At 45.2% G+C, this 57671-nt stretch carries 41 protein-coding genes, 1 tRNA gene, 1 pseudogene and 3 CRISPR repeat arrays; of the genes and pseudogenes, 8 read left to right on the forward strand and 35 right to left on the reverse strand.

Annotated elements, in window-relative coordinates; all coding sequences use genetic code 11:
• The first annotated feature begins 201 nt into the window (after positions 1 to 201).
• Positions 202 to 496: a CRISPR direct-repeat array (repeat unit 32 nt; unit sequence ATTTCAATCCACGCTCCCATAAAGGGAGCGAC).
• 96 nt (positions 497 to 592) lie between these two features.
• A CRISPR array of direct repeats spans positions 593 to 886; the repeat unit is 32 nt; unit sequence ATTTCAATCCACGCTCCCATAAAGGGAGCGAC.
• 97 nt (positions 887 to 983) lie between these two features.
• Positions 984 to 1741: direct repeats of the CRISPR family, unit length 32 nt; unit sequence ATTTCAATCCACGCTCCCATAAAGGGAGCGAC.
• A 211-nt stretch (positions 1742 to 1952) separates the two neighbouring features.
• Genes cas2 through cas3 form a run of 7 tightly spaced genes read right to left on the reverse strand, consistent with a single transcriptional unit; the run spans position 1953 to position 9918 of the window.
• On the reverse strand, positions 1953 to 2243 hold the full coding sequence (gene cas2, locus ACFQY8_RS03110; RefSeq protein WP_377938454.1) for a CRISPR-associated endonuclease Cas2: 291 nt from the start codon (positions 2241 to 2243) through the stop codon (positions 1953 to 1955).
• A 19-nt stretch (positions 2244 to 2262) separates the two neighbouring features.
• Positions 2263 to 3294, reverse strand: a complete 1032-nt coding sequence (cas1c, locus tag ACFQY8_RS03115) for a type I-C CRISPR-associated endonuclease Cas1c (RefSeq protein ID WP_377938455.1) — start codon at positions 3292 to 3294, stop codon at positions 2263 to 2265.
• A 1-nt stretch (position 3295) separates the two neighbouring features.
• Positions 3296 to 3973, reverse strand: a complete 678-nt coding sequence (gene cas4, locus ACFQY8_RS03120) for a CRISPR-associated protein Cas4 (protein WP_377938456.1) — start codon at positions 3971 to 3973, stop codon at positions 3296 to 3298.
• Between the two features lie 37 nt (positions 3974 to 4010).
• Complete coding sequence (gene cas7c / locus ACFQY8_RS03125; RefSeq protein WP_377938457.1) at positions 4011 to 4856, reverse strand: type I-C CRISPR-associated protein Cas7/Csd2; 846 nt, start codon at positions 4854 to 4856, stop codon at positions 4011 to 4013.
• Between the two features lie 30 nt (positions 4857 to 4886).
• Positions 4887 to 6788, reverse strand: coding sequence for a type I-C CRISPR-associated protein Cas8c/Csd1 (gene cas8c, locus ACFQY8_RS03130; protein WP_377938458.1), 1902 nt, complete (start codon positions 6786 to 6788; stop codon positions 4887 to 4889).
• Positions 6785 to 7531 (reverse strand): type I-C CRISPR-associated protein Cas5c, encoded by a 747-nt coding sequence (cas5c, locus tag ACFQY8_RS03135; RefSeq protein ID WP_377938494.1) that lies wholly within the window; start codon positions 7529 to 7531, stop codon positions 6785 to 6787. The genes cas8c and cas5c overlap by 4 nt, the downstream gene beginning before the upstream one ends.
• A gap of 11 nt (positions 7532 to 7542) precedes the next feature.
• Positions 7543 to 9918: a CRISPR-associated helicase Cas3' gene (cas3, locus tag ACFQY8_RS03140; RefSeq protein ID WP_377938459.1), complete on the reverse strand. Its 2376-nt coding sequence runs from the start codon at positions 9916 to 9918 to the stop codon at positions 7543 to 7545.
• Positions 9919 to 11289: 1371 nt separating this feature from the next.
• On the opposite strand from cas3, the gene ACFQY8_RS03145 reads away from it, so the two are divergent.
• Both ACFQY8_RS03145 and ACFQY8_RS03150 read left to right on the forward strand, forming a co-directional pair.
• Entirely contained in the window at positions 11290 to 11547 is a 258-nt protein-coding gene (locus tag ACFQY8_RS03145; protein WP_377938495.1) for a DDE-type integrase/transposase/recombinase, read from the forward strand.
• A gap of 106 nt (positions 11548 to 11653) precedes the next feature.
• A complete protein-coding gene (locus ACFQY8_RS03150) occupies positions 11654 to 11812 on the forward strand; it encodes an IS3 family transposase (protein ID WP_377938496.1) in 159 nt (52 codons plus the stop codon).
• A 75-nt stretch (positions 11813 to 11887) separates the two neighbouring features.
• Here ACFQY8_RS03150 and ileS read toward each other — a convergent pair whose 3' ends face one another.
• Positions 11888 to 15211, reverse strand: a complete 3324-nt coding sequence (gene ileS, locus ACFQY8_RS03155) for an isoleucine--tRNA ligase (RefSeq protein ID WP_377938460.1) — start codon at positions 15209 to 15211, stop codon at positions 11888 to 11890.
• A 252-nt stretch (positions 15212 to 15463) separates the two neighbouring features.
• Positions 15464 to 16063, reverse strand: coding sequence for a GNAT family N-acetyltransferase (locus ACFQY8_RS03160; RefSeq protein WP_377938461.1), 600 nt, complete (start codon positions 16061 to 16063; stop codon positions 15464 to 15466).
• A gap of 105 nt (positions 16064 to 16168) precedes the next feature.
• On the opposite strand from ACFQY8_RS03160, the gene xseA reads away from it, so the two are divergent.
• From xseA to ACFQY8_RS03175, 3 genes are all read left to right on the forward strand, one after another.
• Complete coding sequence (gene xseA, locus ACFQY8_RS03165) at positions 16169 to 17443, forward strand: exodeoxyribonuclease VII large subunit (protein WP_377938462.1); 1275 nt, start codon at positions 16169 to 16171, stop codon at positions 17441 to 17443.
• A gap of 30 nt (positions 17444 to 17473) precedes the next feature.
• Positions 17474 to 17761, forward strand: a complete 288-nt coding sequence (locus ACFQY8_RS03170; RefSeq protein WP_377938463.1) for an exodeoxyribonuclease VII small subunit — start codon at positions 17474 to 17476, stop codon at positions 17759 to 17761.
• A 107-nt stretch (positions 17762 to 17868) separates the two neighbouring features.
• A tRNA-Arg gene (locus tag ACFQY8_RS03175) sits at positions 17869 to 17941 on the forward strand.
• A 77-nt stretch (positions 17942 to 18018) separates the two neighbouring features.
• On the opposite strand, the gene ACFQY8_RS03180 is transcribed toward ACFQY8_RS03175, so the two are convergent.
• Complete coding sequence (locus tag ACFQY8_RS03180) at positions 18019 to 18993, reverse strand: AEC family transporter (protein WP_377938464.1); 975 nt, start codon at positions 18991 to 18993, stop codon at positions 18019 to 18021.
• Between the two features lie 87 nt (positions 18994 to 19080).
• On the opposite strand from ACFQY8_RS03180, the gene ACFQY8_RS03185 reads away from it, so the two are divergent.
• The 3 genes from ACFQY8_RS03185 to ACFQY8_RS03195 all read left to right on the forward strand — a co-directional run bounded on the left by ACFQY8_RS03185 (position 19081) and on the right by ACFQY8_RS03195 (position 22238).
• Positions 19081 to 19353 (forward strand): hypothetical protein, encoded by a 273-nt coding sequence (locus tag ACFQY8_RS03185; RefSeq protein ID WP_377938465.1) that lies wholly within the window; start codon positions 19081 to 19083, stop codon positions 19351 to 19353.
• A 56-nt stretch (positions 19354 to 19409) separates the two neighbouring features.
• Positions 19410 to 19958, forward strand: a complete 549-nt coding sequence (locus ACFQY8_RS03190; protein ID WP_377938466.1) for a hypothetical protein — start codon at positions 19410 to 19412, stop codon at positions 19956 to 19958.
• 387 nt (positions 19959 to 20345) lie between these two features.
• Positions 20346 to 22238: an aryl-sulfate sulfotransferase gene (locus ACFQY8_RS03195; protein ID WP_377938467.1), complete on the forward strand. Its 1893-nt coding sequence runs from the start codon at positions 20346 to 20348 to the stop codon at positions 22236 to 22238.
• Here ACFQY8_RS03195 and ACFQY8_RS03200 read toward each other — a convergent pair.
• From ACFQY8_RS03200 to ACFQY8_RS03320, 25 genes and pseudogenes are all read right to left on the reverse strand, one after another.
• Complete coding sequence (locus ACFQY8_RS03200; protein ID WP_377938468.1) at positions 22235 to 22888, reverse strand: peptide deformylase; 654 nt, start codon at positions 22886 to 22888, stop codon at positions 22235 to 22237. The genes ACFQY8_RS03195 and ACFQY8_RS03200 overlap by 4 nt on opposite strands.
• A 19-nt stretch (positions 22889 to 22907) precedes the next feature.
• The gene (gene glmM / locus ACFQY8_RS03205) at positions 22908 to 24278 is read right to left on the reverse strand and encodes a phosphoglucosamine mutase (RefSeq protein ID WP_377938469.1); all 1371 of its coding nucleotides are present in this window, start codon (positions 24276 to 24278) and stop codon (positions 22908 to 22910) included.
• A 92-nt stretch (positions 24279 to 24370) separates the two neighbouring features.
• Complete coding sequence (locus ACFQY8_RS03210; protein ID WP_377938470.1) at positions 24371 to 25660, reverse strand: hypothetical protein; 1290 nt, start codon at positions 25658 to 25660, stop codon at positions 24371 to 24373.
• Positions 25661 to 25672: 12 nt separating this feature from the next.
• Complete coding sequence (locus ACFQY8_RS03215) at positions 25673 to 26269, reverse strand: YiiX/YebB-like N1pC/P60 family cysteine hydrolase (RefSeq protein WP_377938471.1); 597 nt, start codon at positions 26267 to 26269, stop codon at positions 25673 to 25675.
• Positions 26270 to 26545: 276 nt separating this feature from the next.
• Positions 26546 to 26665: pseudogene (locus ACFQY8_RS03220) on the reverse strand (IS3 family transposase); the annotation flags it as partial.
• A gap of 20 nt (positions 26666 to 26685) precedes the next feature.
• Positions 26686 to 27537 carry a hypothetical protein gene (locus ACFQY8_RS03225; RefSeq protein ID WP_377938472.1) on the reverse strand — a complete coding sequence of 284 codons (852 nt, stop codon included), beginning with the start codon at positions 27535 to 27537 and terminating at the stop codon, positions 26686 to 26688.
• A gap of 30 nt (positions 27538 to 27567) precedes the next feature.
• Positions 27568 to 28383, reverse strand: coding sequence for a hypothetical protein (locus tag ACFQY8_RS03230; protein ID WP_377938473.1), 816 nt, complete (start codon positions 28381 to 28383; stop codon positions 27568 to 27570).
• A gap of 27 nt (positions 28384 to 28410) precedes the next feature.
• Positions 28411 to 29223: a Bax inhibitor-1/YccA family membrane protein gene (locus ACFQY8_RS03235; RefSeq protein WP_377938474.1), complete on the reverse strand. Its 813-nt coding sequence runs from the start codon at positions 29221 to 29223 to the stop codon at positions 28411 to 28413.
• 37 nt (positions 29224 to 29260) lie between these two features.
• Positions 29261 to 30808, reverse strand: coding sequence for a putative T7SS-secreted protein (locus ACFQY8_RS03240; protein ID WP_377938475.1), 1548 nt, complete (start codon positions 30806 to 30808; stop codon positions 29261 to 29263).
• A gap of 2 nt (positions 30809 to 30810) precedes the next feature.
• Complete coding sequence (locus ACFQY8_RS03245; protein WP_377938476.1) at positions 30811 to 31416, reverse strand: hypothetical protein; 606 nt, start codon at positions 31414 to 31416, stop codon at positions 30811 to 30813.
• Positions 31417 to 31498: 82 nt separating this feature from the next.
• Complete coding sequence (locus tag ACFQY8_RS03250; protein WP_377938477.1) at positions 31499 to 31792, reverse strand: hypothetical protein; 294 nt, start codon at positions 31790 to 31792, stop codon at positions 31499 to 31501.
• An 83-nt stretch (positions 31793 to 31875) separates the two neighbouring features.
• The gene (locus tag ACFQY8_RS03255; protein WP_377937421.1) at positions 31876 to 32172 is read right to left on the reverse strand and encodes a WXG100 family type VII secretion target; all 297 of its coding nucleotides are present in this window, start codon (positions 32170 to 32172) and stop codon (positions 31876 to 31878) included.
• Between the two features lie 439 nt (positions 32173 to 32611).
• A complete protein-coding gene (pepN, locus tag ACFQY8_RS03260) occupies positions 32612 to 35188 on the reverse strand; it encodes an aminopeptidase N (protein WP_377938478.1) in 2577 nt (858 codons plus the stop codon).
• 100 nt (positions 35189 to 35288) lie between these two features.
• On the reverse strand, positions 35289 to 37196 hold the full coding sequence (locus ACFQY8_RS03265; RefSeq protein ID WP_377938479.1) for a ribonuclease J: 1908 nt from the start codon (positions 37194 to 37196) through the stop codon (positions 35289 to 35291).
• 69 nt (positions 37197 to 37265) lie between these two features.
• Positions 37266 to 38177: a 4-hydroxy-tetrahydrodipicolinate synthase gene (gene dapA, locus ACFQY8_RS03270; RefSeq protein WP_377938480.1), complete on the reverse strand. Its 912-nt coding sequence runs from the start codon at positions 38175 to 38177 to the stop codon at positions 37266 to 37268.
• Positions 38178 to 38204: 27 nt separating this feature from the next.
• Positions 38205 to 38945, reverse strand: a complete 741-nt coding sequence (dapB, locus tag ACFQY8_RS03275; protein WP_377938481.1) for a 4-hydroxy-tetrahydrodipicolinate reductase — start codon at positions 38943 to 38945, stop codon at positions 38205 to 38207.
• A gap of 61 nt (positions 38946 to 39006) precedes the next feature.
• Complete coding sequence (locus ACFQY8_RS03280) at positions 39007 to 40263, reverse strand: MFS transporter (RefSeq protein ID WP_377938482.1); 1257 nt, start codon at positions 40261 to 40263, stop codon at positions 39007 to 39009.
• A 199-nt stretch (positions 40264 to 40462) separates the two neighbouring features.
• Positions 40463 to 41122: a GNAT family N-acetyltransferase gene (locus ACFQY8_RS03285; protein WP_377938483.1), complete on the reverse strand. Its 660-nt coding sequence runs from the start codon at positions 41120 to 41122 to the stop codon at positions 40463 to 40465.
• On the reverse strand, positions 41112 to 45293 hold the full coding sequence (locus tag ACFQY8_RS03290; RefSeq protein ID WP_377938484.1) for a UvrD-helicase domain-containing protein: 4182 nt from the start codon (positions 45291 to 45293) through the stop codon (positions 41112 to 41114). The genes ACFQY8_RS03285 and ACFQY8_RS03290 overlap by 11 nt, the downstream gene beginning before the upstream one ends.
• Position 45294: 1 nt before the next feature.
• A complete protein-coding gene (locus ACFQY8_RS03295; RefSeq protein ID WP_377938485.1) occupies positions 45295 to 49626 on the reverse strand; it encodes a PD-(D/E)XK nuclease family protein in 4332 nt (1443 codons plus the stop codon).
• Positions 49627 to 49628: 2 nt separating this feature from the next.
• A complete protein-coding gene (locus ACFQY8_RS03300; RefSeq protein WP_377938486.1) occupies positions 49629 to 50147 on the reverse strand; it encodes a holo-ACP synthase in 519 nt (172 codons plus the stop codon).
• An 84-nt stretch (positions 50148 to 50231) separates the two neighbouring features.
• The gene (locus tag ACFQY8_RS03305; protein WP_377938487.1) at positions 50232 to 52226 is read right to left on the reverse strand and encodes a serine/threonine protein kinase; all 1995 of its coding nucleotides are present in this window, start codon (positions 52224 to 52226) and stop codon (positions 50232 to 50234) included.
• On the reverse strand, positions 52227 to 56471 hold the full coding sequence (locus ACFQY8_RS03310) for an FtsK/SpoIIIE domain-containing protein (protein ID WP_377938488.1): 4245 nt from the start codon (positions 56469 to 56471) through the stop codon (positions 52227 to 52229).
• Positions 56472 to 56509: 38 nt separating this feature from the next.
• Positions 56510 to 57289, reverse strand: coding sequence for a hypothetical protein (locus tag ACFQY8_RS03315; protein ID WP_377938489.1), 780 nt, complete (start codon positions 57287 to 57289; stop codon positions 56510 to 56512).
• A 7-nt stretch (positions 57290 to 57296) separates the two neighbouring features.
• A complete protein-coding gene (locus ACFQY8_RS03320; RefSeq protein ID WP_377938490.1) occupies positions 57297 to 57656 on the reverse strand; it encodes a hypothetical protein in 360 nt (119 codons plus the stop codon).
• Between the last annotated feature and the right edge of the window lie 15 nt (positions 57657 to 57671).

The raw sequence follows: 57671 nt of genomic DNA on the forward strand, positions 1-57671 counted from the left end.
GCTGTTAAACGTAATAGTATTCCACGTAAGAGTCTAGACTATAAAACACCACAAGATATGTATGACTCATATAGCCCGACCGTAACGATAAAAAAAGACAAATCAGGACAACTAATTGTTTTTACTTTGACCGAAACTACGAACGTGTTCCTATAGGAGAGAAAGACCAACAGGAGAGCACGATGGTAAGTAAGTACAAGCGCCTCAATCCACGCTCCCATAAAGGGAGCGACGACCGCGCCAAAGAGAGCCGAGTTTTTGATACTATTTCAATCCACGCTCCCATAAAGGGAGCGACCCACAGTGGTTGTGTTGGTGTAGCAGAGTCGATATTTCAATCCACGCTCCCATAAAGGGAGCGACAAAGCCCATATTGACGTCTGTCGCGGAGAACTCATTTCAATCCACGCTCCCATAAAGGGAGCGACATTGGACAGAAGCTGATGAAGAAAACGCTCTCAAAATTTCAATCCACGCTCCCATAAAGGGAGCGACCCGTGTTAAAGGTAAGTCGTCTCCGACTCTCGATATTTCAATCCACGCTCCCAAGGGAGCGACCCCGTATCATCGATACGAGTAGTTGCCGCGTGACATTTCAATCCACGCTCCCATAAAGGGAGCGACACGGTGTCGCATAATCAAACGGGAAATCATGAGATTTCAATCCACGCTCCCATAAAGGGAGCGACATACTATAAGCTTGGTCGTCCGCAGTGGGGTGTATTTCAATCCACGCTCCCATAAAGGGAGCGACTGCGGGACGAGTGGAGACTGTCACATTCAAGAAATTTCAATCCACGCTCCCATAAAGGGAGCGACGTCCAGCATCCGTACGCGCTCTTCAGGAGCGGTTATTTCAATCCACGCTCCCATAAAGGGAGCGACACAAAACACGAAAGCATCGTCGCAAGCTACAAGATTTCAATCCACGCCCCATAAAGGGAGCGACCTTTTTTGCCTGCGGCTTGACGTATGAGATTTTTATTTCAATCCACGCTCCCATAAAGGGAGCGACTTGCGCATCGTGACTCGAATAAGTACAAGGAAATGATTTCAATCCACGCTCCCATAAAGGGAGCGACTGTCTATCACGTCGTTTTGTTCGACCGTGAGCGTATTTCAATCCACGCTCCCATAAAGGGAGCGACAATTACAACCGGAAGCCTCTCCAGCAAAATAAATATTTCAATCCACGCTCCCATAAAGGGAGCGACAGCTATGGCAGCAGCTGAACGCAAACTCAGTCGAATTTCAATCCACGCTCCCATAAAGGGAGCGACTACAGTTCGTGAATCTATTTACGAAAACATGTTTATTTCAATCCACGCTCCCATAAAGGGAGCGACCAGCAGCACATGAGTAGCCTCTTCGGCTAAAAATATTTCAATCCACGCTCCCATAAAGGGAGCGACATCAGCTTCGCACTCACCCTCATGCCAATACTCGATTTCAATCCACGCTCCCATAAAGGGAGCGACACAAGACTGCTGGCATTAGCGCGAATGAGTACATATTTCAATCCACGCTCCCATAAAGGGAGCGACTCCAAAATCAGCGGATTCTTCACACCACTCGGCATTTCAATCCACGCTCCCATAAAGGGAGCGACATCCAAAATCAGCGGATTCTTCACACCACTCGGCATTTCAATCCACGCTCCCATAAAGGGAGCGACAAAAAGAAATCCGGAATCTCTCTTCGGAATCTGAATTTCAATCCACGCTCCCATAAAGGGAGCGACGGCACAAATGAACATTGCAATTCCACATTACGAGAAAAAAATTCAAATATACCTTGTCAAGGTTAGCTTCTCATCGCAAAAAAGCAAAAACCTATGTCAATAATCGTATGTACAGGACTAAAACATACGAAAAAGATAAAATTAGGTGCGAACACTCACCAAAAATAATGCTAGCTTTATGTTCGCACAACTTAGTCAGAACTAACCTATGCTATAACATCATGACACTATCAGTCGGTAGATGATGCTGAATACCTTTATGCTCAATCTTATTTGAATATTTGCTTCCTAAATTATAAAAACGTAAACTGTCGGCTTGATTATCCATTATTTCAAATAAATCATGCTTTAACAGCAAATAATCAGACGGAGATACGTCACATTCGAAAACGCTATTTTGCACACGCTGACCGAACTTCGCGCAGACTTTCGCTACTCGCCTAAGTCGGCGGCGTCCAGCAATATCAGTGGTATCAACATCATAAGTAACGACTACAAGCATTATTCACCACTCCAATTATCTATTTCCATAGAAATGGGGGATACTCTTCAAGATCACCTCTAATAGTTCTTGCAAGCAGCAATGCCTGAACGTATGGAATCATTCCCCATTGCACTTTTTCATTCAAAAACGGATGAGTAAGAGTGTCTTGTTTGCGTTTCTGCCATTCAGTCAGAAGCGCTCTTCTTCCTGCATCATTAAGAAAAACCCCTCCATTCTCTCTATGTTCAAAATGTGAATCGTTCAAAATTCCTGTGTTTACGAGAGTGAGGGAAAATCTATCTCCCAGAGGCGACCTCAACTCTTCAACTAGATCTAAGGCTAGCGATTGCCTTCCAGGTCGTTCCACATGAAAGAAACCAACATACGGATCCAATCCCACTCCTTGTAGCGCCGCAGCACAATCACGAGAAATTAGTACATATACGAACGACAAAATCGCATTCATATTATCCATTGGAGGTCTACGTGTTCTTCCTTCAAAGAAGAAATCATCTTTGTTGCGTAGGATAAGTTCATCAAATGCTGAAAAGTACTGCTTTGCTGATAGACCCTCTATACCTCGAAGCTCGTCAAGACTTTGAACCTTTCGCACGAGGTAAATCTCCTGCGCGAGACTTTCACTTACCTGCGTGATCAAATTTACATTAATCCGCATAGCATGGTCACGTTTGGCCCGCTCTAGAACCCATCGTGCGTTAAAAATCTTTCCTAATATCATATTTTTAGCAATTAAAAGCGAACGCGACTCATCATCTGAAATACGAAATTGCTCCTGGCGAAGTAATACGTTTCTATTACTTTCACCAAAAATTGAACAGTAATATTTTCCGCGAGGAGAAAAGAAAGAAAGGCTGACACCCATCTCTGAGCACTTCCCCATAAGTGCAGGAGATGCTCCACCATACGAAAAGCTCAAGATAGAATCCAGTGATCTTAGCGGGACCTTTCCTAATCTATCCTTTTTGCACTCAACGACGATATTCTCATCCTCGAGTGATAAATAGGCACCCTCAGTTAGTACGAACAAAGTATTCGCAAGCTGTTTCATTTTATACTTCTTTGTCATTCAACGTTGAATTTAGATACTCTTTCACCGATTTTGTCTTAGCGAGCTGTGGAAGACACAATTCTTTCAGAGAGCAAGCCTGACAAGACTTGCTCGGTTTGACTCTGGGAGTGTGACCGGCACTCGCTAAATCATGCATTTGGCAAATGCACGACCTCATTTCGCACCTTAACTTCTCATCGAGAGCTACTATTTCTCTATGCTTAATTTCCTGATAGAACAAAGCACCTTCAGGGATGCTACATGCGAGCATTTCTTCTAGACATGCCGCTTCCGCACACAGTTGGAGACGGTCAGCATTTGTTACTTTTGGTCTACCATGTTTATATTCAACCGGGTACGGCAGCCAAGTTCCTACTCTTCCCGTCAGAGATACACCTTGTTCTGATTTATGAAATTCCACAACATCACAGTCACCAGATATTCCCAGCTTCCTCGAAGCTACACGTAAATCTCGCAAAACAAGTAAATCACCTCTTAGCTCAGACTGGCTATAATCATGTGCTCGGCTGTGCTGTAACTTTCCAGATGTTGTCAAATAGTTTTCTGACCACACCTGCTCAATATGAATCAAAGCCCATTGTCGCCTGCAAAACGCAAAATGTTGAATGCCAGAAAGGGCAAGCCATTCCTCTTCAGGATATTCAGTATGCCCTTTCATCTTTTACCTTCGCAATAGCTGTTGCTAGGCATTATACTTAGCGACCTTCAAGAATCTCATAGTGGAGATTTGGAATTGACGATTCGTCAACAGAAACTTTGCCATCAGAGTCCACAGAAACTGAACGATGAACCTTCGCAGACGAATATTGGCCACTCTTGCTATTGTGCACGAACCACACAACGGCAACAACTTCCATAGATCCAGATGGTCGTGCTGAGCTTTCATCATTCTCAAAGAGAGATACAAGTGCATTCTTAATCTTTTCAGCATCCTCTGCTGTGAAACCTGTCTTTGAAGCAATTTGAGGACTTATGCTTCCATATGTCGTATAGATTGCATTCCCAGACACGCGGTACTTCGTACCCATGGTGTCTGAAGATTTCCCGGCATCTTTTGTCTCGCTATTCACTGACTTTGTAATTTGAACATCATCAATAGCAATTGGTTCTGCTGAGAAGGCACTTTGAATCGTAACTGGACCGCGTATACCAAGCGATGATATATCAGTCCCATCGCCTTTATTTTTGAATGCAAAAAGTTGTCCGAATGACCTGACATCAATCCACTGTTCGCAAACCTTATCGTAAACAACGTCCTTCTGCCTTTGAACATCTTTAGGCAATTCTTTGAGAAAACTGTTAAAACGATCTGATAGAGATTTCTCTCCATCCTCTACACGGTCTTCAGACTGAACAAAAATTCGCTCCCCTGCATCTTGCAAACGATTACGGATCTTTCTTTTCAACGCAACGTCGGAAACTTCTCCGAAACCTTCCGACGTAGTTCGTGGACGACCGTCATTAAGCGGATCGCCGTTTGGATTCGCATTCCTTACCGTAAAAACTAAAGCGAAATCAATTTTACTTTGCAAACTTTCCATGATTTTTCTCCCTTGAATTTATACGTAGTTTTATTCTTGAGCTTCAGCATTCTGTGACGAATCTTTTTTCTTCATGAGCGATCTGCGTTCTGCAGAATATCCCAAAAGGAATGCTGGAGACAGTGGCTTATTATTTTCAAAGTCTCCAGATTGGAATTGCATCACAATCTGGTCTACACGAGTTTGGAACCAACGCGCTCCATTTTCCGACTTAATGTATGGAATGAGTTTCTTCCATAATGTCAGCCATGTTGATGATGGTTTTGCAACAAAATTTGACATCAATCCTACCGCATTTGTCGGTCGTAGCGTCTTCTCAGGTTTCTCACTATTTTGCCGTTTCAAGACGCCATATTCAAAATAATCTGCGAGCGCGAGTAAACGACCAAATAGATAGTCTCGGTCTGCTCTTGTTTCATCCAATTCCATTATTTTCCTCTTTTCTTCATAGGTAAGTTGAGTTTTATCCCGTCTATGGGCTTCATCAATGAATTGTTTTTTCCAAAGACTGCAAGCTACTTCGAAATCATGCCTCCATCGTTTTATTTCTTCTTTGTAAGCTAATGGTCGGATTACCTTGTGAAAGGCTGCATTTAAAAGTGACTGTGGCAGTAATGAATTGCCGAACATAGATTCAATGAGTCTTTGTTGTGAAGCTGCCGCGAATTTTTGATAGCTTGAACTTGAATGGTCAGAAGTTGGATATGCGCAGCTAAGGATATCGTCAAAAGATGGTGCTCCGATGTAGTGCACGGTGTTTCCCCCTGATGTTCTGTATGTCAATGGCCAAGTCATATCAATATGCCATCGAAGCAGGCTCTCTACATAATCGCTTTCCAGGAGTTCACGATAGAAAACAACACTCAATCTACCAACTGTAGCAGTATCTAAAATGAGCAGAACAACTTTTTTGAAATGGTTCTTAATAGAGTCTGCCTTGCCGAAACCATGTATATATTTGCGGAATAATTTTGCATAGTCCTGATCAGTTTTTAACAACGCCTCTTCTTGGGATATAGCCGTACTAGTACTAGTCTCGCTCAAGCCTTCGAATAGAAAACTCTCGCCAACGTCATATGAATTTGAAGTTAGATCTTCAAGTTTATTATTTGGTTCTTGCACCGCCCAAACTACAAATATCTGACTTCCTTCGACTGTCCCATGATAGTCTACCAACCATCTCAGGGCAGAACAAATTTTTTGAACTGAAAAACTATCAATGGATAATGCTTCTTTGGCTTGACCAAATCGCCCATCATAAGTGATTACGCCATTATCGTTTGCTGAAATAAGTTTCGCATTCGCCCTCCCCTTAACAACCTTCTTAGGGAAATTCATAGTAGCTTTTCTTAAGTTTCGTCCAAATAAATCGCGTTGAGCGTCATTATTATCAGCGTTATGTTCTTGGAAAGAAATCCACTTTTCCCGTAACTTTTGCGATTCTTCAACGTGAGGATTCGACTCTCCCGGAATCATCACAGCAAAACGAACACCAAGCTTATCAGGTTTGCTTGTTTCGGTTTTACCATCTTTAGATATCGGTGCACCATACAATTCAGCATCTTCAGTAATGCTATGACTACTTACATAGTTATAAATAGCGTTAAGAAACTTATCGTCATCTTTCCAACTTTCCAGTTGTTTAAGATAAAGGTCAACTTTTTTACTATTACCTATTTTTCTATCTAGATACTGGAGCTGATCACATAAAGGATGAGGCGCAAAACCTCCACTAGCCCTTCCCTGCGATTTATCTGTGCACGGTATAATAATTTCTTTATTTGCTTCTTCAACTTTTATAAAGTTACCCTCTTGATCAATAGTCACGCATAAGTGAGCAGGCATTGTTGTGTGGTAGGGAGGTATAAATTTCTCGCCTTTAATTTTTCGAATAGCATCATAGGTATCAAGCAGATTTGACCATAAACTCATGATTCTTCCTCCGACGCTGGCTGAAGATTCTTGCCAATCTCAAATTTCTTCATTTCTGTCTTTTTATGATTACGGATGATTTCAGCATAGAGTTCAGATGAATCAGGACGCGGAAATTGGATAATTCCATTACTCATTTCATATGTCCAAAATTTTCTAGTGAAGTCATGTTGCTCATCTTCATCTGGGTAAGAAAAGCTATGGAACATGTAGCCGAAGTTCAGACTTCCGTAATCGTCATAGAACCCCTCTCCGGAGCCAAATTCGCATGGTTCCACGTACCCCTGGCATTCTCTCGCTCCTAAGAAAATATCGCGGCGTCCTCCGAGTTGAACAGAACGTAAAGCAATGTTGTGGTGCTTATTTTCGTTACGATCTGCTTTTAAGTCTTCTCGTTGCTCATTCCATTCAAAATGCGCTAATACTTGATAACGAGCATCTTTCAAATACATGTAGTATGAAAGATCATTTACAGGCTTCAACTTTCCCTTCACTATACCCCGTTTAAATCTAATAGATCGTATCCCTTTCCCCTCTGTTTGAATTTTGTTCATCACGCGCACGGCATCTATAACCCACGTAATCGTTGGCTTCCAATAAATGCTCTCGGTAATTCCTTTTAAAGCTTGATACGTTGGGACTTGATAAGAGAATTTCTCTCCTCCAATGCGTGTAACCACTTCAGAAAAAAGTGCATATCGCCCAGAAACTTCGTATTCAATTGAATTTCTATGCTTCTCTATCATTATTCACCTCACATAAAAATTGGAGAAAGCTCAGCATCCATTACCACTCCGTAATGTTCATTGTAGTAGTCCTTTGATAACGCGTATACATCAAGCTCATCATCGACTTTATAAATTGCATTATTTGCTGATAGTTTCTGATATTCTTTGTCGAAAAGAGAAACGGTATAGTCCTGCAATTTCTGTAGTCGCTTATATTGAGATGGAGAATGATCCTCACACAATTCACTAAGAAGCACATCCGATTGTCCATAAGGCACCACAACATTAAGCTGCACACGAGGAATGACATGAAAATTATCACTCACAGTCTTAAACGCTTGAGCACAGACATGCGGGTATTCTCTTTTCATTTTTCTTTCCATTCTATTGAAGTAGCGACATCTATCTCTTTTATTAAAAGACAGCAGATTATACGCATATATGCTATCGGTGCTATCGCAAAGTGGATAATCCATAACGCTACTCGCTTCAGATGGTTGTAACCGTTCCAAGAATCGTTCATAATACTCATGAAGAAGATGCTCTGACAGCAAATCTTCGTGAGGATATTCCCGTATAAGCTGATCAGTTATTTCCTTGCCATAGGCAATGTCTTTTAACCCGTCTATTCCCCTTTCATCTTTCATAGGGAACACATACACACTCTTTGGCTCAGCAGACTCACCATTACGATTGCATCTACCAGCAGCCTGCATAATGCTATCAAGCCCAGCCATAGCTCGAATCACACATGGGAAAGACAGGTCTACCCCAGCTTCGATAAGCTGCGTACTTACACAAATTAATGGTCCATGCTGTCTACTTTCCAGGGTCTCTTGAATTTGTTTGAGGCAATCTTTTCTATGTTTACCACACATAGACGTACTCAAATGAACTAACTCAAAATCATTATTCGTATTACGCCGCTCAAGAATCTGATAAATCTCACACGCTTTTGACCTCAAATTAACGATAACAAGGCATCCGCCATTTTCTTGAGCTTTTTCAAAGGCAAAATCAGCAAACTCTTCACTAGACTTTTCAACAGAAGAAACAAGAGCTTTCGTTCTCTTAAACGGTTTTAAATCGTAAGAAGTAAGCTTAACTAAATCTGGATGTGCAGAAAGAAGCAAATTATTTCTATGCGTTTTTTCTAGTAATGGTTGCGTTGCAGAACACAAAACAATTGTTGAGTGAAGTACATTAGAGAGAAAACTTACCACTTCGTTGAAAAGATTTATTGTGTTTGTTGGCAAAGCTTGTATTTCATCAAAGATAATGACGCTGTCTGCCATATTATGGAACTTACGAAGTTTTGTCCCTCGCGATGACATAGCAGTTTCAAGAAACTGAACCATAGTGGTTACAATGATTGGACTATCCCAACGCTCAGCTGCAAGACGCCTTTTCTGCTCTTCTTTCCCGCTTAAATCATCATCACTCACGCTTGAATAATGTTCAAGCAGAGTATCCTCACCGTCCCTGATATCCAAGACATCTCGAAAAACTTGAGAAGTTTGGCTCGTAATAGACAAATACGGAATGACATAGATAATATGCTTCTTTTTGTGTTTCAATGCGTGACGAAGTGCAAAATTCAAAGAAGCTAATGTCTTTCCACCACCAGTTGGGACTGAAAGTTTATAAATTCCCGTTTCTCTATCACTTGCTTGTGCACATTGCTCAAACACGTTATTTCTAACATTATTAATCGGCAATTCTTGCTGATGAGAGCGGACAAACTTATCCATACTCTTTTCAAAGCGTGTTAGAAATACATTCCAATCCAGCTCTCGAGGCAAATATTCCTTTTTTTCAGCAAAATTGCCGGCGTCAAGCCTATCCGCATCTACTAATCGCGAAAATACATATTTTGCAAAAAGACCGATAAAGAAAAATCTGCTATTCGGATTTTTTATCTCTTTAAGCTGCTGCAGAAAATTATCCACATCTGTATTACCCGCTTGAAAATTATCACTTATCTGTAAATCTAATTCTCCAATTTTCTCTTTAATTTCTTCATAAGAATAATCTACTTTAGCTTTATTTTCTGCAGAAAAATCGTCGAAGAATGTTGATATCCCGTTTATGCTACTACCACTTATGCAATCCGGCAAATCACCGTGATGCTTAGAAATAGTAAGCTCTAGAATTTCCTTCGTAAGCGTATTAGATGTCACTTCAGAAATATCATCAATCAGGAATGCACCCTGCTTCGCGTGAACTACAGAACCACGCTTACCATTATCCGACATCAAGTATTTTTGAAAAGCCTCTGCTGATTTCCCTACATCATGCATAATCCCAGCAATGTAGGCAACCGACGAAAATTCTGATTCGAATGATTTCGCGAGTTCAGCAGTATTATGCAAATGGGTATAAAGCGTCTGGGTATTACCCATACTATCCTTTCGCGCAAATAGCACCACTGTAAATACCCCCATTCCAAAACAGAACTTATACGCTTTCACAGCTACTTTAATAGCAAACATGGTTTACGACAAGTTCTATTAAAAAGTTAGAATCTTTACCTGTTTTGTTGGTTTAGTTGTTACGTTTTGGCGTGAGAAACGGGTTGCTGATTTTCCTGTGGTGGCTACTATGTTATGAGCTGGAGGATAGATTGCAGTGACCTATATTTGGGTTTATCGTATCTGAGGCTGCTCATGTACGGGTATTCATTTTCTGGTATTTCTATTATTGAGGTTAGTTGTTTTACCTCATTGTTCTTGTCTTACTGTTTATCGTGTCCAACACTGGATAGATAAAGGGAAATAGTATTACTGATTGGGTGCAGTATTGTTTTACCGTGAGGAAGTATCGTGGTAGACACTGTATTGCTCTGTCTGGTGAGTGTATTGTGTTTGGTTAAACGGTTACTCGCATACGGGTATAGTCCACGTGTTTAGCTTATACGCAGGATATTGATTGTAGTGCGCGCACTCTTGTACAGGCTCGCAGAGCGAAAAGTCTTGCCTATTACATTGCTTTTCGTGGAAAGGTAAACGGTGAAAAGAACCATACACAGTGAGAAGTGAGGACGAATACGAGGAGCCGTGTCTATACACGAGCGTTCTCATGTCTTTCTCACTATCAGTTTGGGCGTTGGGAAGGGGACACTATTTTGTGGGTAAGGGGAAGACAAAACTGTGTTGTTACTTTTAGTTGAGTGGGTTAGTAAGCATCATCGTGACTCGTCCCACACAATGTCATAAACCACATGATATAGAAGAATCTTTTTACGTATGTGGCTTATACAGTAGCCTGTGAACGCAGTAAAATCTTATAACCTTCGACAGGGGTTTAGAGTTTGCCAAATGGAATCAAGCCATACAAGACACTTCTACGACTACGAGTGTTTTTCGCTGACCCTAGAAGCCTTTAGTCAGCACGGGTTAAACGAAAACAGTAACGGGTTACTACCTCGTAGTGGTCTACCCCTAAGCTTCGACCTTTAACACTGTAACATCTGAATATATACGCTATGGTACTGTCAAAACGGGAATAATATTCCACGCAAGAGCCTCAACTATACAACACCACAAAACACTCACAACTCATATACAGCCCAACCACAACAATAAAAAGACAAAACAAGATGCTGTATCTTTTTATCGAGCAAATAATTCTTCCTAAATAAGAAATTCCTCTGTGCAACTTTGATAGGAGCAGTGTTAAAACTCATGAAGGTCATGCATCTTAAAACTTAAGACACGTGCCCAAGCGTAAGTATTCATCATAATCGAGGAACCTTAAGTAAAATAGCCAGCAACATTCTCGACCGTCAGTTTAAAGTTGATCATCCTAATAAGGTTTGGGTTAGTGATGTAAGCGAGTTTAGAATTGGAGACAAGAAACTATATCTATCTCCAATCATGGATCTGTATAATCACAAGATCACCCCGTACTCCCTCTCGCCCCGTCCAACCACGAATTTTACGAACGAGAGTCTCCAGAAAGCTTTTAATACTGAGCAACCTGAGCCTGGTATCCTCATACATACTAATCAAGGCTTCCAATACCAACACTAGTCCTGGAAGAAAATACTGAGCAAGAATAGTACTATTCAGTCAATGAGTCGTAAAGGAAACTACTAGGACAACAGTGTCACGGAAAACTTCTTCAGACTACTAAAAACTGAAACGTTTTACGGGAAACACGTTTACACGTATTCACAAGATTGCTAGCCAAGTAAAACAATATATCAATTGGTATAACACAAAAAAGATTCAAGAACGACTTGAGGGTATAAGCCCAATAAAATACCAAACCCATACCCTCAAAGCCAACCCATAAAACTAAACCAGTCCAACTTCCACAAACCAGTTCAAAGCAGTGCAGAGGAATTTCTCGCTAGAACAATAAGCACTTTTAAGCCTTTGCTACCTCAATCTGGAGCTCATCTACATCAGCAGACCTTACAGTGTAATTTACCGCCAAGGTCTCCGTAGAAATTAAGTCAGCAAACTGTTCAAGCTTTGCAGCATCCTCAGCAGGTGCAGTCAAGGTCAAGTTAATGCGATCTGCGATGTCAAAGTTTGCTGTCTTGCGCGCATCCTGAACGGCACGTATAGCATCGCGAGCGTATCCTTCAGCAAGTAAATCATCATTAAGCTCAGTATCGAGGAGCACAAAACCACCCGTTGGTAGTGCACACGATACAGAGTTCTCTGCAGATTCATTTTCGCCAGCTGCTTCCACGCGAGAAATTAGCTCATACTCACCCTCAGCGAGCGCAATGCCTCCTTCGACGTTGTCAGCATCGACGATTGGCAGACCATCTTCATCTACATGCCATGCGCCAGACTTAGAAGCACGAATGGCGAATTGGACCTGCTTACCCAAGCGTGGACCAGCTGCACGAGCATTTACGCGAAGCTCGTTTACTACCTTCAAGCCATGCTCGCTCGCATCTTCGAGTGTGGTGTACTGGATGCTCTTCACATTAAGCTCAGACTTCATCAGGTCTTCGTACTTGCGAACAGCCTTCACATTCTCAGCGACAACCGTCAACTGAGCAAGTGGCTGGCGCACGCGAATCTTTTCTGACTTACGCAGGCTGAGAGTGCTAGAGACAATTTCACGAACCTTATCCATAGTATGTACAAGTTCATCATCAGCTTTAAGCACGTCGCCGATGTTTGTCGACTTTCCACTTTCAGCATCTGTCAAGAATGGCCAATCAGCCAAATGCACAGACTCTCCGCCCGTAAGTCCACGCCATACGGTTTCAGCTTCCATTGGAGCGAGCGGCGCCATTACACGAGTGAGCACTTCCAAGGCGGTATACAGAGTATTGAAAGCGTTCTCATCCTCATTCCAGAAACGATCACGCGTATTACGTACATACCAGTTAGTGAGCACATCAAGATAATCTTCTACTGCAGCGCACGCATCAGCAATCGCGTACTCACTCAACGACTTCTCTACCGTCTCTACAAGAGTACGTGTACGAGCGAGCAAGTAGCGATCCATATGCGCAAGGTCATGTACCTCATCAGCATGCAGAGAACGCGCGTCATACCCCGCGCCATTGTTTGCAGCATTTGCATACAAGGTATAGAAGTAATACGTCGACCACAAAGGAAGCATAACCTGTCGAACGGTGTCGCGAATGCCATCCGCAGTCACGATCAGGTTCCCGCCACGCAAAATTGGTGATGACATGAGGAACCAACGCATGGCATCTGAGCCATACTCATTGAAGACGCCATTGACATCTGGATAGTTATGCAAGTGCTTAGACATCTTCTGCCCATCGTCTCCAAGGACGATGCCGTGGCACATGACATTCTTAAATGGTGCCTTATCGAAAAGTGCACCATTCATGACGAGCATGACGTAGAACCATCCACGAGTCTGACCAATGTACTCTACGACGAAGTCAGATGGCATGTGCTGCTCGAAGTAATCCTTGTTTTCGAAAGGATAATGGAACTGCGCAAACGGCATAGAACCAGATTCGAACCAGCAGTCAAGCACATCTGGGATGCGATGCATCATTGACTTACCCGTAGGATCGGCAGGATTTGGACGAGTCAGCTCATCAATCCATGGACGGTGCAGGTTAATATTTCCCTCATCATCCTTTGGGTAGTCGCCAAAGTCGCGCTTGAGCTCCTCCAAGGAACCATACACATCAATATGCGGATACTTAGGATCGTCAGACACCCATACAGGAATCGGGCTTCCCCAGTAGCGATTACGTGAAATGGACCAGTCACGAGCATTTGCCAGCCACTTACCGAACTGACCGTCCTTCACATTATCTGGAATCCAGTTAATTCCTTTGTTGAGCTCAATGAGGCGATCCTTGACCTTCGTGACGCTGACAAACCATGACGATACTGGCTTATAAATCAGTGGATTTCCGCAACGCCAGCAATGAGGATAGCTGTGCACATGAGACTTTTCCTGAACGATGAAAGCGCGACGGTCTTCTGGAACGCGCTCAAGAGGGCCAGTACCCTTACGCAAATCATCTGTAATCGGTTTATTTGATTCAAAGGCTTGCAATCCCTCATATTCTGGGATGATGTTCATGAACTTTGCATGCTCATCCAAATAATCGAGCGTGCGCACCTGATGAGCATTCAAAGTATTGATATCATCTTCGCCGTATACAGCCTGATGCACTAAACCTGTACCTTCGGTAGTGGCGACATAATCTGCAGCGTAAATAGTGAAAGCGTTTCCATCCTCGTTTGGCTTGCCTTCAGGATCAGTCAAGTGACCGTCTTCAAAGAAATCAAAAGCTGGATAGTAACGGCGCCCTACAAGTTCAGCACCCTTAAGCTCCTTGACAATCTTATAACCTTCGCCAAGTTGTTTAGTGAAGTTCTCTACCAAGTCCTTTGCAAAGTACAGTTTCTTTCCAGCAAACTGACCTTCAACTGGCTCTACGAGCACATAGTCGATGTCGCTTCCTACGACGATAGCCATATTGCCTGGAATAGTCCATGGAGTCGTGGTCCAGATGACAGCGTATGCATCTTCATCACGCATCTTCATCGCAACAGATAACGTATTATCCGTGCGATCCTGATAAACGTCTGCATCCATACGAAGTTCGTGCGCAGACAGCGGGGTCTCGTCCTTCCAACAGTAAGGAAGAACGCGATACCCTTGATATGCAAGACCGCGATCGTAAAGCTGCTTAAAAGCCCAGATGACAGACTCCATGTAGGAGGTGTTGTACGTCTTGTATCCTCCATCGAAATCAACCCAGCGAGCTTGACGATGAATGTAATCCTTCCACTCCTGAGTGTATTTCATGACAGAGCGACGGCATGCTTCGTTGAATGCTTTCAAGCCCATCTCATCAATCTGAGATTTATTGGTAATGCCGAGCTCTTTTTCTGCTTCAAGCTCTGCTGGGAGGCCGTGTGTGTCCCAACCGAAGACACGATTAACCTTCTTGCCCTTCATCGTCTGGAAACGAGGAATAACGTCCTTAGCATAACCCGTAAGCAGATGACCATAATGTGGCAGACCGTTTGCAAAAGGAGGACCGTCAAAGAAGACAAACTCATCATTTGCGTTGCCGGAATCACGCTGTGCAATAGAACGCTTAAATGTATCATCCACGTCCCAATACTTGAGTACTGACTCTTCCATCGATGGGAAATTTGGGCTTGGAGTAACTGTCTCGAACTGCTTATCAGTTACTGCCTTTGGATATACGCTATTTTTCATGCGCCATACTCCTCATAGCCTAGTTATGTGCATTTGGCTTGAGGACGACGCTGACTCGCTAGCGCCTTAAGAAAAATCTCAGCGCTTGCGAGCGCGGCACCGCGGTACCACCTCGATTGCGTTGCATTTCGAGACAAACACAACGCCTCTTGTTCAGAATCCGGTCTGCTCCGTCGGTTCTACTAAGTCTCTGCGAGATTTCTCGCAACCAACCGTTCTTCCGAAGACTCCCCGCTGATAACGGATCATGGTCTACTGATTCTCTGTCAGTTTCTGATAGTGTATCCTAGCAATCTCGACAGACTTTATAAGGTCTGTAATGAGACCCTCATAACACTGCCTCGTTGGCTCTATAGGATCGTGGTCGAGAGTGACCGTTCCGCTCAAAGTCATACCTGCGCGCTCAATAGCATGCTGCATGCGAATATTCTTCTTATGTGTATCGATACGCACACACGAGTATCCGAGCCTTTTCATCTCATAAAAAAGCTGCAAGAATAGTTCATCAATGACTCGCCGCCCTCTCAACTCAGCACTCACAGCCACACGATGGATAACCGCATACCGCCCATATTTCTCAAGTGGATACTGCCATTGCCCTTCGATGAGATTGCTATACCCGGCCTCTTCCCCATCAGCAATCATTGCCGTAGCTACGACAGTATCGTCATATGTCAGCACAAAACTTGCATCGGCATCAATATCAGCGATAAATGTATATTCATTAGGATAGCCATCCTGCCATTGCGACGACCCGTCAGCCTTGAGCAAAGCTTTCGCCTCGTTTACAATTGTCATAATTGCAGGAAGATCAGCGCGACGGGCTTTACGAAAAGCAATATTGCGATACATCTCTACCTCTTTTCGTTAATGCACATATCATGCGCCGTACATTCGCATACCAAAAATTTATATCGCGACTTATATTACATCGCATCATTTGCTTATGCTTGGAGTATGTCAGATTTATTCACTCAGCTCGATGCTTCCACTGAGTCAAAGCCACTTCCTGTAAGGGTCAGCGATACGACGCAGGATAATCCGTGGCCAGTCGCCATGCTCTCTGAAAAGTTCGCAAGTGTCGTAAACTCTTGGCCTGCTGCTTGGGTCACCGGTCAGATTCAGCAGATTAATGCACGCCGTCCCGGTCAAGTGTATATGACTATTCGCGATAATAACCCAGCAGTGAATGTGCAGATGGACTGTGTTTTCTTCGGTCCTCCTGCCTACGAAGCAGCAAAATACTCGCAAGGCGATCTCGTCGTACTTCACGGTAAGGCAAACATCTATCAAGCACGCACATCCTTAAGCTTCCGCGCAGACCAGATACACCACGTAGGTACCGGCGGCATTAAAGAGCAAATCGAAATGCTACGCAAGAAGCTTAAGGGTGAGGGACTCTTTGACACAGAGCGCAAAATTGAGCTTCCTCATTTCCCTCATAAGATTGGTTTAGTAGTAGCTCCAGGAGCGCGTGCAGAGGGGGACGTGATAACGAACGCTCGCCTACGCTGGCCGAGTATGGAGTTCGCAGTCAAACACGTTCATGTGCAAGGACCTTCGTGCCCACCAGAAGTTGTGAGAGCCATCGCAGAGCTTGATGCAGATACAACAGTAGATGTCATCATCGTGGCACGTGGTGGAGGCGCTTTCGAAGATTTAATTGGTTTTTCTGATGAAAGTGTAGTTCGCGCCGTTGCCGCTGCTACTACTCCTGTCGTCTCTGCCATTGGTCATGAAGATGACTGGACACTCATCGACCTCGTAGCTGATCTTCGGGCTTCTACACCGACAGATGCTGCAAAACGGGTAGTTCCTGATGTACGCGAGGAGCTTGATTTAGTAGCACAGACACGCGCACGTATGATGGAGTCTTTGACGCGTAAAGTAGAAGTAGAACGTCAAAGGCTAGCAGCATACGCAAATCGCCCAAGTCTCACCCATCCACAAACCATCATTGATAAGCCACTGCAATTTGTCCGCGACGCTCGCATGCGTATGAATACCGCGATGAATTTCACAATTGCTGATGCCTCTAGCTCTATCGAAAAATTGCATGCTACGCTGACTGCACTCAGCCCTCAGTCCACACTCGATCGTGGATATGCAGTAGTGCAGAATGCAAACGGCACTGTAGTCGATACCGCATCGGCTCTCCACCACGCAGATACAGTCACTGTGACACTGAAAACCGGTAAAATTGATGCAGCCGTGACAGCGGTGCACGAATAGATAATAAGGAAAAATTTCAAGGGAGATATCATGACAGGCAAAAGCAACGATAACAATGCAACAGTACTCACTCAAGAACAGCGTAAAGCTATCGAATCAATGACATATGAGCAGGCACGCGATCAGCTTGTCGACGTTGTAGCAAAACTTGAACAAGGCGGGCTTGAGCTTAACGATGCTATGGCGCAATGGGAGCTTGGAGAAGCACTCGCACAGCATGCTCAGTCACTCCTCGACCAGGTAGCAGCAAAACTCAATGAAGTTCAAGAATCTCAAGCACAGTTCCAAGCGAACGCAGGAACGCAAGGTAACGAATAACGCCCCACTCCGCGTTTGTAGATCTATCCGTAAAACGCAGAAAGTGCATAAGGCTAAAAACATGTACACTTTCATGTGTATTCTTGTGCGTGCATGTTCATGCATATGCCTCGGTAGCTCAGGGGATAGAGCACCGCTCTCCTAAAGCGGGTGTCGTGCGTTCGAATCGCATCCGAGGCACTTAGGGACTGTGACATCCTTGTGTTTCGTCCAGTTGCAACTCTTACTTATAAGCTTTCCTAAGTCACAAGTAGCCTCTAAACCCCTAGAAATCCTATACTGTGAAGGAACGTATACACAGCAAAAACTACAGGAATAGAAATTACACACATCAATGTAGATACACCCATCAGTGTCGCCGCAGGATTGGTATCTTCATGAATTTGTACAGTAAAAAGAACTCCTAAACTTGCCACCGGGCACGCAGCCATGAGGAGAAGCGCACCAAAGGAATCTCCGTGTATACCAAAAATCGCAAGCACAAAAATAGCGAGGATAGGGAAAATAAAATTACGCAGTGCAAGAGAGATTATAATCTGCTTATTAAACATGCGGGGTGTCAAAGAAATGTGGGCAAGAGTACTTCCCACGACCATCATTGATAATGACGTGTTCATATCTGCAATGTATCCAAACGTCTTATCAAGAAGACTTGGCAACCTCCACCCTGTGAAAAACAGCACAAGTCCTAAAGCAATCGCGATAATGTTTGGATTAAGAAAAATACGTTTACAAGCTTGCCAGACACGTTTCGCTCTACTCACACTCTCATCACTATCGACACGGAAAAGTGAAACTCCGTGGGACCACGTAAAAATATTAAACACTGCCATAGCTACGACTGCAAAGAAGACTCCTGTCTTCCCAAAAAGAGCCGAAGCAAGAGGAACTCCGAGAAATCCTACATTTGAATATATCGAACTGTATATAGCGATACGCTTAAGATTTGCATCATGTGTGCGCATAAAAATAAGATGCGACAACGCAATTTCAAGGATATACAATACAACAAAAGCCGCGCTCCCCAGCAGTAATAACTGCACACGACTCACTGAAAAAGGTACCTCAAATGCCTCAATGATGAGTGCCGGGCCTATGACATTCAAGAGAATGCGCGTGAGATCATCTACCGTAGTTTTGGAGAGAAAATGGAGTTTCCGAAGTCCAAAACCTACTGCCATGAGAAGGAAAATGAGAACAATCTGACTCGCTACTTGACTTGTGGTGAGCATATACCTTTTACTCTACGCTCCTATGAAGAGAACTAACTTATTAAGATAAAGCATACCCACTCAATAAAGCAGAGGAGATACATATGAATGTCAAAGAGAGTTATCAGCATTATCTCGATTTGCGAGAAGAACATTTTCGTAGTCACGATGCGAAGTTTTTTGATAATCAAGCCGACACGGTATGTTCACCCATTCCGTATACTCGGCGATGTATGGTTTGTCGGCGATAGCTGGGTAAGTGTTCACCTCATCGATACAGGCAATGGTTTACTTCTTACCGATGCTGGCAATGTCGGAGCCACAGCGCAACTTATTCAGTCGATTTGGGAGGCTGGTTTTAATCCTGCTGACGTGAAATAGATCATCATCACGCATGGACACGTTGACCATTTTGGTGCGCACGATGGTTCCACACGATGTTTGGAACAAAACTTTATATGGGTGCGCCTGACGTTATCGCTTTCAAGGAACGTCCTTGGGAGTCTTTCATCTATGATGTCTACGATATGAATGAGACGCTTTTTGAAGTCGCCCACGCTATCGTTGACCATGAAGATATTGTCTTTGGCAATCTCACTCTTCACTTCCGTCTCGTACCGGGTCATTCCTCAGGATCTATCGCGCTTTTCTTTGAACAGGAAGTAGATGGTCAGATTCTTCGCTTTGGCATGTACGGCGGTCTAGGGCTTAACACATTACAGAAACAGCACCTTACCGACATCGACGATCCAAAATTCACTATGCGTGAGACGTACCTTCATTCCATCGACTCTGTCATCAATGAGCATGTCGATGTCACTCTTGGCAATCACACCAAAAATAACAATGTTTTAGAGAAGCATAAACAACAGAGCGCGCACCCTGAGCAGCCAAGTCCTTTCATTGATTCGACTGCGTGGCAGACACTGCTTGCTCAGTATCGTTCAGACATGATTGAACTCATGCATAATCCCGAACAAAACTAATGCCGAACTTACCTATATGCATGTGCTATTAGCTATTAGCAATGATGTACAAGAGTTCAGAAGCACTAGCAGGACGCTTAAAGTAGAATAATTAGTCAGTCTAACTGAACTGCTCCGTAACTGTTAAAACTATTTTCATAGTCTAACAATCACGGGCAGTTCAGTTTATAAAACGCCAGTAGCTCATTTCCATACCTGTTTGCACGACTGATTGACGTTTCAGGGTTCCTTAGTATGTCGAGCATTTTTAGTACTGGATGTCATAACTCGACTCACTGAAAAGAACAGCATCTCAAATTACAATTCAACTACGCTTCTTAGAGCTGCTTCTCAAAGCTGTTCGTATAATTAAACTCGGTAATTTATACGAATAAAGGTGGCAGGCTGATGACTGATGAGGAACGCGTATTTCGCTCTTCTGGCACTCGCACACACGCGTCTGACTTTGACCGCATACCGAGCAGTCGTACCACGAAAAACTTAGTTTCACGACCATCGGTAAAGAATAAGATACATCGATGGGCTATCATGATTGCAGTCACCCTTGTCGTGGTCCTTGTCGCCGCTGGAGGACTCACCTACTATAATGCGCGCCGTAATTCTCCTTCTAACGTTTTGGCGCACAATATCGAGCGCATATATACCATTGGATATCAAAATCGAGTGCATAGTAATCTTGATACAAAAAAGCGTTCGGGCAAATATACTCAGGATCATATGCTCATCGAAGCAAATCCTTATGGCACGAATAGCACGTCACTTTACGTCTACTTCGTAACTGAGCAGCCAGTCAGTGTCGCATATACAGTATCTACCCCCAAAGTGGCTCTCCCCAACTTCACTCGCACTGTCACAACCCCTGCTCAACGCCTTAAAACCCACGAATTTCAAGTCATAGGGCTCATTCCAAATACAGAAAATCAAATTGATTTCACCATTACGGATGCGAATGGCAATACGACTCAGAAACGCTACACCTACACTATGGGCGATTTGCAAGGAAATGAGCCGGTACAAGTCAACGTACACAATCTTGATGCCCTCGACGTCGACGGACTCTTTGCAGTAATGCCCCATGCCTCAGGCTCTGCAAATTTCATTTATCTTTATGACACGCACGGAATTTTGCGCGGAGAAATTCCTACACAAAACAATGGTGGTACACGACTCATACGCCGTGATGATGAGTTGTATTATGCAATTTCATCGACTCAGTTTGTCGCCGTTGACAAGCTTGGCTATGTCGATAAATTCATCACGATGGAAGGCCGATACACTCTCGCAGGCGATTATACCTTTGACGGTGATGGGAATTTACTGGCTATAGCTTCGAACGGCTATACCATCGACGGATCGAAAGAAGTAGGAAATTACATCGTTCGCTTTGACCACATCAGCGGGAAGATGAAGATGGTGGCAAATCTCTCCACGATACTCAATGCTTACCGCACCACAACGGTTAAACGCGGGATAGATAAAAACGGGAAATCAACCACTTCTCAATGGAACTGGTTGGGACTTAATTCTATCGCCATGATAGATAATGACCATCTTCTCCTATCATCGCGCGAAACTTCTTCCCTTTTCACGCTCGACATATCCGACTCACCTTCGATTACGTCCATTATCGGCCCTCACGATTTGTGGGAAGATCCGCAGTACTCCTACCTCGTCTTGAGCAAAGATGGGGATTTTCCTGATATGGCAGGTCAAAGTGATATCTCTATCACAAACAAAACTGATGCAGGCTATACATTGACGTTATTTAACAATAACTTTGCCTATTCTCCTAGCAATCCTGGATTTAATTGGAGTACAGCTATCCCTACAGCCTCACAACGTTTTGATGCTACGAAATCTGAGACTTCTTCCTTTGCAAATACCTACTACGTAGACACTCGCAATAAGACATATAAACTTGTTAGCTCAGTCAAATGTGCATACGCACCGCTCTACGGCAATGCACAATTCATAAAAGATAAACTTATCACGACAGCAACTACCAACGGGAGCTGGTCTATTGCGGATACGAATGGAAGCAATTCCGTAGGCTATCAATCTCACGTTACTTCTAGCGCAGACGGGCGTGTGATAGAAAGTTCCTCTTCGTCTATATCGACATCAATGTCAACGCCATCAACGACGTTGACATCTCAAAAAACGATGTCTGCGAAAAAATCCACACAGAACTCCCCACAGACATCAGAAAAATCGATTCCCCTTATTTATCGCGCTTACTACGATACTTTTGCGGACTTTTGGTTTGCACCGCAATCTTAAAGCTTAAAGCCAAGTTCTTTAGAAGCTTCAGCTGGCACAGCTTCGAACGCCCAGTAATCTTCAAGATTGTCATATGTCGTCAGGCTTCGTGTCTCAGCCTTGTCAATATAGACTTCGCCAGAGAGATGATCTGTCTCATGCTGGAAAATACGTGCAGGCCAATTGTGCATTTCTTCTTCGTGAAGATTACCCACCTCATCTGTCCAGCAAGCCTTGATATGAAGATAACGCTTGCGCACAGCTTGATACCCATCAAAACTCAAGCATCCCTCGTAGAAGCTTGCAGTTTCTTCTCCTATCGGCTCATAGCTCGGATTGATGATAGTGCGGAATGGAAGCTCAGCAATGCCACGCGGATCATCTTCATCATCACGTATATGATCTTCAAGTACAGCAATGGCAAGCCCCAAACCAATTTGAGGACCAGCCAAACCTACACCCGGAGCATCTAGCATAGTTTTATGCATGAGGTCGATGAGTCTGAGCAAAGTCTTTTGAGCAAGCTGACCATTGTACTGCATGGTTTCCTGACGTAATACTGGCTCACCAAGCTGGACGATAGGCAAATCACCGTTCTCATCAGTATCTGTCAGCAACGCTCGGACGTCGCGGTCAAAACTCTTGTCAACGTTCTTTGATGTCCAAGACATGTAATTCTCCTTAAAGTATTTACAGTGCAAGCTCCCGCGCTACAACTTCTGCCAAACGATTACAGACCTCATCTGCCTGCTCTTGTGTAGCAGCTTCTGCCATTACGCGTACAAGAGGCTCCGTACCTGAAGGGCGAAGAAGCACACGACCTGTATCGCCGAGATACTCCTCCTCCTTTGCTACTGCTTCCTGCACTGCTGGGTTTGTGCTCGCCGCATGCTTATCGACATTGGGAACGTTTACAAGAGTTTGAGGCAACTGCGGGAAGCTCAAAGCAAGCTCCTTCAATGACTTACCAGACTGCATGACTTCATTCGCCAAGCACAGGGCAGTAAGCGTGCCGTCACCTGTAGTAGCAAACTCACGGTTGATGACGTGTCCCGACTGCTCGCCACCCAACGTATAGCCGCCTTCAAGCATTTTCTCAAGGACATACCTATCACCGACATTCGTCTGAACTGTCTTAATCCCCATATCCTTGAGCGCAAGGATGAGTCCAAGATTTGACATCACTGTGATAACTAAAGTGTCATCCTTAAGCTTGCCCTGACGCTTATAAGAACGAGCAAGAATACCCATAATTTGATCGCCGTTGACGAGTGTGCCGTCTTCATCTACCGCTAAACAACGGTCAGCATCGCCATCGAAGGCGACGCCCATCATCGCATCAGATGCCTTAACCATAGCTTGAAGCTGCTCAGGATGGGTCGAACCAGCATGATCATTGATGTTATATCCGTCTGGGGAAGCATTGATGACGACTACATCTGCCCCAGCACGGCGAAGAGCTTCAGGAGCCACTGCCGATGTTGCTCCATTTGCACAGTCTGCAACGATACGCAGGCCTTTCAATGGCTGAGATTGTACTTTATCCTCACCGAGAGGAGCAATAGAACTGACCAAGTGGTCGATATACAAATTTGTAGCCGTGACATTGTCGTGCGAAATGCGACCGACTCCTGCACCCGTTGGGCGCTCCCAATCAGAACCGAGTATCTCTTCAATCTCATCTTCCTTCTTATCAGGAAGCTTAAAACCGCCACGGGCAAAGAACTTAATACCGTTATCAGGCATTGGATTGTGGGACGCAGAAATCACGGCGCCCATCTCAACGTTCAAAACCGAAGTAAGATAAGCTAAACCAGGAGTCGGAAGAATGCCTACATCAATAACGTCAAAACCGCCCGCAGCCATGCCAGCACCTAACGCATGCGAAAGAAAATCACCAGAGACACGAGTATCGCGACCAATCAATGCACGCTGACGTCCCTTAGCCGCATCATCGCCAAACACACGCACAGCTGCATCACCCATCTTGAGAGCAAGATCAGCAGTCAATAAACCATTCGCTAAACCACGCACACCATCTGTACCAAAAAGACGAGGCATTCTTTCTCCTTAAATTCATAGAAAACCTGCCGCTGACCATTGTAGTCGAACGGCAGGCAATGCGTGTTGCAGCCGAAGAATTAAACGAGTAATTACCATATGTACCGCGGGTTTACAGCCGGATACCCAAATTTAAATGATGTATCGTAAACCATACGCGCAATTTCTCTTCTTATAGGGATAGTATGTATATGTTTTCCGCTTGACCGATCATAAACATTGATAAACGAAGTTTTCCCCGTACTGTCATTCTCATTTAGAACGATTGCATATACGCATTTCTGTGTAGTTCGCAAAACAAGACGACCATAGAAATTTGTTTCATATTGGGCATTATATTTAACAAGTGGAGTTGAGAATTGACACGTTTCTCCCGTCTGAGTGTTGACAGATATAATTCTTCCTGTTACTGCACTCATCAAGAGAACGCTGTCGCCGAATGAAGCAGACTCGTCGGATGAGAAAGTAGACCACTCCGTCTCTTGGGTCGTCATTAAATATTTATCGCGCAGATTATAATCTTTCAGAGGGATAAAGCTCGATTCTTTCGTTTGAGGATCCCATTCGAAAAGCATGACATTTGAAACTCTGTCTTGCACAGCGGAAGCACTCACAGTTACAAATGCAGCAAGCTTACCGTTCACACAAAACGCGGTTCCAATATTCGTTTCATTGGTAACTTTCGGACTATTCTCAAAGAGTTGCTGAAGCTGCACATCAAAAAGCTGCGTTTGTGGTCTCACTTTGCTGAGCACTCTATATTGCGGATGTTTTCCATCGTATATTAATGACACTACCAGCTGAGGATTTTCAATATCTCTACTTAAATCAATCGTATATGTATTACCGTTACAGGTAGCAAGATTATTCAGTGCATGTGCATCAGCCGTACTATACGACGATTCAGCATAATGACCATCAACACGAGAAACTGCAATTACACCATCTTCTTCTTCTGCATCCGAACCCCTGTTCAGGATAGAAACCATCGTGCTTTTATCGTAATACGTGCTTCCATATTGAAAATCCGTTTTCTTATAAGGAGTAGCTTGTACCGTTGAATTGTCAAAAGAGAGAAAGTAGTTTGCTGTGTCATCAACAAACTGAATTCCAGACTCTGTCCATACTGGCTGGTTATAAAACATCGTCTTTATAGGTAGAGACTGCGTTTTACCTTGAGCATCAATAAATACAACATAACTGCGGTCCCTAGGAACTTTGGCAGCATCATAAACCGGTATTGCTACAACATACTTCCCCACATCAATGCGTGGAGCAGTTTCTTTAGGGAGCCCTGAGCAACCAGAAAGAATCACAATTAATATGAGACATACATAACTAAAAAGGTGCTGAATAACCTTTTGGTTGCGCACACTACGCATTCACCCACCACCTTAAGGATTTAAAGTGGAACAAAGCTTTGCGATAGGTGAAAGAGCAAGATTTGACGGTGCAATAAAAGCAGCGCCCGGAACGATATCTATTCCAGCACCATACATATACGCTGCCCACACCAACTGGCTACAGTTCAGACCGCCCCAATCATTCCTATTCGAAGATATAACATTCGCATTATATCCACGTCCTATGTAGGAATAAGCTCGAGAAACTGCTTTATTGCGATTTGCTTGACTCGTATTCACTCGATAAATGTAAGCCTTGCCACACGCCAAACTATTATTTCTAGCGACTTCGCGAGCAGTTTTGCCTTTCCCAACCGCTTCGATATTTCGTGAATTCGTAGCATAAATTCCAGCATGACCGTGAGGAATTCCATATGAAGTATTCCCAGCAGACACAAAATAGTCTCCTGGGGCTGTCGCATCTCTTAAATTATTATGCCGTGAATCATATATACCAATTCCGCTCATAGAACGAGTCGCGGGCTGACTAAAGAAAGACTGTTCGTACTGTAATCTACGAATAGTCGAAGATACAACCTCTTCTTTGCTCTTCCCCGAATTGGCACTCTCAGAAAAGAATCTGTTCATCAAGCTCGTCAGGAGACACAACATTGTTAAGCATTGAGGAGAGTTGATTGACGTCTTTGTAGTATTTATTATCAGATGTCTGTGCATACGAGCACTTAGGAAATATGCTAAAAGATACACGAACCAGTACCAAAACGCAAAAAGAAGTTAACCTTGCATCTATGAATTCCCTTTTCATCTTTAGCTCTTTTCATAGTCTTCTCTCGCCTTTAAGAGAAAACTTGCGACTATTGTACGCGTCTTAAAGTTTTCTGTCAATCGGACGTTCGGACATTTTTAGACCGCGTACCCTGGCCTCCTTCTATACTCTATAGGACTTAGCCCATCCAAACTCAACTTAATCCTGTCTGTCGATACCACCCACACTAGGTAATCTTCTAACGCATCCGCAGGTTCTTGTCTATTCTCTTTATCCGCTACTTCTCGAGCAAATCAAGTATCTCCATCATTCTTTGAAGATAGTTTGGAATTTCCTGGATGACGTCCGCTCCAAAATCAAGTGTAATAATGCGGTCGAGGCATACAGATATTTCTGTAGAATCCGACACATGTATATATGCACGAATCCCATATTCATTACGATTAACTAAGGTTACCCAGTCAAGTAAAATAGGTCGCTGATTGTGCTGATATACGCGATTGCTGACAGCTATAATCTCTAGCGTATCGTTGATGTCATCATTGAGCTGGACTTTCAACATCACATCAGGGTCCTTGAATGGAATACTTAATGAATCGTCATCGTTGCAAATAAAACTTATACCAACAGAGTCAAGAAGTTTTTGAATATCTACATAAGTGTCGCCACGAGTCTGCGCGTGTGAGGTAGAAATTGCAGACTTTTGAGTAGCCTCTATTTCGGTATCCTTTTGTATCTTTTCATCATCTAATACCCACTTAAAATATGCGGAAAAGCTACCCAACACTCCATAAATACGCTCGGCTACCGTCTTTTCGGAAACCGCATCGATAGGGAAATCAACCTCCGCACAAAAGTGCGAGCTCCCATTCTCGTCATACGCGATTTCTTCGAGGTATGACTTTGGCAGAAGGTAACGGTCATTCCACGAGTTTGACTTTCGCTCAGCTTCTTCATACTCGTGTTGTGAAATCTCTTGAGAGGATTGCCCTAGAATGAGTAGTCTCTCTGAAGATAGTTCAATCGAAACGAAACCTTGTTCATCATAAACTGCGATTACGTCTCCTTTTACCTGAGGGATAATGCCTCGCGCACGAAGCTCATCTGCGACCTTGCGAATTTCAACCATAGTAAACCTCTAGAATAAATGTATGAATGTTTAATCGTTATCGTCTTGTGTGTCTTTCGAGGCGCGTAACGCGCCAGCAATAGCAATAATAACCTCTATCATGAAAATACCAGCAAAAAGCCACTCACCACCAGAATCCACATTCCCCGCATCAGAAAAACGCTGACACAACACAACATCAGCAACCAACGAATACATAACCACAGCAAGAATAAATAAGGAGAGAACAACACCAAAAAATGATATTCCAGTCGTGAAAGCAGACAAAATATACGTCACCCCAAGAGTTACCGCTCCAAAAAAGACAGTTCGTTTCCTATCAGTGAACGCGGATGATATATCACGTTTATAGAACAAGATTAGACAACAAGAAACAACTATCACACCGATAACAGTTGAACCATAAAGCTTCGGATTCTCACCAATTATGCCACCAAAAAGTACGCCCCACGTAATGCTATACGCATATTCGAGAGGAACAATAATTGAATTCTTTACACAATCAGAATAAGCTACATAAAAACTAAAACCACCGAAAGTACCCGCTATAAGAAGAGCGTCCGCAGCAAAGAAAAGCCTATCGACTCTACCGCTCACTATAAAGCCAATAGCAACGAAAATAGCATAAAACACCATCAAAGAAAACAACTTAGCTTTCATCTTTGATGCAGAAAAAGCACGACCACCCTCACGAACAGGCTTAAAATTCTTACCCACAATAAGCATAAGATAAGAAGCCGGACTATCCCCAATAAGAGCTAAACCCGTTTTCTCCTCATCATCTACAGCGTTCCCTAATGCAGCATCCGCAGGCATGCTAGTTGCAGCATTAACACTCTCACTCATCACATTCCCTCCTCAAACATGAAAATACTACTCATCATGTGACACGTCTTTTGAAGCGCGCAATGCACCGGCAATAGCGATGATGACTTCCAACATAAGAATACCGGCAAAAAGCCACTCACTGCCAGAATCTACATTCCCCGCATCAGAAAGACGCTGACACAACACAACATCAGCAATAAACGAATACATAGCCACGATAACAACTATGATTGCCAAAATTATACTTATAAATGACAACCCCACAGAAAAAGCCACTAGAAGATAAGTCGCCGCAAGAGCGATTATTCCAACCGTTATAAGCCTATTTTTATTACTCGTAAATACGAATGTGTTCATTTTTAAGAATAGGATAAGCAAACATGCAACAACGAATACTCCGATAACAGCTGGACCAAATACAGCAGGATCATCAGAGATAGCAGCACCAAGAAGGAGTCCAAATGTAATGCTGTATGCATATTCGAGAGGAACAATAATAGAATTCTTTACACAATCAGAATAAGCCACATAAAAACCAAAACCACCCATAGTAAACGCTGCAAGAAGAGCGTCCGCAGCAAAGAAAAGCCTATTAACTCTACCATTTATTATAAAACCGACGACGATAGAAATAGCGTAAGGCACCATCAAAGAAAACAACTTAACTTTCATCTTTGACGCAGAAAAAGCACGACCACCCTCACGAACAGGCTTAAAATTCTTACCCACAATAAGCATAAGATAAGAAGCCGGACTATCCCCAATAAGAGCTAAACCCGTTTTCTCCTCATCATCTACAGCGTTCCCTAATGCAGCATCCGCAGGCATACCAACCGTAGTATTAGCACTCTCACTCATCACATTCTCCTCTCGATTGTATTTAATCATCTCTCATCTAATAAATATGATGCGGTGCTGGAGTAAAATCATTATTAACATTCTTCGTTGCCTTATCGATGAAGCCATCCAACTGATTATTAGCAGAGTCAGTCATCATATCACTTACCCCGTCGATTCCCTGTGGCAACACCTTTTTCACCATACTCCCAGAAACCGTTTTAAGAGTAGTTCCCGTGTTCTCATAAATATTGTGGTATTGGAAATCACGAACTGAATCCCGAACTTCATTCGGTTTACTAGACATATCTACTACATCTTTCAAATCTGAAGTAGTTTTATATACGGCATTAGCCTTTTCGTAGGTCGAAGATGCGTTATGAATACCACGAATATCATTCTTAATATCAGAAAATTTCTTGCCTGCATCTTCTAGAGCACGTGCCCCTTGTCCCTTTGCCGTTGCCCAAGTTCCCTTAAGAATACTGCCCGTTTCATTTTTCACGGTTCTAAATGTATTGATATCGTTACTTAGATTGGAATATTGTTTTCTTACAGTATCGACAGCCTTACCGCCCTTCTCCATAACTGTATTTTTCATAACACTCGTCACAGATTCTGAGTTCTTCATGCCAAGGGCAGCCTTAAGACGAGTACCCTTCGAGAGTTCGCCCGCCGCTTCTGCTCCTTTGAGAACACTCTTACATGAGCCTACAGCAGCACCCATGCCAAGCAAATCAAGTCCAAAAGATGCAGCCGCCAAGAACACATCACCGGCATCCGCATCACCATTTGCATAGTCCAACATGGTATCTCCAAGGGCTATCGTAGAAGAAAGCAGAAGCCCCCCAGCTACGACGAGATTTGCCCCTGGAATAAAGAGCGAGGCGACAGCCGCAACCGTACCCACGACTTTACCAACCTTGACGATATTCTTCCACGTCTGTGAATACTTTATTTTCTGCCATACTGTTAATTTAATTCCAGCATCTTCCTGAAATTGCTGAATTTTCCCTGCGATTTTTCGAGCTTCTGTATCATACTCGTCTTTCGTATCCGCAATAGTCTTCTTCGCAGTTTTAAGCGCATCTTGTGCAGCGTTCAGTGTGGACTCAGCGTTATTAAACTTTTGCCGTGCGGAGTTGACTTTCTCATCGCTGCCACCGAGGTCAAAAAAGTTCTTAGCTTGTTCAACTCGCAAACTCGACGATGCGCTGCTAACCGCATCTTGTGCACTCTTTACAGATGCTGCAGCTTTCTTTGCATCTTCAAGAGCCTTATCTGCCGTCTTCTGCATAGACTTTACACCGCTTGCCCACGCGCACAGCGACTTTCCTGCAGACTGCGTATTTGTACCGAGCTTGCCCAATTTTGCAGGCAAACCATTAAAGCTTTTCGCTAGCTCTGTAGCTGCTTTACCTTTTAAAGCAGAGTTCTTCGCGCTGTTTTCGATGGATGACATGTACTCACCCATCTCAACCAGTATCTTACTTTTGCTCTGTAAACTTTGACCAAACTGCTCAATATCGTCTGGCTTACCAGGAGTTGGATCCCCAATCTGATCGCCATATGTGATCCAATCGCTATCTGAAGGACGCCCTGCCATACTTACTTCTCCTCGTGATTAATTCTTAACGTCTTTGTAATCAAGTCAAACATCTCTGCCATGACCATTTCCACTTCAAGATTTGGAGTGAAGAACGTGATAAGCAGCACAAGACTTTCCAATGGTACGAATGTACGCACTACGAACTGATTTGTCGATAGACCCTGAAAGTTGCTATACATCAGTTCGCGACCTGACATCTGCACCGCTTTGCCGACACCGTCAATGTTGATAAGGGAAAAATCAGGGTCAGTCGGTCGATCTTCATCAGGCTCTGACATCGTACGCACTATAGCTTCATATACCGATTCTCCATTTTCTGGAATTATATTCGGTATGATTTGAAGCATAAACGAAGCAGACAACAAACCATCATCCGTCGGCAAAAGCAAATTGCCAACTTCGCGAGTCCCTGCACTCAATGCCGCAGAAAGAGCAGCATGTACTCTCTGCGTGAGCGCTTCCCTTTCCTTGAGCATCGAAGGCATCACGGATATAAAATTCTTCGTAATGCTCTCTGCATCTTGTGCAATCGAAGCTTCCGTAAGGGTGAGAATACTCCAATTCTCAGGAAAAGTAAGTGCATATGTAAGATCTTGATGAGACATAAAAACCTTTAATGTATACCGACCGGTTACCAAGCAAAGCTGCTGAAGTTTACACTTTGCTCCAGAACGCGCTTATCTTGCCTTAATTGTTTTCGACAGAAATCCCTTGTGCAATCTGACTATCTGCATCTGCTATGCTGACAGCAATCTGATTTACTTGCTGAGCCATATTCTGAGTTTTCTTAGTGAACTTCTTCTTGTTTGCCTCGTAGCCCGTTAGAAAGTCTCGCACAGCATCAGAAATCTCTTTACTGCCCAGTTCAGCCTGACTGATTTCTAGCCCACTGATGCCGTCTAGCGTATTGCCTAAATTTGTCAGTGCCGAACTCAATGTCGAAAGAGTCGCGTAGTCAACGCGAAGGTCTGGATTGCCCACAGACATCCTCCTCTAGGTAGCTGGTGACAGATTTGAGTAGTATCTGCCACCATAAAACATTGATAAATGTGTGTATCGCGCTTCTACTTTGCGATGGAGCGTGCCAAAGAAGAATCCAACTCAGACAAAGACTGCTCAGCATTCTTCAAAAACGACACCATACCCTCAATACCACTAATCGTCGAAGTAGCACCAGAAGTAAACTGAGCATACGACTGCTCAAAACTACTCGACGCAGCATCAGTAACAAAACCAGAAGACACAAGACCATCCACAACACTCTTCAAACGCTGCAACTCCTGATTCAAATTAGACTGACCAGCAGTAAGCTGAGACGCCACCTGCTGCAAATCAGCATAAGACACAGAAACATTAGCCATAACAAGACTCCTTCACACAAAGAAAAACAATAACCTCAAAGAGCCTTCCACGACTCCTTAAAACCCCAGTATATAAACCAAAAACAACATTCACGACACACACAAAACCACACACCCAAACCCACCAAAACTTTGAAAAAACAAACAAGTTTTACACATGTTTCAGCTACTACGGACCGCATATCTGTTTAATGTCTAATGTCTATAAGCTGCATACGACTTTGTAAGTTCTATAAGATCGCGTAAAGCGCGTAAAGCAAAGGATGGCACCGACCGCAGTCAGTGCCATCCTCATACTCTCATCTCTTCTATTTTCTATTTTCCTGCCATGAGTCACAAGTCTTCATGAACACAGCTCTACAGGTGTACGCGCAACTAGATATCCACACATATCCTATCTGCACATACACATAGGAGATTAAGCAGATAACTTTTGACTCTACAGAGCTTCGTTATACTGCTGCACACGAAATGTACGCTTCGTGCCGTCAAGGTTCTCATTGACCATGCGGCGCAAAGCTGCTGGTGCATCAGAGTGAGATGTCATCCACTTCTCGCCTACTTCAACGAGTTTTGCAGTATCTGCGTAGCTTGGGTAGAGACCAGAACCGCGAGAAGTACCCTGCAAAAGAGCCTCCGCCATGTGGAAAGTCTTATGCTCCCAGACCCAATCAATGACTTCGCCGTACTTGTCAACGTATTCCTCATAGAGAGCTGGATTAGTATTCATAGAGAAACCACCAGCGATGTTTTCAAGCTGAGAATTAGTAAGCTCATCATTGTGAAGCGCTTGATCCCAAGCCCACGCCTTAGCTTCAGGGGTCGGAATGGCAGCCTTAGCCATCACTGCGAACTGACGATTCTCCGTAGTGTCCTTGCGCGCGAGTTCAGCGTCAATATCAGCTGCAGTAAGAATGCCTGCTGCAGCCTGTGCGATGATGATGTTCCACTTGAAATTGTTATCAAGTTCGAGACCTTCAAACTTCAGTGAACCGTCGAAGAGTGCGGCTGCACGTTCCTTGAACTGTGAGTCAGAGCCGTTATCAAGGTATGCATTAACGAGCTGGAACTGCTGGTCGGAGCCTGGTTTTGCAGTCTGAGCAAGCTTGAAGAGACCCTCTGCTACTTCCACCTTCAATGCGTCACGTTGAGCTGCTGGTACATAATGACCAAGAGCCACCACCATCTTTGCAAGTGCATAGCGGAATGTCGTGGACTGGTTCATCGTAGCGAGCGCGTTGAGAGTAGTACGCACGAAATCTACTGCTGGAAGCTGTGCATCGCGAGTCATATCCCACAAGCTCAGCCATACCACGGCACGAGTGAGTTCATTCGTAAACTTGTCAAGGTTATTCTTTGCAAATTCGAGAGATTTATCATCGAAACGAAGCTTAGTATATGTCAAATCGTCTTCATTTACCATGATGAATGCAGGACGCTTCTTACCCTTGACAGCTTCAACAACTGTGCGCTTACCAGTGACGTCGAGGTCAAAGCGCTCAGTCATCTCGACGGTTCCTTCAGAGGTTTCCTCATAGAAAGCCACTGCCAAGCGATGGTCACGGAGTACTGGATACTCATTAGAAGCAGTCTGCACAAGAGCCATCTCTTCGATAGTTCCATCTGCTTCGGTCTTGACCTCAGCCGTAATGGTGTTAATCCCAGCATTCTCAAGCCACTGCTTGGACCAGTTCTTCAAATCACGACCAGAGGTCTTTTCAAGCTCTTCGAGGAGGTCTGCAAGTGTCGCATTGGAGTACTTGTGCTTCTCGAGATAGTTATGAATGCCTGCGAAGAACTCCTTACGCCCCACGTATGCTACGAGCTGCTTTAAGACAGAGCCACCCTTTGCGTATGTAATGCCATCAAAGTTGACTTCAGTATCATGCAAATCATTGATAGGAGCCACAATAGGGTGAGTCGTAGGAAGCTCATCCTGAGCCTGCCCCCAGCTCTTCTCTCCAGAAGCATAAGTAGCCCACGCATCTTTCCACTGCGTAGTTTCAGCAGTTGCGAGAGTAGATGTGAACTCTGCGAAGGACTCGTTGAGCCACAAATCGTTCCACCACTTCATGGTGACCAAATCACCGAACCACATGTGCGCAAGCTCATGAAGCACAGTGACATCACGACGTTCGTTCAACGCATCGGTCACCTTGGACTCAAATACATAAGAGTCACGGATGGTGACGGTACCGATGTTCTCCATCGCACCTGCATTGTATTCAGGAACGAAGAGCTGATCGTACTTTGCATATGGATACTCGACTCCCCACGTTTCGTTATAGAAGTCCATACCGCGCTTGGTAACGTCGAAGAGGTACTCAGCATCTTTAGCCATGCCATCTTTGAGTGCTTGACGGCAGTAGATACCCATAGGGACCACTCGACCGCTTGCCAAGGTATGAGTCGTGTGCCAGCTCGCATAAGGCCCCGCAACGAATGCTGTCAAATAAGAAGACATCTTTGGGGTGGTTGGGAATGTCCAGCGCTTGGAGCCGCCTTCCAAGTCCTCAGTCTTGTCTGATGGCATGATAGAGATAACTTCCCACTCAGCAGGCGCATCGACAGTAAAGTCAAAAGTAGCTTTCAAATCTGGCTGATCAAACACAGCGTAGACACGGCGTGCATCCGGTACTTCAAACTGAGTGTAGAGATATACATTGCCGTCAGTAGGGTCAATGCTGCGATGCATACCCTCACCCGTATGAGAGTACTGCACGAGAGCATCTACAGTGATGATATTGTGCTCCTTGAGTCCGCTGAGCTCAATGCGGTTATCTCTATAAGTAGTCGCTGGGTCAAGTTTTTCACCGTTGAATTCAATAGAATTTACAGTGTTGGCAATTAAATCGATAAAGGTCGACTTCCCTGCTACCGCATCAAACTCGATAGTGGTCACAGAACGGAAATCTGTATCTCCCATAGTGACATCGAGGTGCGCAGCGTACTTAAGGTTAGAAATAATACTTGCGCGCTCTTCAGCTTCTACGCGGGTAAGATTTGCTCCTGGCATTTTTCTCTTTCTTTTGTCATGGAATGCAGGCAAGAGTTGTTCCTTCCTGCCTACATTCCTCTTTAATTTTTAACTTTGAGTTCTCTACTCAATTTGAAAACTACTTGTCTTTGTGAACGTCCTTAGCCACATCAGCGACGACTGGAACAATCATCGGACGGCGGCGGTTAAACTTGCGAGCTATCCATCCACCCAACGTACGACGCATGATTTGCTGCAACTGATAGGTATCATGAGTACCACGCATCATCGCATCCGTAAGTGTCTCTACTATACGAGAACGAACTTCCACAAAGTCTGCCTCATCTTCCGCGACCGCATTAAGATAGATTTTTGGACCAGTGACGACTTCATTTGCCTCAGTATCAACGACAACGAAGGATGATACGAAACCTTCCTCAGACAAGATACGACGCTTCTCGAGCTCTTCCTCGCCAATTTCGCCTACAGACTTGCCGTCGACATATACGTAGCCGCATGGTACGGATCCTACGACTGCTGCATGGCCCTTGTACAAATCCACAACGTCACCATCTTCAGCAAGTACGACATTATTAGGGTCTACGCCGGTCTTTACAGCGATAAGACCATTCGCGACCAAATGACGATGTTCGCCGTGAATTGGCATAGCTGCCTTAGGCTGAACAATGTTGTAGAAGTAGAGCAATTCACCTTCATCACAGTGTCCAGATACATGGATGGCAGCATTATCTTTGTTTACGACGCGGGCGCCCTTGCGGATGAGCTTGTTGATGACCTTGTAGACGCCATGTTCATTGCCTGGGATGAGAGAACTTGCCAAAATGACAGTATCAAACTCCCCTACCGTGATGTCTGGATGATTGTCATCAGCGATACGTCCCAAAGCAGCCATTGGCTCCCCCTGAGAACCTGTGCACATATACACGATCTTGTCGTCTTGGATATCGTGCGCCTGCTTCAAATCAATAACGGTATCTTCCGGCAAATGCAAGTACCCTAAGTCAGCAGCAATACCCATATTGCGCACCATAGAACGCCCTACGAAAACGACCTTGCGCCCATGCTTATGTGCGGCATCGACGACCTGCTGTACGCGATGCACATGAGACGAGAAGGATGCAACGACAATCTTGCGAGTTGCCTCGCCAAATACGCGGTCAAGGGCTGGCCCAATGGTCGTTTCAGGCTTTACAAAGCCAGGAACTTCTGCGTTAGTCGAGTCCGACATAAGTAAATCGACGCCTTGCTCACCAAGGCGTGCAAACTGACGCAAATCAGTGATGCGATGGTCGAGTGGAAGCTGGTCGAGCTTCATATCCCCAGTGTCGATGATATGTCCTGCCGGAGTCTTCACAGACACAGCGAGAGCATCAGGGATAGAGTGAGTCACCGTGATGAACTCGAGGTTAAACGCTCCAAGCTTCATCTTGTCACGGCCTTGAACTGGCTTCAAGACTGGACTGATGCGATGCTCCTTGCACTTAGCTTCTACAAGTGCAAGCGTGAGCTTTGAACCAATGAGCGGAATGTCCTTGCGCAACTTGAGCAAGTACGGTACACCGCCGATATGATCCTCATGGCCATGAGTCAAGACTAAGCCTTCAACTTTGTCAAGACGATCCTTGATGTAGTTGAAATCGGGCAAAATCAAATCAACACCCGGCTGCTCTTCTTCAGGGAAGAGCACACCACAGTCAATGAGGAGAATGTGACCGTTGTACTCTACAACGTTCATATTGCGACCAATTTCGCCAAGCCCGCCGAGAGGAACGATGCGCATCGAACCTTTGCGGTACTTTGGTGGAGCGATGAGTGGCTTACCGTCAGAAGTAGTGTTTGGGTTCGCTTGCGCATTTACCGCGCGAATCGGTCCCTGATTTCGAGTGTTACGACGCGAAACACCACCACGCGTAGACGTACGAGATGTACGTGCCGCCGTACTAGTACTGCGACGTGCACGTGGTGAGCTAGTCTTTGCACTAGCACTTTTTGCGCGCGTTCTGCGCGTTCCATGAGTGGAAGGCATATCCAACCTTTCGTTTGTGAACTTCGGTCCCTTGACCGAAGATTTCAAGCCTTATCCACTACCGAAAAACTACTTAACTTTAAGAACCCCAGCTGCACGCATACCCTCACGTGCCTTGTCAAGCTGCTCTGCGTGTGGGCCGACATTCGGCAAACGCATGGTGGTGTCTTCTATATATCCTTGCACTTTACACGCAGCCTTTGCCATCACTGCTTGAAATCCATCTCCGTTCAAAGCGCCCACGAGCGGAGACAACTGCACGGCGATACGCTGAGCTTCACTAACATTTCCTTCATCAAACGCATCAGTCATGTCACGCAGCGGTCCCGAAGCAACGTGCGCAATGACAGAAATGATGCCTACTGCTCCAATAGAGAGGAATGGCAGATACACGCCATCATCTCCGGAGTACCACGCAAGTCCTGTTTCTAACTTCTTTACCACCGCTGCCGCTAAATCGCCTGTAGCATCTTTGACTGCCTTCACCTGAGACAGCCCTGCAAGACGTACATACGTATCCGTAGAAATGCGTACTCCTGTACGCCCAGGCACGTCATAAATAATCACAGGAACGTCAGAAGAATCATTGACAGCCTTATAGTGCTGGAAAATTCCTTCTTGGGATGGACGGGAATAGTAAGGAGCGACAATGAGTAACGCATCAGCACCAGCTTCCTGAATATGCTCCGCCATGCGTACAGAATGCGCAGTATCATTTGAACCCGCACCGGTTATAACTGGTACATCCACTACTTCCTTCACAGCACGCACAAGGTCAATTTTTTCTTCCAAATGCGTCGTAGGAGACTCACCAGTAGTGCCGTTAAGTAGGATGCCATCTGCACCATCTGCCACGAGGTGCTTCGCCAATACCTGAGCAGCCTCATAGTTTACGGTTCCATCCGCCTTCATCGGAGTGACCATTGCTGGAATTACTCGACCGAAAGGCGCATTTTCAAGCAGATGCATCTCGGTAGTCATAGTGTAAAAATACCTTTCGAGTAGGACTTATAAATCCATATATGTATCAAGGCCAACTGTAAGTCCGGGTGTCTTGCCTGCGTGCCGGATTGCAAGCAGTACGCCCGGCATAAAGGATGTGCGATCAAAAGAATCGGCACGAATGATGAGCTGCTCACCTGCATTTCCCATGAGAATTTCTTCATGAGCATTAAGACCTCGCAGGCGTACCGCATGCACATGGATGCCTTCTACGACTTGTCCACGAGAGCCCGCGTCAGTTTGCGTATTGTCAGGTATAGCCGGCATGCCAGCAGCGCGCCTAGCTGTAGCAAGTTTTTGTGCCGTGTGAATGGCCGTGCCACTTGGAGCATCGACCTTATCAGGGTGATGCATCTCGATAATCTCCGCAGACTCGAAGTACCGAGCTGCTTGGGCTGCAAAATGCTCAGCAAGAACGGTAGAAAGAGCAAAGTTTGGTGCTATGAAGACACTGACATCAGGATGGGACGTCAAAGCCTGCCTGACCGTTTCTAGCTTTTCTTCATTCCAACCAGTAGTGCCTACGACGACATTGACATCATGACGAATGAGTGCCAAAACGTTATCAAGGCTTGCGCTAGGAACGGAAAACTCTACGACAACATCAGTATTCTCGCGCGAAACCTGATTAAGATCATCTCCAGCATCAAGAGTTAATGCAAGTTCCATATCAGATGCAGAGTTAACCGCAGCTACGACATGAGAACCCATACGTCCTTGTGCACCTACTACAGAAACACGAATCATGGCGTTATCTTCATTCCTTCTCGATAATCGATAATTACTGACACTCTATGTGTAAGTTTACCTATTTTATGCCTTGCTGCATTTTCTTGTTCGCAGCGCGAACCTGCATATAGCCCACGAGGAAAATAGGGAATGCTATCGCTGCGCTCAGCCATAAGAAATGAAGTGTAGTCAAAGCTCCAACATGATCCAAGAAAATTCCTGCTACAGCTGAACCCAGTGAGGACCCTATCGTACCTCCCGTAGAAATCCAGCTAAGACCTTCGGTGAGCTTATGCTGCGGCGCAGTTTGACGCATGACAAGGTTTGCTGTCGCATACGTCGGCGACACAAACAATCCTGCAAATACCCCAAAGAAAGCTGCAAGAGGAAGCCACTGAACACTCAACCCTATAGCGACGATACCTGTCGCAAGTGCTACCATGAAGCCCATCATGCGCATCCACGAATTATGAGTATGCTTGCGCGAGCCAAAGATAAGCGCGCCGATGAGAGAGCCTAATGCAATGGTCGCCAGCATAAAGCCCGTAATATGTGCAAGCCCTCTGCCCTTCAAGATAGCGGTCATGATGACATCGAATGCAGAGAAAGTGGAATTAAATGCCAAAATCCCCAACGGCAGCATGAGCATGCCTGGATAGAGCAGAATATTTCGATCTTTAATACGATTTTGTGCACGTTTTGTGGAAGCGGACGTTAGAGAAGTGTCATCAACTGTAATTTCATGCACCGTCACTACTGCAGGTGGCGTAGCAGATTTAAGATTATAGAAAATCATAGCGCCCACAAAGTTAATTCCACCAAAAAGTATGAAAGGGATAATTGTCGTCACAGGCGGATGAGCAGTGGAAATAGTAGCTGCTGCAATCGGTCCTAGGATGAAAATTATTTCATCAATTGCAGATTCAAGAGCATACGCCGTATTGAGATAATCGTCAGGCTTATCGCGCAATGCCCATGCCCAACGAGTACGCACGACCGCTCCTACTGAATACATGCATAAGCCCGTAATGACAGCGAGCGCGAAAAGTACTGGTAGAGGCGCACGCATGTATGCCGCCGCCGCAAAAGTGAGAAGAGCAGCAAACTGAATCGGCGCAGTAATCAAGCCCACCTTCCGTTGGCCGTACTTGTCAAAAAGTCTTGCATAAACGGGCGTGACGAAGGCTGCCGCAAGAACGTACACCGCACTCATCAAGCCTGCAGAAGTCCACTCATTGTAGAGATTGTTCAAGCACAGAATCATGCTGAGCCCGATAGTAGACATGGTGGCGCGTGTCATAGCGCCAGTGATGGAAAATGCTAACGTGCCTGGCACTTGAAATATTTTTCTATACACGCCTACTCTTCACTCCTACTCTGCGGCCTTCGCCAGCTCTATATCCTCATAGAACCTTGGGTTTGTATTTCTTGCATATGCACCTTAACAACCCCATGTGAGTCTACTCAGTGGACCAACAATTTTTCTCCCGATTTCCGTAAGCTTTCCGTAATTTTTCTGTATTTCTGCAGCTTTTCTATAGCTTTCCTACATAAATAAATTTATCTACAAGAGCTCCACTCGGACCGGTGACACGATGCTGCTGTGCTGCACACTCAAGTCTACGATGGTCATAAAAACTGTAGTCACATTCCGTATCCGTATAAAGATAGTACTGATGTGCGCCTGATTGACGCATAGAATCTTCAGCACAACTCAGAAGTTTCTTCCCAACGCCTTTACCACGAGATAGCGGTGACATCATAAACAATCTCAACTCTGCCCCACACATAGTAGCGACTGGAGCCGCAAGCTCACCCGTTCTGCGAGAGTCCGCTACAAAGTGCTCATAGAATTGAGCAAATTTATCGTCTATACGAACGCGTTGGCGCACACTTTCTAACTCCATCTGGACATAGCGAGCCAACGACATACCTTTGCTCCAATCGGAGTCATTTCTCCACAGTGCTGCTCCGAGGACCTGTCCATCAGTATCACTGACAGCAAGTACCGCATGTGTGGACGTCGCTAGATAATGTGCTACATCTAATCGCGCCATAGCCTCCATGCGGTCTAGCTCATCGGCTGAGGTATCAGGCTTTATATCTGTGCTATACCATGTATCAAACATGATGACAGCAAGTGCATCAAAATCGCCACTCTCGTAGGGACGTAAATGTATATGCTTAGTCGTCACGATTTTCAAGCTTTCCTTCGGATTTGCTTACCCCGCGTAAAATATCCTCAATCTGCTCCTGAGTTTTGTATGCAGCCGGGATAAGCCTATCTTCTTCCTTGTTCTCACTGACATAGTAGAGTGCCGCATCTACTTGGTCGACGTCGACTCCCTTTAGTGTAGCGAGAATTTCACGATACATGTCAACTTGGAGTAACTTCTCGCGCTTTTCCGCTTCGTCTTGCGGCTTATGCCCGGTCTTCCAATCAATGACGGTATACAAAATCTCTCTTCCCTCGTCATGAGCATGCCGAGAAATTGGAGAGTCCTTAAGCTGCTGACCCTCGAATACGGCATCAATCACGCCAACTACTGTGCGGTCTGTATCTTCGGGAACGTAAGCAAAAGGAACCTCAGTACCGTCACATTCACTCGGGTCAAACTGAGAAGAAAGTAGTCTCACTTTCCACGCGTGCATGCGTTCTTCATACTCGCCGTGAGTCGTCTCATTCTCGACCTCGGAGCGAATCATTTCCTTTGACTGTCGGAATTCTTGAGAATCAAGGACAGCAGCGTTATCGGGCTTAAAGTACCGCTGTGCAAACGCATGAAAGGCAGTCCCCATATGTGCTACACTCAGCTGCCCACCCGCATCATAATTAACGATATTTGGTACAGGTCGCATAATTGCACGAGCACGCTGAAGCTGTGACGTGTGGTCTGCCCGAGAGGTGTGAGAAGTGCTTGACGCATTAGCAGCTTCTCTTTGGATGGTCGTCACCGATGCATTGCGCTGACGCATAACCTGCTGTGCTGCTTCGATAAGTTTTTGCTCCTCATCGGACACCGTATGCACTGAATTTGTCCCGTCTGCTCTAGGATTTGTCGTAGCGTGAACTGCGGCACTGTCTACGGTCATAGTCACACTACTGCTATCGCTATGCGTGTACCCGAGTGTAGACATCGCTTCATAGACCCGCTGAGCAGCGTGACGAAGCTCACCTAACTTCTCAGACTCGTCAAAGTCATCGGAATTGTTAGGCTCCCAGTTATCCGTGCTCAATACGCGAGCTGAAGCATCCAGCACATCCCCAATTCTCGAGTCGATACGCCGCGGATGCTCATAATGTACAGCATTGTCGACTTGCACAGCATCTCGCGCAGCGTCAAGTGCACCTCCCACCGTTGCTGCAGCATATTCAAATGCATCATGCCCCACAAAAATGCCAATAGGCTTATCGATGAATTCACTGTCTTCGAACTGCTCGTCGATATCTATAACATTGTCATGCCCGTACTCCTCCGCAACTTCGCCACTATGCAGGTATTCCTGCACTTCGGCAAGGAAGATAGAGCATTTATCGAACTGCGGAAGAACAGTTAGACTTTGGTCTTGATCGTGAGCGGATGTATACCCTACTGGCGAGAAATTATCCATCAGCGATGTAGCTTTGACCGCACCAGTCATGAGAACGTCGCGCTTCGCACGAGTGACAGTGACATATGCGAGACGGCGCTCCTCCTCTAGTACTGATTGTCCGCTCTCTTCTCTCAAACTCATCGTCGTCGAGAGCGCGTCACGCTGCGGTAAGTGGAGCTGCCCATGCACTCGTGCCTCAAGAGAGAGTGCATCAGGCAGAAGCTCATCAAATTGATTTTCGTCCGCAAAACGCGGAACTGCGTCCGCATCTGCACGCACTGGAGCTGGCACTGCGGTGGGATCAGTAAGCCACGTTGAAGCGTAAGCCACGTACTGACCACTCGGCATCGGTTCGTCATCGTACACTGCATCAAAGCTCAGATTGCTTCCCTGATTTGACGGAAATGTAGCTTCATTCATCTCTGGGATGATGACGCTATCCCACTCCAGTCCCTTGGAATGATGAATCGTGCAGATTGTGACATCAGCCTGAGCAGAGCCAACAATTGTAGGATCATCCGACGCATTACTATCTGCTGACTGTACCCATGATAGGAACCCAGACAGGGTTGGACGCTGACTTTCGGAAAGCTCCTGTGCGTATGTCTGCGAAAGTTCAACGAGCGAGTCAACGCTGGAAACTGGCAACGCTTCGCCTGTCAGACCTTTCTCTCGTGTAATCGCGTATGCAACAGCTACGTCGATGTCCACACCGAGCGCATCGCCTGCTGCACGAATTACTGTTTCTAGGCCTTGAGAGCTAACGGAATTAACCATAGTGAGAGCTCTCGCAAAATCTTCAATACGCCGCACGCTCAAATCGCTACCGTGGTAATACTGCTTGACTATGCTGTCACGAATTTTTCGAGGAGCGATGAGCACATCAACTAGCGAAGTGACAGGAGGAACTGACCACGATCCTCGATCAGGCTTGCCTACACCGACGCTATCAAGCAATTCTCTCTGTAATTGAACGTTGTACATCGAGACGGCATCAGCAAATTCGCGCAAGTCTGCAGCTGGAATGTCAAAACGCGTACTGGCAAGTACACTCAGCGCTGCAGCTGTCTGTGAATGGTCAGCTACTGCCGCAAGGAGATTGATAATATCGTGAGCATCTGGACGGTCGAGTACAGACTGTACGCCGTCAACCTGTACGCTCAACCCTGCCTCGTTGAACGCTTGCGCAAATTCACCCATGTGTGTTTTAGAGCGCAAGAGAACCGCCACAAACGGACCTGACTTTGCTGCTTCGCCCTGCTTGATGAGTTCGTCGTTGTGCTTTTTACTTTTTTCTACAGCTTTTTTCGCGTAGCGCACTACGCCGTCGATCTCTTGCTTGCGCGATGCATATGCGAGTGCTGCAATTGAACCCTGACTAGCATCATCTCGTGCAGAAAGCTTCGGGACTCGCACTTCATGAAGAGTGATAGTTCCCTTACGGCCGTATGCATCACGATGCCCCTCTCGTAACGGCTGAGTAAGTTTATTTGCCACATCGAGCACAATACGAGGATTGCGCATTGAGACGCTCAACGACAATGGTTTTGACACTCCGACATGATGCAAAAATGACACGAACGCCCCCGGTGCCGCACCACGCCATGCGTAAATTGCTTGATAAGGGTCACCCACGGCAGTCAAAGCCGACGAACGTAAAGATATTTCATGGCGCGAAGATACTTCGTAAGATGTAGGCACTTCGAGATGCAAAGACGCCCCATGAGGAGCAAAAATTTCAGCGATAAGACTTGCTTGCGCGGTGGAAGAATCCTGATATTCGTCCAAAAAGACATGAGAGAAACACGAACGATACTGCTCTCCAATCCACGGGAATCGCTGCACAAGTTGCATCGCTGCGATAGTGAAATCGGAAAACTGTGCCATATGCTGCTCACGTTTACGCTGTGCAAGCAGTTTGACATATGTGAGATAAACTGAGCGCAGACGCGTATTCTCACGAATTTCGACGAGGATACCAGCGAGATAGTCCTTCCCTTTCTCGTTCATCCACTTATCAAAGCCCTTGACAGTCTTCGACGTCGTCATCTTTATCTTCACGCCGAAATCAGGAAGGTTCTTGAGTTCAGCAAACTCATGGTCGACGATTTTATCAAGATGAGTGATGAAGGCGCTATCCCACTTTTCTATACGCGCAATCGCCTCGTCTACACTCGTACATGTTTTATCAATCATGCACGAGCTTATAGCTTCAGAAAGCGTCACGACATTACGCACAAAAGTAGTGTAAGAACCCATATCATCCAAGTCGCTAGACTCCTGCTCACCCATAGCATTCACAACGTCGCGCATATGGTCACGAATGACTTCATCAGCCAATTGATACGCGCCAGCCGTACTGAGCGGAACAGTGTTAGGATCCATCCCAACGAGAAGACCATACTGGCGTACGATACTCTGGAAAAACGCATCGTAGGTATACACTTCGGGTTTCATGAATGCCATGTCAGCGTGGTCATCGCTCATGTAATAGGAAGAATCAGCATCTTCCTCGTGTCCGCGTGTCCGCATGCGAGCACGATTGCCATTGACTGCGGCAGCTACACGTGTGAGCAGCTCGTTCGCCGCCGCTTTTGTAAAGGTCAATCCCAATATTTTCTGCGGCTCTACACCATTTTTGATAAGTTCGATAATGCGCGCAGTCATGGTAAAAGTCTTACCCGAGCCAGCACCAGCGACGATGAGCATCGTGCTACTTTTTTCAGCGTTGAGGATGCTTGTTTGCTCAGGAGTCGGTTTAAACTCAGCCATTTTACAACCACTCCTCCATCACGGAATTATTTTCATCAGCACACACAGGGCACACGTCCTTGTACTGGCAGAAAGCTCTTTTATGAGGGTCATGTACGTCGCGTACTTCGATAGTTTCTGACTTAAGGCATGCCGCCGCATAGAATACTCGCGCGATGAGAGTAAGCACATACAAAGTACGATCCTCATCGGCATACATCAATTCAGAACTAATACGATTCCGCGCAGCTTCGCTCACGCCATTGTCATCACTGAGAATTTTCTCATCGTAATGGATAATGCCACCCCATACAGCCGAGTTGACCTTAGCATAGCTACGTCCAGCACTCGACGTAGCGATATGACCATTTTCAAAAAGTGCAGGTTGATACTTCGCAAATCCTTCGCCTCGGCTCATTGCTGGTACATTTTCGTGCTTGACATCAAAGAGCGCACACATATCTATGAGAGGCGCATTGGCGAAGATAGCAGACCGCTCAGCATCATTGTGGCACACATTTTCCCCAAAAGTCAGTCCGAGCTGGTAGCACACAAGTTGTAAATCATTAGCCTGACCGCTCAAGTTATGTGCTTTATTTCCTGTCTTGAAGTCCACGACATAGGTCGCTGAACCGTGCTTCTCCACGCGATCGATGAAACCGTGCACATGCACTACCGTGTCGTAATCGTAGCCTTCTGGCATTCCTCCTACGAGCATGGTCATAAGTTGACTGAATTCGTGAGGATTAAGACTTACTCGTTCATCAATCGCATTGTACGCAAAGCGGATATCCTCCATCGTAAAGCGTGCATCGAACTCTTTCTCTATTTCGCTTCCTGACAGCGGGAGATATGGCGGATGGAATTTATCATTACTCGCAAGCGCTGGGTTATGCGCCATGATGTAGTAATGCGCGATATTCGTCAAGATATCTTGTGCCACAGCATCATTACGACGCTGACGGATGTACTCACTCGTTTGTACATCGAGGTCCTGTGTGGGCTTAATTTCATCGTAGCGCGCCTTCATCTGTCGGGCGACGTCATCGATAACGACTGCATCACTTCCTAGCTGTGCTAAAGTTTCATGATAAAACTCCGTGCTATCGAAGTGCATTTCTTCGCTCGCCCACTGGGCTACAGCATGAATTACTGTACCGAACGATGTAGCAGCAGTACCCGCCCGCGGTCCTGAAAGTTTCTGGTCAAGTCGGTAGCAAATTGGACAGCCCCATATTTGCTCTACATTTGACGGAGAAAGTCTCACTTCTTGCACTTGACTATATATACTGTCATTCTCGGCATCGTTACGCTCTTGAGAAGCCTCAGTAGCGCGATGTACAAAGTTCCACTTTTTCGGGTCAGCACTCTGCACTCCACGACTTCGCAGATAGTCGAGAGCGCTAAGTGCGTCACGTCCCCTATCTGTCAGCTCTCCTCGTATCATGTCTTGCACGATGCTTACACGTGCTTGTCTCACGACGTCGCCAACGCTCGCCAGTGCAGGAGTGCCGAGTTCATCCTCAAGCGACTGAGAATTGAGACTTACCACGGGTACTGAAGTAAAGTCTGCATCCTCCATTTTGCTCACACGCGGGAAAATTTCGAAAGCATACTCATAGAGGAAATCCGACGGAGATGTATCTTGGTCCCACACAGCGCTCATATGTAGTTTGCAGCTTGCACGAGTAAGAGCAACAAGGAAGCTCCGCTTCTCTGCGTGGAGCACGTCGAGGACGCGTGAGTGTGTGTCATGCATTATAGCGCCATACATCATCACATCTGCCAGATCATCTGTGCCAAACATCGTGTTGCGCACAGCTAGGTTCGGCCACGTCCCCTGCTGCAAGCCTGACATCCACACGACATCCCACGTGCGCGCTACTGCCGACGCCGGAGTCATCACGGTGACAGCTTCATTGTGAGGCGCAAGTTGGGCAAGAGAATCAGCAGAAATTTCAAGAGTCATCACATGCTCAATAAACTGCAGCATGCTCATATGCGCATTTTTCTGATTAGCATAGTCAAATAGTCGCATCGCATTATCGAGCCATTCGTTATAGCGTAAACGCTCGGCAAAATCACTAAAATCAAGTGCTTTCGCCTGCCAGCTTCGCGCCACACCAGATGCGGCCCACACGTTCCACAGCATGGTAAGAATCTCAGCAGAGTCAGCCGCGCCTGCTGCCTCTTCTGACTGCTCTCTCGTCTGTGACTTCGACTGCCCAGTCTGAGACTGAGTAGTCTGAGGCTTAGCACACGCATCGCGCATAGTGAGGAGCTTTTCGATAGATTTCTTGTCAGCATCATACTCGCCACGCATCGCGCTCATCACACGCATAATGATTTCAGATACTTCTCTATCAGCACGTAAGAGAAGCACAGTAAGAGCCGAACCAGTGAGAGGATAGTCGCTGGTTGATACGTTAAAATGTGCACATACACGATTCCACCCTTCTACAATCGTGCCAAAACTGTGCGGAGCACTCCCAGTGTCATCTGGATGTTTTGCGAAATCCGTTTGTCGCTCCTGATGTGTACGCTCTGCACGCTGTGTCTGACCGCTCTGCCATGCATTGATAATCGTCGCAATGGCATTGAGCGCAGTATCGACATGATGAGGAGTAAGTGATGGATGCCCTTCGTCATCAAGTACAAATGGGCTTGTTGCGAATTGGCGTAAGAGACGGTGCGTATCGGCAAGTAATTCATCACAAGACTCGTATGCCTGCCACGGCTTGAGCGCAAGCTGGATAGGCGCGAAGAGTCCTAAGGCGACAGGATCTTCACTCAAAGGTTTGGTGACCGCAGAATATCTTACTGGTACTCCCATGTCCTGTAAGTGTGAGCCATACAATCGTGCTGTGGAATTGTCGTGCACGATGATTGCCATATCATTCCAAGATCGCTGATTCAGCGAGCGTTCACACATGAGCGAATTTATGACAAAAGTCTCTTCCTCACGAGCAGAATGGAAGATATGCCCGCTCAGCGAATCATCTTTACCCGCACTTTCCTGCTCCCCTATAAGCGCGCTAAGCATTTCACCACTACGCGCAGACTTATCAAAGTCTGGGAATTTTTGTGCACGCTGTGGCAGCGGAATATCTGTCTCAAGCGCAGACGGAATATTGAGAGCTACACGCGATGCTACAACATCTTTGTAACGCATATCGTCTAGTTTGTAGCAACTCTTCAAGTCGATACGGATAGCACCCAACTGAGCAAAATTTTCTGGAAGGAAACCTAAGGTTTCATGCTCATTCTGACTAGAATCCTGTGATACCTTATGCCATATAAACTCAGGAAACGCTCCACGAAATCCCAAAACTGACTCGTCAGGATTCCCAATTAGGACAATGCGAGTCCCAGCTTTATGAAGTTCGGTAAGTAAAAACGCGCCAGCGAGAGTTAACTCGTGAGCATCATCGACTACGACGACATCAGGAGCGCAAATCCCTAACTTATAGGCTTCACCGCGCGCAAAGGTCATAGCAGCCTCATGCAGAAGTCTCGACGAGTCAAGCATGAGCTGAGCTTCTCCGTCCTCTCCCCTCACCTTCCCGCTCTCAAACTGCTTGATGATCTCTTGGGCATATTCCTTTCGCAGCGCAAAGCTCAACCTAAATTGCAGCTGAGTAAACTCACGCGCATACTGCTGGGCAGGGTCACTATTCGTGCGCATCACAGCTGTGAGGATTTGCTCCTGCTTCGTATGTGAAGCACCTAGCTCATTCATACGAGCGAGCATGTCACGCAACTGCTGGAGAAATACAGGAGTAATGTTTGCTTCAAAAAGAGACAGCGTATCAGAAGGCGAGGCGTCTCTACTTGCCGAAGAACCCACAAAGTATGAACGCAGAAGCATACATGTATCACACAACTCCCCAACACGAACATGCTGTGTATGTCTGTCAAAGATAGCGCGCAACGCTGCCATCTGCTCTGCACCGTTGATGAGTTTCGGGGAAGGATTCTTTAAAAGAAACTGCCTTTCCTCAAGAATACGGAATGCGAGAGCGCTTAAAGTGGTCGCCATACGCCGCTGAGCAGAAACCTTAAGACGACGTAAAATCTGACGATTAGCCTCATCAGCAATCGTTCGATTTGTCACTGCAAGAATGACGTTGTCAGAACCAAATGTGCGTGCAGCCTCAACGATTACATCAAGCGCGAGTGTACTCTTCCCGCTGCGCGGCGCACCTGTGACGAGGAATGATGGAGCTTCCTTCTTACCATGACTGCCCTGCTCATCATGATTATCTTGATTTTCTCGCCGTTCAAGCTCATCAATTGGCTCAGTAAAGCTTGCAACAATAGCTTCTTTCGCATGCGAAACTGAAATCTTCGCCATCGTTACTGTCCTGCCTTTTCCTTCACAATATCCTTGGATGCATATCTCAATCCAGCATTTGCCTCTAAGAGAACCACCGCACTCGCAACGTTGCCATCATGACTCAGTGAAGTGTGCAGCGTCACGCTTTGTCCTAAACTTTCCGTTAATCTCTGCATAACGTCACTGCTGAGAAAAATACTAGGACGCCGCACAGAATCACTTAAAATTTCAATAGCGTTCCATGGAAATGCTTCCATGCTATACGGCATATGAGTTTGCGGAACAAGAGCATGCGACCACGCCTTCAAGAAGGCTTCCTTGCCTGCCCAACGCACCGCAAGATGGCGAGCATAATCTTCAAGCGAAACGCCACTATGTGCTCTGCACTGCGCCTTCTCACGTGAGCTAAAAAGATTTTCGAAACGACTCCCCGGAAGATTCAATTGCTGCTGAAAATCCGATATGCTCACGACGTCGTGCCCCATACCCGCAATGCATGAGAGCCTACCCAATCCAGTGCTTAACTCATCCTCAGACATACATTCAATTTAGCAGGAGGTTATCACAGGTAATGCAGCAAATCAGGATAACTATACGGAATTCCGACGCCCGCGACAAGCTTCTTAGGATCCATTACTCGTAATCGTCACAGAGGTATCTTGAATCTCGTAATTACCAATATCCGCCCCAATGCTACATGTGGACGGGAAAAGGGCAGAGACATCGTGCCCATCAGAACTGATGACTACAGCACCTGAACAGCGATCTGTCAGACGTAACTGATTATCCTGCCCACCAGTAATACTGCGCAAAATGCTCGTCGGTTCACCATTCCATGGAGTCATATAGATGGGCGTAAACGCATTTTCGCCATTCGGCCACATACCGATGATACTTAACGGAATAGCCTCTCCTTGCGTGACTGTATTAGGGATATCAATTCTCATTGATTTAAGTCGCTGCAACGGGTATGACGTGGACGTCACAGATTTTCTTGACAAATTCTTTATCGTATTCTCACTTATATTCTTAAGCCATCTATCTAAATCTTCTGAAGAAGACGGCATAGTCTGCACAGTAATCTCTGCTTGGATACTCACTGAATTTTTTACTAATTTTGGCAGTGTAATTGTCCATGAACACGAAGCGTTTATTGCTGTACGTGCAGGACTATGTTTATGTATTGAAATTCCGGCATCTCTTTTTCCCCAATGCACGGTGAGACATTTGCCTTTGCTCGTAGACAGAGTCTCCATAACCTGTCCCATAATCGGATTTTTTACACTCGAATACCTAATCGTATAGTCGATAACTTTTTTTGAGCTATTCCATTGTGCATCACGTATAATTCGAAGTCCAGAAGGAAGAGTATCGTCTTCTCTCCTTGCACTTATAACTTGTGAAGTCGGTGACTTATGTGAAGCGCGTCTTGCAAAATATGGTTGCGCGATCCACACACTTAAGAGAATGAGTATAACACCGACAAAAGAAGCAAGAGCAGATATCGCTATAATTCGTACTTGTCTGCCTTTTGGTTTTCTCCCATTGACATTCTGGACTTGCTCAGATTGAATACTTTTATATGGCTTGAGAAGTGTGGCAGAAGAACTCGGAGTAAATGAAGCAAGAGTGGGCTTGCTAGGAGAAAGCTCATCTTCCGCCTCTTCCTCCGCTTTCTCTCCATTCTGTGTAGTACTAACCGTCTCAAAAGATTTAATTACCGTTGCTGGATGAAAATCTGTATCGTGAATATTCAAAGGCGGAAGAGCGTGTTTATATGTACTCTCAATGGTGATGCCGTCAAGTCGTTTAAGGACATCTGAAACATCTGCTCGATTTATCGGATTCTTTGATAAAAGAATATTAAGAAACGCACTTATCTGTGGTTCTAGTCCCGGTATCGGCGGGACAGCTTGAGTAATATGTCGGTGTGCAATCGTAAATGGGTTTGACTCAGCGCCATCGCTAAAGGGCGTGCTTCCAGCAAGCATTTGATAGAGTAGAATCCCGACAGCATATATATCAACGCTTGGCGCAACAATTGCACTTTCAATAAGCTCTGGCGCCATATAAGCTGGTGTACCTACCATTCGCGTCGTGGTAAGGTGAGACTGACCAACAATACTAGCAACACCAAAGTCAGAAATCACAACGTTAAAAGTATTTTCCTCCGCTTGCGGTAACAGAATAATATTATCTGGTTTAATGTCGCGATGAATAACCCCATGAGAATGCGCATACTGTAATCCTTGGAAGATTTGTCGTGCAATACCAAGAGCTTCGGCTGGTGCAAGAGTACCTGCATCACGAAGATATTGCGTAAGCGTAGGACCAGGAACATAATCCATGACAATGCCAAGACGCCCATCTTCAGCGATAAGATCGCGAATATGGATGATATGATTACTTTCCAAAGACGTAAGTTTCGTACGCTCAGCGATAAACCTTTGAAGAATCTCGATATCATCACGATACTCTTCGCGTAGAAATTTTATTGCAACACGCTCATCAGTATCTTTATGCACAGCCAAGTAAACAATACCTGACGCACCTGCCCCAATGCGTTGGAGAACACGATAGTGCGCGCCAAAATTAAATTCGTGCGAAGAGTCTGACATTTATTTAACTCCTACACTCTGAATAAGAGTTGTCATCCCAGATTGGCATGCATATCCTCTTCCGACTGACATCTCGACAGGAGAACGCCGAGGCAATGTAACACCGAGAAGTTCACCATCACGGTCCTTATCTGGCTGCAGCAAAATACCAAGACGAGACTTACGTAGCTGATTTGTCCACTTGCCATACTGTGTACGTAAGTCATCATTTCTTCCTGCAGCAATAATAACAAGATTAGGATTAGGACGCTCAAGTAGTGCAGCTAACTGCTGGTCAGAGTCTGTATATAAATGTGCATCATCAATCAAAAGTAACGTCGGTTCCTCTGCGACAAGCAACTGTGCAAGCGTACCAGCTGCAGAATCATGTTCAACAAAAGTGCCAATATTACTATTAAGTGCTGGCGATCTGCGTGAGGCTATCCCTACGATATTTAGTTTTTGTTTCTCATAGTCAGCACATGTGGCTAACGCTTCTGCTATCCCTAATAACAGACTCGTTTTACCACTCCGCGCCGGTCCGGCGATAAGCAAATTTTCTCCTGACCATAATTCAAGAGTAAGAGGATTTAATGTAGTCTCTGCAACACCTACAGGTATCTTCCATGGTTCACTAGCGATAGAACCTTCATGGCAAATTTCACGAGGAAGAATACGCGAAGGTAACCTTCTAATAAGGGTCGACTTTTGAACATTTCTCCACCTTAGATTAATTGTGTGAACTATGTCGCTATGGTTACTTGTGCACGCAATTTGTGAATGGAGACCTGTCGAAGAATCAACTAGTCTGCCAGGTAGAGCAGGAGGAATATTTTCACGACTGACACCGACGAGACTGTAATCATATGGATCAGCTAAGTGGAAGAGCCACATATGTGAAGTCACTTCAGTAATAGTTGTAGGCAATGAATTAATACTTGTCGTTGCAGCGACAAAATGAATACCTAGTGCGGGACCTTTTACCCATACTTGATAAAGATTTTGGAGTAGCTGTATGCCTTCATAATCGTCGTATTCTTCTTTTAAGCTCGCAAAACCATCGATGAATACGAATAGCTCAGAATAAGTGTGCGTTTTAGTTGAGCGTTGGTCAAGTTCGCTAATGAGATAGCGTATAAGGCGACTTTGTAACTCGCGATTTGTACTTCCTGGTCCTGCGTAGCCGCGAGAGTGGCATAGTGCTGATACACTCTCGAGACCGTGAGTGCCTAAGTTGAGGAATAGGAAATCAGTATCTTGCGGATTTCTCATTGCAGCTAAAGAAAACGCGATACTGCTTAATGCAGTGGTAGTACCCGATCCGGGGATACCGACGAGAATGAGATTGCCTTCATTAAGATTCCATACTAATGGATATTGGGTCTGATTCTCAGGATCATCTGTAAGACCCACGATGATTTCATTACTTAGCTCAACTTTAGTTGAAGATTCGTACGAATTATCGGCATCCCAACCTAAACTACTCATATTAAGCTCAAGTTTTTCAGGTAACGGATTAGGCCAAACGGGATGAGGATTTTGAAGTCCATCCACACGTGCAGTTTCACAGATTACATCAATAAGCATATCCATATCGCTGAGTTGATCGTCCTCATGGGCGAGCGTATGCTCTGGTGAAACTTGTCCAAGCTCAATTTCGTCAACGAAAAGATTCTTTGCTCCTCTTTGACCGCTGATGCCCGTGACAAGAGCTGTCTGGATTGGAGTTATATCATTCTCACCAAGTTTAATGTAAGCACGTCCTTTCTGCTCTCTACCAATACTTGCCGCTAGCGGAACAGAAATAACGTTGCTTGAATCTTCTCTCGACTGTACACGAAGGGCAGTTCGCATATTCGTGTTAGCAAGGATATCGTCGTTGACGACACCAGCAGGGCGCTGAGTTGCTAGGATCATATGTACACCCAATGTTCGTCCGACAGCGCCGATAGAAACAAGAGCGGAGAGCACATCTGGATATTCCTTTGCCAACTGAGCAAACTCATCGACGACAACGAGCAGACGTGGCATGGGCACCGAGGGATTTGTCGCCATGTACGCATCGATAGTATCAATCCCATCACCTGCAGCAGCAAAAAGCTCTTGACGATGTCGCATTTCAGCTTCTAGTGCTTTCAATGCACGATACGCAAGCGAAGGTTCGAGGTTTGAAAGAGTGCCTACAGTATGTGGTAGCTGGTCAAGAGAAGCAAAGGCAGCTCCGCCTTTGAAATCGACGAGAATGAAGTTTAATTCCTCTGGACTTACACGAGCAGCTAAACCTGCGACAAGTGATCTTAAGAGCTCAGACTTTCCAGACCCAGTCGTACCGCCAACGAGTCCATGAGGTCCATCCTTAACAAGGTCAAATATAAAAGCTCCATCTGTGCCGACTCCCAAGGGAGTTGAGAATCCGGAATGTGCAGACCACATTTTACGAATCACATCTGTACTTAGAGATTCACGTTTTAGCCCCAGCAAATCGAAGAGATGCACCATAGGCGGCAGCATTCCACCTGCTTCACCAAGTTCAGGATCTTCAAAACGTGCAAGCAATCTCGCCCATTCATATGCTATATCATCATTAACCGCACATGTAATAATTCCATTGAGAACATCATTCTTTGATGGAATTGTTAGAACTGCCTCAGAATCAATTTTCGCTTCAATCACGCTATAGCATTGTGCGGGAAGCATCTGTTCGGTGGGTGTAATAATAATTCCACTAATACGAGGGGCAGGAGTATTGGATAAATTAGTATTAGGAGCCCAGTTTAATAAATCACGAGTGGGAGAATCTTTACCTTCCAATAAACTTGGATCATCTACGACCAAGAATATATTTCTTGAATTGAATGATTCAACATTTTCGAGTAGAGTACGAGCCATGGTTTGAGCATCTCGCGTATTTGTCGCAATCCATCGATTGTTGGGATTTGCACCATCCATCATAGTGTGCGGCATCCACGAAGCCCATGACCAATCATGCACGTATGCCTGTGACGTCAATACAACAATCATAGTGTCTGCCGGCCCGCTGTGAGTAGCTATTTGACATAGTAAAGAGCGCCCAATACCTACCGCATGTTTCCTTTCGCCCCAAATACCGACAGGACCTGAAAACATATCAACGATAACTGGAGCAACTTTTAGCTGAGCTCTATTAATAAGTTCCTGAGTTTTTGGCTGTATTTTCCCGCTATTTACGATGGGGACTGCCCAGCTACGTGTTGAAGTTCCAACATTTGCATACCAAAAATCTTCGGCACCAGACCTCACCTGCCATAAATCCATTTGGGCATAGCGTACTGTATCTAATAACTGCGATGGGTACGGTGCCATTGTGATAAGGCGGTTCCGCTCTACCTGTGAAGATTCACTAATCTTCTTACGAAAATCTTCAAGTGCCTTGTCATAGTCTGCTTCTATAGTCTTGTTATCTACTTTTGCTCGACGTTTCTGTTCAAGCCATGTGCCCAACGCCATCACCGGAGAGAGTAGACCAATTAGCGCATAGCGTATAGATCCCATCACAGCAACCATTGCAATTGCCATAATGAGTGGCGCTATCACAGTGACCCACGAAAACTTTGAAGCGTGCTGTGCATTTGCTTTAGAAACAGGTTCTAACTCGTCAGGATGTGCCGGCAAAGACTGACGCGGCGGTCGATTAAAAGGTAAAACGCCGCTATTTTCGCGCATACTATGGTGATGATATTGAGGTTCGGTGAAGACAGGTGTTGCAGTAAGTTCTAGGCATACTCCGCCGATAGTAAGGACATCGCCCTCTCTAAGTTTTTGAGTACTATCACCCTCTATTTTTTCACCATTAAGCCAAGTTCCGTTAGACGAATTATCGTCTGAAACCCATATACCTTCTGATTTGATTATGAGGACAGCGTGGGACCACGAAACTGACGGAGAAGAAAGAGTAATATCTGCTTGATTACTTCTTCCAATACGCACATATCCTGATTCTGGCAAGGCATAGGTACGTCCTGAATTCTGCCCACCGATAATACCAAGTTGCCACTTCGACGAATCTAAATGCCGTGATACATAATTTGAAATAAGGCTCCCCTCAAGGAGAGGAATTGAGTAGCATGCTGTTTCAGATTCATATTCTTGCCCATCTACCCATACATGTTCCCACTCACGTTTATCTAGATGAGCAGCTTGGAGTATTTCACCGAGAGTAGTCTTCTTATCAAGGTTTGTAATCGCAAATACGCGTCTATTATCACTAGTCTCGATAACTACTCGCACTCTATCTCCTCTCTGCAACTATCATTTTTATATGAGTATTACTCTACAGGTAGCCATTCAACTTGTTGATTTACAGGGCTAAGCTTCGCAAGACCTATTTTTTGATAGACTTGTGCGCCAAAATCACGTCGAACTGAGTCAATACTATCGTCTGCGCTAACCTTCAGCTTATACAATTGATCCTGTACTTTCTTCGAATCAGTTGAATGTGCATGAGCACTAGCTTTGACCAGCGCCATAAAAGCTTCATAACTTGATAAGTCTGCTAGACTACTACGTTTGACAAATGCTGTATCGCTGCGAAGTGACATGATTGTACTATCACGGTTCATCACAGTTTGAGACTCAAGAAACCCTAAGTAATTTTGCGTATTGAGGTGTTCTTTGATAGGGACAACTGGCGAATAAACATCATATCCATCTGCTACGTAGTTCACTAAAGCTGGCTTTAACTCAGATTTCAGACTATCTGTGTTAAGGACAATCCGTGTCTTAATATCCGCTGCTATGAGCGCATTAATAGTCTCAACGATTTTGTCAGATGTACTATTAAAGACTACGCAAGCCGCATGTGACTTACCGATGCTTTCTTTGACTTGACTTATCGTCTGAGTCATATCTGCAGGATTCAACGGAATATTGACACTAACTGGTATAGCCGATACACCATCAGAGGTTATCGAAATCACAGGAGAGCAACCAAGCTTTTTAACTGACTTATTGAAGTATTGCATCCATGTTGATGCATCAGGTAAACCATACCAAACGCCGCGAGTATCTAAATCGTCTGACTGCTCATATGGAAAAATAATTGGCAATGCAGCATCAGCTGCAGCACGAGCAAGTTGTCTCGTATGAGTGACTCGTTAAGGCAATCACACCCGATACGTGCGCATGAGCAAGCTGTTGAATCGCCTCAACCGCACCATCAGTACTACCGTCGTCAGAAACAATTACTGTTTGTACATCAGTACCTGCCTGTTTGAGACGCCATTTCGCAACCGTGATTCCTTCACCGTTACCATCCCAGCCAGTTCCCTGCGTCAAGTCATCGGTATAAGAAACAACTACACCAATACGAAGATTTTTAGGAAGACTCTTTACTGTTTGCTCTACATGAACTCCTGGATACGAAGAGAAGTGCTTATTGTTACGAGTGAAAGGGTTCCAGATAACAAAACTCACGATTATAGCAAGTAC

It is taken from the genome of Alloscardovia venturai (assembly GCF_042676605.1).
Taxonomy (GTDB): Bacteria; Actinomycetota; Actinomycetes; order Actinomycetales; family Bifidobacteriaceae; genus Alloscardovia; species Alloscardovia venturai.

Excerpts from the sequence above, each read along its gene's own strand:
- cas2 (WP_377938454.1), bottom strand. The coding sequence starts at position 2,243 with ATGCTTGTAGTCGTTACTTATGATGTTGATACCACTGATATTGCTGGA.
- cas1c (WP_377938455.1), bottom strand. The coding sequence starts at position 3,294 with ATGAAACAGCTTGCGAATACTTTGTTCGTACTAACTGAGGGTGCCTAT.
- cas4 (WP_377938456.1), bottom strand. The coding sequence starts at position 3,973 with ATGAAAGGGCATACTGAATATCCTGAAGAGGAATGGCTTGCCCTTTCT.
- cas7c (WP_377938457.1), bottom strand. The coding sequence starts at position 4,856 with ATGGAAAGTTTGCAAAGTAAAATTGATTTCGCTTTAGTTTTTACGGTA.
- cas8c (WP_377938458.1), bottom strand. The coding sequence starts at position 6,788 with ATGAGTTTATGGTCAAATCTGCTTGATACCTATGATGCTATTCGAAAA.
- cas3 (WP_377938459.1), bottom strand. The coding sequence starts at position 9,918 with ATGGGTAATACCCAGACGCTTTATACCCATTTGCATAATACTGCTGAA.
- ileS (WP_377938460.1), bottom strand. The coding sequence starts at position 15,211 with ATGAAAAATAGCGTATATCCAAAGGCAGTAACTGATAAGCAGTTCGAG.
- ACFQY8_RS03160 (WP_377938461.1), bottom strand. The coding sequence starts at position 16,063 with ATGTATCGCAATATTGCTTTTCGTAAAGCCCGTCGCGCTGATCTTCCT.
- xseA (WP_377938462.1), top strand. The coding sequence starts at position 16,169 with ATGTCAGATTTATTCACTCAGCTCGATGCTTCCACTGAGTCAAAGCCA.
- ACFQY8_RS03170 (WP_377938463.1), top strand. The coding sequence starts at position 17,474 with ATGACAGGCAAAAGCAACGATAACAATGCAACAGTACTCACTCAAGAA.
- ACFQY8_RS03180 (WP_377938464.1), bottom strand. The coding sequence starts at position 18,993 with ATGCTCACCACAAGTCAAGTAGCGAGTCAGATTGTTCTCATTTTCCTT.
- ACFQY8_RS03185 (WP_377938465.1), top strand. The coding sequence starts at position 19,081 with ATGTCAAAGAGAGTTATCAGCATTATCTCGATTTGCGAGAAGAACATT.
- ACFQY8_RS03190 (WP_377938466.1), top strand. The coding sequence starts at position 19,410 with ATGTTTGGAACAAAACTTTATATGGGTGCGCCTGACGTTATCGCTTTC.
- ACFQY8_RS03195 (WP_377938467.1), top strand. The coding sequence starts at position 20,346 with ATGACTGATGAGGAACGCGTATTTCGCTCTTCTGGCACTCGCACACAC.
- ACFQY8_RS03200 (WP_377938468.1), bottom strand. The coding sequence starts at position 22,888 with ATGTCTTGGACATCAAAGAACGTTGACAAGAGTTTTGACCGCGACGTC.
- glmM (WP_377938469.1), bottom strand. The coding sequence starts at position 24,278 with ATGCCTCGTCTTTTTGGTACAGATGGTGTGCGTGGTTTAGCGAATGGT.
- ACFQY8_RS03210 (WP_377938470.1), bottom strand. The coding sequence starts at position 25,660 with ATGCGTAGTGTGCGCAACCAAAAGGTTATTCAGCACCTTTTTAGTTAT.
- ACFQY8_RS03215 (WP_377938471.1), bottom strand. The coding sequence starts at position 26,269 with ATGAACAGATTCTTTTCTGAGAGTGCCAATTCGGGGAAGAGCAAAGAA.
- ACFQY8_RS03225 (WP_377938472.1), bottom strand. The coding sequence starts at position 27,537 with ATGGTTGAAATTCGCAAGGTCGCAGATGAGCTTCGTGCGCGAGGCATT.
- ACFQY8_RS03230 (WP_377938473.1), bottom strand. The coding sequence starts at position 28,383 with ATGAGTGAGAGTGTTAATGCTGCAACTAGCATGCCTGCGGATGCTGCA.
- ACFQY8_RS03235 (WP_377938474.1), bottom strand. The coding sequence starts at position 29,223 with ATGAGTGAGAGTGCTAATACTACGGTTGGTATGCCTGCGGATGCTGCA.
- ACFQY8_RS03240 (WP_377938475.1), bottom strand. The coding sequence starts at position 30,808 with ATGGCAGGGCGTCCTTCAGATAGCGATTGGATCACATATGGCGATCAG.
- ACFQY8_RS03245 (WP_377938476.1), bottom strand. The coding sequence starts at position 31,416 with ATGTCTCATCAAGATCTTACATATGCACTTACTTTTCCTGAGAATTGG.
- ACFQY8_RS03255 (WP_377937421.1), bottom strand. The coding sequence starts at position 32,172 with ATGGCTAATGTTTCTGTGTCTTATGCTGATTTGCAGCAGGTGGCGTCT.
- pepN (WP_377938478.1), bottom strand. The coding sequence starts at position 35,188 with ATGCCAGGAGCAAATCTTACCCGCGTAGAAGCTGAAGAGCGCGCAAGT.
- ACFQY8_RS03265 (WP_377938479.1), bottom strand. The coding sequence starts at position 37,196 with ATGCCTTCCACTCATGGAACGCGCAGAACGCGCGCAAAAAGTGCTAGT.
- dapA (WP_377938480.1), bottom strand. The coding sequence starts at position 38,177 with ATGACTACCGAGATGCATCTGCTTGAAAATGCGCCTTTCGGTCGAGTA.
- dapB (WP_377938481.1), bottom strand. The coding sequence starts at position 38,945 with ATGATTCGTGTTTCTGTAGTAGGTGCACAAGGACGTATGGGTTCTCAT.
- ACFQY8_RS03290 (WP_377938484.1), bottom strand. The coding sequence starts at position 45,293 with ATGGCTGAGTTTAAACCGACTCCTGAGCAAACAAGCATCCTCAACGCT.
- ACFQY8_RS03295 (WP_377938485.1), bottom strand. The coding sequence starts at position 49,626 with ATGGCGAAGATTTCAGTTTCGCATGCGAAAGAAGCTATTGTTGCAAGC.
- ACFQY8_RS03300 (WP_377938486.1), bottom strand. The coding sequence starts at position 50,147 with ATGTCTGAGGATGAGTTAAGCACTGGATTGGGTAGGCTCTCATGCATT.
- ACFQY8_RS03305 (WP_377938487.1), bottom strand. The coding sequence starts at position 52,226 with ATGTCAGACTCTTCGCACGAATTTAATTTTGGCGCGCACTATCGTGTT.